The sequence below is a fragment of the Streptomyces sp. NPDC051217 genome (assembly GCF_044455465.1).
Taxonomy (GTDB): domain Bacteria; phylum Actinomycetota; class Actinomycetes; order Streptomycetales; family Streptomycetaceae; genus Streptomyces.
Genome location: NZ_JBITEV010000015.1, coordinates 1 through 56,179, shown reverse-complemented (window position 1 = coordinate 56,179; position 56,179 = coordinate 1). Strand labels below are relative to the sequence as shown.

The 56,179-nt window shown below is 71.8% G+C and carries 52 protein-coding genes (1 of these 52 cut by a window edge); 22 read left to right on the top strand and 30 right to left on the bottom strand.

Annotated features, from left to right (window positions below):
• Nucleotides 1-387 carry the 5' end (the start) of an alpha/beta hydrolase gene (locus ACIBBB_RS28710; RefSeq protein ID WP_398986986.1) on the bottom strand. The gene continues 1,131 nt to the left of window position 1, outside the view, so 387 of the gene's 1,518 nt are visible here — the first part of the coding sequence; it begins with the start codon at nt 385-387; its stop codon lies beyond the left edge, outside the window.
• Nucleotides 388-850: 463 nt separating this feature from the next.
• Between ACIBBB_RS28710 and ACIBBB_RS28705 the strand changes: the two genes are divergently transcribed.
• Nucleotides 851-2,980, top strand: coding sequence for a restriction endonuclease (locus tag ACIBBB_RS28705; RefSeq protein WP_398986984.1), 2,130 nt, complete (start codon nt 851-853; stop codon nt 2,978-2,980).
• 43 nt (nt 2,981-3,023) lie between these two features.
• Here ACIBBB_RS28705 and ACIBBB_RS28700 read toward each other — a convergent pair whose 3' ends face one another.
• Nucleotides 3,024-4,697, bottom strand: a complete 1,674-nt coding sequence (locus ACIBBB_RS28700) for a tetratricopeptide repeat protein (protein WP_398986982.1) — start codon at nt 4,695-4,697, stop codon at nt 3,024-3,026.
• 127 nt (nt 4,698-4,824) lie between these two features.
• Between ACIBBB_RS28700 and ACIBBB_RS28695 the strand changes: the two genes are divergently transcribed.
• A complete protein-coding gene (locus ACIBBB_RS28695) occupies nt 4,825-5,967 on the top strand; it encodes an NAD-dependent epimerase/dehydratase family protein (protein WP_398986980.1) in 1,143 nt (380 codons plus the stop codon).
• 104 nt (nt 5,968-6,071) lie between these two features.
• Here ACIBBB_RS28695 and ACIBBB_RS28690 read toward each other — a convergent pair whose 3' ends face one another.
• A complete protein-coding gene (locus ACIBBB_RS28690) occupies nt 6,072-6,440 on the bottom strand; it encodes an isocitrate lyase/phosphoenolpyruvate mutase family protein (protein WP_398986978.1) in 369 nt (122 codons plus the stop codon).
• Nucleotides 6,441-6,496: 56 nt separating this feature from the next.
• Here ACIBBB_RS28690 and ACIBBB_RS28685 point away from each other — a divergent pair, with 56 nt between their 5' ends.
• Nucleotides 6,497-6,943: a hypothetical protein gene (locus tag ACIBBB_RS28685; RefSeq protein WP_398986976.1), complete on the top strand. Its 447-nt coding sequence runs from the start codon at nt 6,497-6,499 to the stop codon at nt 6,941-6,943.
• Between the two features lie 139 nt (nt 6,944-7,082).
• Here ACIBBB_RS28685 and ACIBBB_RS28680 read toward each other — a convergent pair whose 3' ends face one another.
• Both ACIBBB_RS28680 and ACIBBB_RS28675 read right to left on the bottom strand, forming a co-directional pair.
• Complete coding sequence (locus tag ACIBBB_RS28680) at nt 7,083-8,189, bottom strand: sensor histidine kinase (RefSeq protein ID WP_398986974.1); 1,107 nt, start codon at nt 8,187-8,189, stop codon at nt 7,083-7,085.
• Nucleotides 8,182-9,057 (bottom strand): response regulator transcription factor, encoded by an 876-nt coding sequence (locus ACIBBB_RS28675; protein WP_398986972.1) that lies wholly within the window; start codon nt 9,055-9,057, stop codon nt 8,182-8,184. The genes ACIBBB_RS28680 and ACIBBB_RS28675 overlap by 8 nt, the downstream gene beginning before the upstream one ends.
• A 122-nt stretch (nt 9,058-9,179) precedes the next feature.
• On the opposite strand from ACIBBB_RS28675, the gene ACIBBB_RS28670 reads away from it, so the two are divergent.
• From ACIBBB_RS28670 to ACIBBB_RS28660, 3 genes are read left to right on the top strand one after another with little or no spacing between them, the layout of a single operon-like run.
• A complete protein-coding gene (locus tag ACIBBB_RS28670) occupies nt 9,180-9,923 on the top strand; it encodes a glycosyltransferase family 2 protein (RefSeq protein WP_398986970.1) in 744 nt (247 codons plus the stop codon).
• Nucleotides 9,923-10,591 carry a DUF2064 domain-containing protein gene (locus ACIBBB_RS28665; protein ID WP_398987191.1) on the top strand — a complete coding sequence of 223 codons (669 nt, stop codon included), beginning with the start codon at nt 9,923-9,925 and terminating at the stop codon, nt 10,589-10,591. The genes ACIBBB_RS28670 and ACIBBB_RS28665 overlap by 1 nt, the downstream gene beginning before the upstream one ends.
• A complete protein-coding gene (locus ACIBBB_RS28660; protein WP_398986968.1) occupies nt 10,588-11,379 on the top strand; it encodes a class I SAM-dependent methyltransferase in 792 nt (263 codons plus the stop codon). Before ACIBBB_RS28665 ends, ACIBBB_RS28660 begins: the two co-directional genes overlap by 4 nt.
• Nucleotides 11,380-11,716: 337 nt before the next feature.
• On the opposite strand, the gene ACIBBB_RS28655 is transcribed toward ACIBBB_RS28660, so the two are convergent.
• Entirely contained in the window at nt 11,717-13,096 is a 1,380-nt protein-coding gene (locus ACIBBB_RS28655) for a molybdopterin-dependent oxidoreductase (protein ID WP_398986966.1), read from the bottom strand.
• Between the two features lie 113 nt (nt 13,097-13,209).
• On the opposite strand from ACIBBB_RS28655, the gene ACIBBB_RS28650 reads away from it, so the two are divergent.
• Entirely contained in the window at nt 13,210-14,646 is a 1,437-nt protein-coding gene (locus ACIBBB_RS28650) for a hypothetical protein (protein ID WP_398986964.1), read from the top strand.
• A gap of 47 nt (nt 14,647-14,693) precedes the next feature.
• On the opposite strand, the gene ACIBBB_RS28645 is transcribed toward ACIBBB_RS28650, so the two are convergent.
• Nucleotides 14,694-15,380: a GPP34 family phosphoprotein gene (locus tag ACIBBB_RS28645; RefSeq protein WP_398986962.1), complete on the bottom strand. Its 687-nt coding sequence runs from the start codon at nt 15,378-15,380 to the stop codon at nt 14,694-14,696.
• A gap of 181 nt (nt 15,381-15,561) precedes the next feature.
• On the opposite strand from ACIBBB_RS28645, the gene ACIBBB_RS28640 reads away from it, so the two are divergent.
• Nucleotides 15,562-16,542 carry an aldo/keto reductase gene (locus ACIBBB_RS28640; RefSeq protein WP_398986960.1) on the top strand — a complete coding sequence of 327 codons (981 nt, stop codon included), beginning with the start codon at nt 15,562-15,564 and terminating at the stop codon, nt 16,540-16,542.
• 9 nt (nt 16,543-16,551) lie between these two features.
• Here ACIBBB_RS28640 and ACIBBB_RS28635 read toward each other — a convergent pair whose 3' ends face one another.
• Nucleotides 16,552-18,000, bottom strand: coding sequence for a PLP-dependent aminotransferase family protein (locus tag ACIBBB_RS28635; protein ID WP_398986958.1), 1,449 nt, complete (start codon nt 17,998-18,000; stop codon nt 16,552-16,554).
• 237 nt (nt 18,001-18,237) lie between these two features.
• On the opposite strand from ACIBBB_RS28635, the gene ACIBBB_RS28630 reads away from it, so the two are divergent.
• Entirely contained in the window at nt 18,238-19,212 is a 975-nt protein-coding gene (locus ACIBBB_RS28630) for an ABC transporter substrate-binding protein (RefSeq protein WP_398986956.1), read from the top strand.
• Between the two features lie 57 nt (nt 19,213-19,269).
• On the opposite strand, the gene ACIBBB_RS28625 is transcribed toward ACIBBB_RS28630, so the two are convergent.
• The 4 genes from ACIBBB_RS28625 to ACIBBB_RS28610 form a co-directional block, all read right to left on the bottom strand.
• Nucleotides 19,270-20,682 carry a lysine N(6)-hydroxylase/L-ornithine N(5)-oxygenase family protein gene (locus ACIBBB_RS28625; RefSeq protein ID WP_398986954.1) on the bottom strand — a complete coding sequence of 471 codons (1,413 nt, stop codon included), beginning with the start codon at nt 20,680-20,682 and terminating at the stop codon, nt 19,270-19,272.
• Nucleotides 20,683-20,792: 110 nt separating this feature from the next.
• On the bottom strand, nt 20,793-22,343 hold the full coding sequence (locus tag ACIBBB_RS28620; protein ID WP_398986952.1) for a pyridoxal phosphate-dependent decarboxylase family protein: 1,551 nt from the start codon (nt 22,341-22,343) through the stop codon (nt 20,793-20,795).
• Nucleotides 22,340-23,806 carry a diaminobutyrate--2-oxoglutarate transaminase family protein gene (locus ACIBBB_RS28615; protein WP_398986950.1) on the bottom strand — a complete coding sequence of 489 codons (1,467 nt, stop codon included), beginning with the start codon at nt 23,804-23,806 and terminating at the stop codon, nt 22,340-22,342. The genes ACIBBB_RS28620 and ACIBBB_RS28615 overlap by 4 nt, the downstream gene beginning before the upstream one ends.
• Before the next feature lie 566 nt (nt 23,807-24,372).
• Nucleotides 24,373-24,786: a MerR family transcriptional regulator gene (locus ACIBBB_RS28610; protein WP_398986948.1), complete on the bottom strand. Its 414-nt coding sequence runs from the start codon at nt 24,784-24,786 to the stop codon at nt 24,373-24,375.
• Between the two features lie 209 nt (nt 24,787-24,995).
• Between ACIBBB_RS28610 and ACIBBB_RS28605 the strand changes: the two genes are divergently transcribed.
• Nucleotides 24,996-25,433: a PPOX class F420-dependent oxidoreductase gene (locus ACIBBB_RS28605; protein ID WP_398986946.1), complete on the top strand. Its 438-nt coding sequence runs from the start codon at nt 24,996-24,998 to the stop codon at nt 25,431-25,433.
• Between the two features lie 160 nt (nt 25,434-25,593).
• On the opposite strand, the gene ACIBBB_RS28600 is transcribed toward ACIBBB_RS28605, so the two are convergent.
• Together ACIBBB_RS28600 and ACIBBB_RS28595 are read right to left on the bottom strand one after the other, a co-directional pair.
• Entirely contained in the window at nt 25,594-26,271 is a 678-nt protein-coding gene (locus ACIBBB_RS28600) for an SDR family NAD(P)-dependent oxidoreductase (RefSeq protein WP_398986944.1), read from the bottom strand.
• Between the two features lie 358 nt (nt 26,272-26,629).
• Nucleotides 26,630-27,109 (bottom strand): hypothetical protein, encoded by a 480-nt coding sequence (locus ACIBBB_RS28595; protein WP_398986942.1) that lies wholly within the window; start codon nt 27,107-27,109, stop codon nt 26,630-26,632.
• 242 nt (nt 27,110-27,351) lie between these two features.
• On the opposite strand from ACIBBB_RS28595, the gene ACIBBB_RS28590 reads away from it, so the two are divergent.
• The 3 genes from ACIBBB_RS28590 (at nt 27,352) to ACIBBB_RS28580 (ending at nt 29,629) form a co-directional block, all read left to right on the top strand.
• Nucleotides 27,352-28,236: a helix-turn-helix domain-containing protein gene (locus tag ACIBBB_RS28590; RefSeq protein WP_398986940.1), complete on the top strand. Its 885-nt coding sequence runs from the start codon at nt 27,352-27,354 to the stop codon at nt 28,234-28,236.
• Complete coding sequence (locus ACIBBB_RS28585) at nt 28,233-29,033, top strand: SAM-dependent methyltransferase (RefSeq protein WP_398986938.1); 801 nt, start codon at nt 28,233-28,235, stop codon at nt 29,031-29,033. Before ACIBBB_RS28590 ends, ACIBBB_RS28585 begins: the two co-directional genes overlap by 4 nt.
• 149 nt (nt 29,034-29,182) lie before the next feature.
• On the top strand, nt 29,183-29,629 hold the full coding sequence (locus tag ACIBBB_RS28580; protein WP_398986936.1) for a protein-tyrosine phosphatase family protein: 447 nt from the start codon (nt 29,183-29,185) through the stop codon (nt 29,627-29,629).
• A gap of 463 nt (nt 29,630-30,092) precedes the next feature.
• Here the strand turns inward: ACIBBB_RS28580 and ACIBBB_RS28575 are convergent, their stop codons facing one another.
• From ACIBBB_RS28575 to ACIBBB_RS28560, 4 genes are all read right to left on the bottom strand, one after another.
• A complete protein-coding gene (locus tag ACIBBB_RS28575; RefSeq protein WP_398986934.1) occupies nt 30,093-31,043 on the bottom strand; it encodes an XRE family transcriptional regulator in 951 nt (316 codons plus the stop codon).
• A 181-nt stretch (nt 31,044-31,224) separates the two neighbouring features.
• A complete protein-coding gene (locus tag ACIBBB_RS28570) occupies nt 31,225-32,424 on the bottom strand; it encodes a S1 family peptidase (RefSeq protein ID WP_398986932.1) in 1,200 nt (399 codons plus the stop codon).
• A gap of 295 nt (nt 32,425-32,719) precedes the next feature.
• On the bottom strand, nt 32,720-33,241 hold the full coding sequence (locus ACIBBB_RS28565) for a GNAT family N-acetyltransferase (protein WP_398986930.1): 522 nt from the start codon (nt 33,239-33,241) through the stop codon (nt 32,720-32,722).
• Nucleotides 33,241-33,858: a TOPRIM nucleotidyl transferase/hydrolase domain-containing protein gene (locus tag ACIBBB_RS28560; protein WP_398986928.1), complete on the bottom strand. Its 618-nt coding sequence runs from the start codon at nt 33,856-33,858 to the stop codon at nt 33,241-33,243. The genes ACIBBB_RS28565 and ACIBBB_RS28560 overlap by 1 nt, the downstream gene beginning before the upstream one ends.
• 171 nt (nt 33,859-34,029) lie before the next feature.
• On the opposite strand from ACIBBB_RS28560, the gene ACIBBB_RS28555 reads away from it, so the two are divergent.
• Nucleotides 34,030-34,455: a universal stress protein gene (locus ACIBBB_RS28555; protein WP_398986926.1), complete on the top strand. Its 426-nt coding sequence runs from the start codon at nt 34,030-34,032 to the stop codon at nt 34,453-34,455.
• An 18-nt stretch (nt 34,456-34,473) separates the two neighbouring features.
• Here the strand turns inward: ACIBBB_RS28555 and ACIBBB_RS28550 are convergent, their stop codons facing one another.
• On the bottom strand, nt 34,474-34,851 hold the full coding sequence (locus ACIBBB_RS28550; protein ID WP_398986924.1) for a nuclear transport factor 2 family protein: 378 nt from the start codon (nt 34,849-34,851) through the stop codon (nt 34,474-34,476).
• 199 nt (nt 34,852-35,050) lie between these two features.
• Here ACIBBB_RS28550 and ACIBBB_RS28545 point away from each other — a divergent pair, with 199 nt between their 5' ends.
• From ACIBBB_RS28545 to ACIBBB_RS28535, 3 genes are all read left to right on the top strand, one after another.
• Complete coding sequence (locus ACIBBB_RS28545; RefSeq protein ID WP_398986922.1) at nt 35,051-35,368, top strand: SCP2 sterol-binding domain-containing protein; 318 nt, start codon at nt 35,051-35,053, stop codon at nt 35,366-35,368.
• A 198-nt stretch (nt 35,369-35,566) separates the two neighbouring features.
• Complete coding sequence (locus tag ACIBBB_RS28540; protein WP_398986920.1) at nt 35,567-38,887, top strand: ATP-binding protein; 3,321 nt, start codon at nt 35,567-35,569, stop codon at nt 38,885-38,887.
• A 176-nt stretch (nt 38,888-39,063) separates the two neighbouring features.
• Nucleotides 39,064-39,294, top strand: a complete 231-nt coding sequence (locus ACIBBB_RS28535; protein ID WP_398986918.1) for a LysR substrate-binding domain-containing protein — start codon at nt 39,064-39,066, stop codon at nt 39,292-39,294.
• On the opposite strand, the gene ACIBBB_RS28530 is transcribed toward ACIBBB_RS28535, so the two are convergent.
• From ACIBBB_RS28530 to ACIBBB_RS28515, 4 genes are all read right to left on the bottom strand, one after another.
• On the bottom strand, nt 39,284-40,381 hold the full coding sequence (locus ACIBBB_RS28530; protein ID WP_398986916.1) for a MerR family transcriptional regulator: 1,098 nt from the start codon (nt 40,379-40,381) through the stop codon (nt 39,284-39,286). The two genes, ACIBBB_RS28535 and ACIBBB_RS28530, sit on opposite strands and share 11 nt — an antisense overlap.
• Before the next feature lie 160 nt (nt 40,382-40,541).
• Complete coding sequence (locus ACIBBB_RS28525; RefSeq protein WP_398986914.1) at nt 40,542-41,402, bottom strand: ABC transporter permease; 861 nt, start codon at nt 41,400-41,402, stop codon at nt 40,542-40,544.
• Complete coding sequence (locus ACIBBB_RS28520; protein ID WP_398986912.1) at nt 41,399-42,394, bottom strand: ATP-binding cassette domain-containing protein; 996 nt, start codon at nt 42,392-42,394, stop codon at nt 41,399-41,401. The genes ACIBBB_RS28525 and ACIBBB_RS28520 overlap by 4 nt, the downstream gene beginning before the upstream one ends.
• A gap of 93 nt (nt 42,395-42,487) precedes the next feature.
• Complete coding sequence (locus ACIBBB_RS28515; RefSeq protein WP_398986910.1) at nt 42,488-43,093, bottom strand: NADPH-dependent FMN reductase; 606 nt, start codon at nt 43,091-43,093, stop codon at nt 42,488-42,490.
• A gap of 350 nt (nt 43,094-43,443) precedes the next feature.
• Here ACIBBB_RS28515 and ACIBBB_RS28510 point away from each other — a divergent pair, with 350 nt between their 5' ends.
• On the top strand, nt 43,444-44,112 hold the full coding sequence (locus ACIBBB_RS28510) for a CHRD domain-containing protein (RefSeq protein WP_398986908.1): 669 nt from the start codon (nt 43,444-43,446) through the stop codon (nt 44,110-44,112).
• A 151-nt stretch (nt 44,113-44,263) separates the two neighbouring features.
• Nucleotides 44,264-45,031 carry a type I methionyl aminopeptidase gene (gene map / locus ACIBBB_RS28505; protein ID WP_398986906.1) on the top strand — a complete coding sequence of 256 codons (768 nt, stop codon included), beginning with the start codon at nt 44,264-44,266 and terminating at the stop codon, nt 45,029-45,031.
• A 164-nt stretch (nt 45,032-45,195) separates the two neighbouring features.
• Here the strand turns inward: map and ACIBBB_RS28500 are convergent, their stop codons facing one another.
• Nucleotides 45,196-45,663 carry an acyl-CoA thioesterase gene (locus ACIBBB_RS28500; protein WP_398986904.1) on the bottom strand — a complete coding sequence of 156 codons (468 nt, stop codon included), beginning with the start codon at nt 45,661-45,663 and terminating at the stop codon, nt 45,196-45,198.
• A 36-nt stretch (nt 45,664-45,699) separates the two neighbouring features.
• Entirely contained in the window at nt 45,700-46,158 is a 459-nt protein-coding gene (locus ACIBBB_RS28495) for a hypothetical protein (RefSeq protein WP_398986902.1), read from the bottom strand.
• 232 nt (nt 46,159-46,390) lie between these two features.
• Here ACIBBB_RS28495 and ACIBBB_RS28490 point away from each other — a divergent pair, with 232 nt between their 5' ends.
• Nucleotides 46,391-48,334, top strand: coding sequence for an FUSC family protein (locus ACIBBB_RS28490; protein ID WP_398987189.1), 1,944 nt, complete (start codon nt 46,391-46,393; stop codon nt 48,332-48,334).
• Nucleotides 48,335-48,410: 76 nt separating this feature from the next.
• On the opposite strand, the gene ACIBBB_RS28485 is transcribed toward ACIBBB_RS28490, so the two are convergent.
• The 4 genes from ACIBBB_RS28485 to ACIBBB_RS28470 form a co-directional block, all read right to left on the bottom strand.
• Complete coding sequence (locus tag ACIBBB_RS28485; protein ID WP_398986900.1) at nt 48,411-48,809, bottom strand: ATP-binding protein; 399 nt, start codon at nt 48,807-48,809, stop codon at nt 48,411-48,413.
• A 71-nt stretch (nt 48,810-48,880) separates the two neighbouring features.
• Nucleotides 48,881-49,279, bottom strand: coding sequence for an RNA-binding S4 domain-containing protein (locus ACIBBB_RS28480; RefSeq protein WP_398986898.1), 399 nt, complete (start codon nt 49,277-49,279; stop codon nt 48,881-48,883).
• Between the two features lie 10 nt (nt 49,280-49,289).
• Nucleotides 49,290-50,960: an ABC-F family ATP-binding cassette domain-containing protein gene (locus ACIBBB_RS28475; RefSeq protein ID WP_398986896.1), complete on the bottom strand. Its 1,671-nt coding sequence runs from the start codon at nt 50,958-50,960 to the stop codon at nt 49,290-49,292.
• A 497-nt stretch (nt 50,961-51,457) separates the two neighbouring features.
• Entirely contained in the window at nt 51,458-53,521 is a 2,064-nt protein-coding gene (locus tag ACIBBB_RS28470) for a PhoX family protein (RefSeq protein ID WP_398986894.1), read from the bottom strand.
• A gap of 318 nt (nt 53,522-53,839) precedes the next feature.
• Here ACIBBB_RS28470 and ACIBBB_RS28465 point away from each other — a divergent pair, with 318 nt between their 5' ends.
• Complete coding sequence (locus ACIBBB_RS28465) at nt 53,840-55,165, top strand: VWA domain-containing protein (RefSeq protein ID WP_398986892.1); 1,326 nt, start codon at nt 53,840-53,842, stop codon at nt 55,163-55,165.
• A gap of 102 nt (nt 55,166-55,267) precedes the next feature.
• Nucleotides 55,268-55,990 carry an AAA family ATPase gene (locus ACIBBB_RS28460; RefSeq protein WP_398986890.1) on the top strand — a complete coding sequence of 241 codons (723 nt, stop codon included), beginning with the start codon at nt 55,268-55,270 and terminating at the stop codon, nt 55,988-55,990.
• A gap of 46 nt (nt 55,991-56,036) precedes the next feature.
• On the opposite strand, the gene ACIBBB_RS28455 is transcribed toward ACIBBB_RS28460, so the two are convergent.
• Nucleotides 56,037-56,179: AraC family transcriptional regulator (locus ACIBBB_RS28455; RefSeq protein ID WP_398987187.1), on the bottom strand; the 143-nt coding region annotated here is incomplete at its 5' end.

Below are 56,179 nucleotides of genomic sequence, written 5' to 3'. Positions count from 1 at the left end.
CACGAGGTCGTACGCCCCGTCCATCTCCCTCTGCAACGCGGCCCCCTTCCGTGCCAGCGACTGCACGCCGGACCCCCCGGGCCCGCCGGCGATCATCAGCAGCACCCCACGCCGCGCCTCGGGCCGCTCACTGCGCACGCGGCTCACGGCGAGCGTCACCTGTTTCCCGCCGGGCTTCCGGTAGTCCAGCGGCACCTCCAACTGCCCGCACTCCTGCCCCACGGGCCCCCCGACCTGCCCACACGCCTCCCACACGATCCCCCGCGCCCCCTCCTCCCCGACGGCCCGCGCGACCCCGCTCCCCCCGACGGCCAACGATCCCGCGACGGCGGCGGCGGACAGTGCGAGGACGAGGGCTCTCTGGCTGATGTTCCGGTAAGTCGTCATGGAACAAGGGTTGTTGAACGGCCGTTTGTCTCCCATGCGGCAGGCAGGCATCCCTGGGTGGGGGTATCCCCCGGGGCCGCGCTCAGGTGCGGAGGGAGAATTTGGTTCCGGCTCCCCGCACCTCACGGAGAGTCGTGTCCGCAAGAGCCGCCAGCACACGATTCTCCTGAATCGCGGCGACGGCTCGACGATGCAGTGGGTCGGCCACACGGGCGAAGCGCTCCCGCACATCCGCGTCAGGCCAGGCGCACCGCCGCGGTCATGGCCCCGGGACATCGTCCGGAAGGTCGGGTGACCGCTCCGTGAGCGCTCCGGCAACTGCGTCGTGTCTGCGGATTCCTCGGGAAATGGACCAGTTGGGCCAAGACGCCGCAAGGAGGCCTACCGACCGATAATGTCGCGGCTTCAACCAATTGCCGCATCTGGGGCGCCCGAGGGCGTGCCGGGGAGGAGCCGGAACTCAATGAGCCGCCGTTCTCACGGACTGATAGGCACCTGGGCGGAGATCCAGCAGCAGCAACGGCGACAGGAAGAGGCGCAGCGGCGGTCGTGGGCGCAGGCGCAGCGGGAGCAGGAGCGGCAGCAGCGGGCCGCCGAGCGGGCCGCGTCGCGCAACCGGCGTGAGCAGCAGGCCGCTTACCGGCAGCGGCGGGAGGCCGACGCCCGTCAGCGTACCGAGGAGCTCGACCGGCGGGTCAACGTCTTGGAGAGCCTGCTGGCCACCGGGTGCGCGGCGGCGGCGTTCACGCCCGCCGCGCTCGCCCGGCCCGAGCAGGTCGAGCCGTTCGCGCCGGGGCAGCTCGGCGTACCCGTGTCGATGCCTGACCCGAACAACTATCCGCCCCAGCAGGGTGGTTGGGGGTTCGGGGCCAACCGGCAGGCACAGGAGCAGGCCCGTGCGCGGTTCGAGTACGACTGGCGGGCCGCGCAGGAGGCGGAGGCCAGAAGGCAGCAGCAACTCGCCGCGTACCGCGCGCAGTACCAGCAGTGGGCGGACGAGCAGCTGGCGGCGGTACGCCATCACAACGCGGGCATCGCGGAGCTGGTCGCCACCCTGCACCGGGGTGAACCGGGCGCCGTCGTCGACTACTTCACCGCCGCGCTGTACGCCTCGCAGGGCTGGCCGGAGGACATACCCCGGCAGGTCTCCGCCTCGTTCGACGCCGGGGCCCGACAGCTCATCCTGAACTGGGAGTTACCGGCTCTGTCGATCGTGCCGGACGCGTCACTCGTGCGGTACATGCCGGGGGCCGACCGGGACAAGGAGGTACGCCGTCCCGCCACCGAGCGCCGTACGCTCTACCGCGACGTCCTGGCGCAGTGCGTACTCCTCGCGCTGCACGACCTGTTCGCCGCCGACCAGTTCGGCGTGCTGGACTCGGTGGTCCTGAACGGGTTCGTGGACGACACCGATCCCGCGACCGGGCATCGGGCGCAGAAGTTCCTGGCCACGGTGATGGTCTCGCGTGCCGCGTTCGACCAGGTGAATCTGGCCCAGGTCAGCGCACCCGACTGCCTGGTGGACGGGTTGCGGGGCCAGCTCTCCGACCGTCCGGACCGGGGCACCGCCGTACGGCCGGGCCGGCTGCCCGGCGAGGCCGGGCGCAACGTGGTCACGCACGGCGGCGACGAGGAGCCCGACCTCTACGAGATGGATCCCCTGGAGTTCGAGGAGCTGGTCGCCGAGCTCTTCCGGGCGATGGGCATGCAGGCCGTCACGACCAAACGGTCGGGCGACGGCGGCGTGGACGTCGACGCGCTGGATCCCGAGCCGATCCGGGGCGGAAAGATCATCGTGCAGGTGAAGCGGTACCGCAACACCGTTCCGCCGAGCGCGGTGCGCGATCTGTACGGCACGGTGCAGGACGCGGGCGCCAACAAGGGTGTACTGATCACGACATCGACCTTCGGTCCCGGGTCGCACGCGTTCGCCGTGGCGAAGCCGCTGACGCTCATCGCGGGCTCGGAACTGGTCGACCTGCTGCACCGCCACGGTCTGAGCGGACGGCTCGGCAGGCCCCCTCAGCAGCCGGTACGCGCGGACCCGGCCCCCGATGTCGATACCGGCGGTGGAAACGGAGTCGATCCGGATCCGGAACCCGAGCTCGATGACGCCAGCGTGCTCGGTCTGGCCTGGTCCGGGTCCGTCTCGCTGGACGTCTGCGCGCTCGTCTGCAAGGGCGGCCGGGTCCTCGCCGAGGACCAGTTCGTCTTCTTCAACAACCCCCGCACCCCCGACGACAGCGTGCAGATGATGCCGGGCTTCGGCGAGGACAAGGCCGCCGTCTGGGTGCGCTTCGAGCAGCTTCCCCAGGAGGCCGACCGGCTGGTGCTCGTCGCCGCCGTCGACCCGGAGGCCAACCCCGACGCCGACCTGTCCGGCCTCACCAACGCCCGTATCCGGCTCTCGGACCCGTCGGGAACGGGCATCGACGAACTGCCCGTGTCCGACGGCCGGGCCGGCGAGACCGCGCTGGTCCTCGGCTCGTTCCGGAAACGGGCGGGCGGCGACTGGGACTTCGTCACCGGCGGCAAGGGGTATCCGGGCGGGCTGGTCGCTCTCGTGGAGGAGTACGGCATAGACGTCGAGTAACAGCACCGGGGGCGCGGGCCCGAAGGGAACGCGGCCGGGCCGGTCAGGTGGAGCAGCAGGTGTCCGCCGGGCCGGGGGTGGTGAGGCGGCAGAAGCACGACGCGTCGATCGGTACGTCCGCGAGCGCCGTGGCGAGCGTGAGTTGGTGGGCCACGATCTGCGCCTCGCCCGTCTTGCCGAGCCGTACCAGGCATTCGTGGAACCCGTGCAGCGCCCATACGTTCCCGGGGTGCTGGGAGGGTCGTGGGAGCGTGTTGTCGAGTCCGAGATCCGCGCGGTACACGGCTTCGGCCTCGGCGACGCGGCCCTGTTCGAGCAGCAGCGCCCCGTACGCGTGCCGGGTCGGCTGCATCCATCCCCAGGGCTCGTCGAAGGGGAGGCTGTCGTCCAGCTCGATCGAGCGCTCCAGCGAGGCGAAGGCCCGGTCGTACTCGCCCTTGCGGTAGTGCAGTTCGCCGTCGAGCATCGCCGACGCGACCGCGAGGATGTCGTGGCAGGTGTTGTTGAACAGCATCCGGGTCTCGGGCACTCGCCCCACGGCGAGGTGGAAGGCCGCGTGCTCGGCCTCGGCCTCGGGGATCCGGCCGGTCGCCGAGTACGCCACTCCCCGGGCGTAGCGGATCATCGCGGTGGTGACGCAGTACAGATCGGCGTCGGCCGGCAGCGGCAGGGCGAGGATGTCGGCCCACCGGCCGAAACGGATCAGCACATGCACGCGCATCGCCAGGAAGGCTTCGAGCCAGTCAGCCATGGGCGGGCTCTCCACGCGCAGCAGTTCCTCGGGGATGGAGGCTTCGAGCTCCGCGGCGGTCTCCAGGGCGGTCCTGGACTGTCCCAGGAACATCGCGCCGTAGATCTTGAAGTGGTAGTTGTGCGAGCGGTAGAGCGTGTAGAAGTTCATCGCGCCGGCCCGCCGCCGGTATTTCTCGTCCGCCCGGATGGCTTCGCTGTTCGCCGACACGACCCGCCGGTAGTCGCCGCACAGCACGTCGAGATGCGACGGCATGTGGTGCAGATGCCCGGCGTCGGGCATCAATCCGCGCAGCCGGTCCGCGACCACCAGCGCGTCCTGCGGTGTCGGGGACATCTCCATCAGATGGATGTACAGATGCAGGGCGCCCGGGTGGTCGGCCCCGGCCTCGCTCAGCAGGGCCCGGTCGAGGACCGCCTTCGCCTCCAGCGTCCGGGCGTCGGACGCGGGCTCGCCCGTTCGCAGGTCCCACAGCCGCCAGGGGGTGAGGTTCATCAGGGCGTCGGCGTAGAGCGTGGCGACGTCGAGGTCGTCGGGCGCGAGTTCATGGACGCCGCGCATGGCTTCGGCGTAGGGCAGGTTCCAGATCGTGCAGTCCGCCACGGCCTCGGACTGCGGGTAGCGGGCGAGCAGCGCCTCGATGAGGGCGCGCTCGGTCGGGGTCGCGTCGGCGGCGCGGGCGCGGGCCCGCTCGACGGCGGCATGGGTCGTGCGGACGGTCCGCTCCAGGTCGAGCGGGTCGAAGGAGTCCCACGGCTTGTTGTAGTTGGGGCCCAGCGCGTACGCGATGCCCCAGTGCGCCATGGCGCAGCCGGGATCGGCCGCCGCCGCCTCCTCGAAACAGCTGACGGCTTCCTCATGGTTGAACGCGTACGTCCACGCCAGCCCTCGGTCGAACCAGCGCTGCGCCTCGGACGAACGCGTCGAGACACGCCGCGTGAGAGTCCCTAGGTCGAAGTACTCCATGAACGTCTCTCCTTCGAAGGGTGGTGCGGCGGCGGGGGCGTGACGACGACGGGCGCGATCTTACGGTCCCGTGACATGCCGTGGCGGATACCGACCGCTCCGTGATCGCGCGCCTAGCGTGGGCGGCATGCGTGTACTTGTCACCGGCGGAGCCGGGTTCATCGGGTCGGAGATCGCGGGCGCCCTCGTCTCGCGCGGCCACGAAGTGGTCGTGTACGACGCGCTGCTGCCCTCCGCGCACGGCGGGGCCCCGGCCCGGCCGATGCGGGACGGGGAGCGGCTGGTCGTGGGGGACGTGCGGGACCGGGAGGCGGTCGGCGGGGCGCTCGACGGGGTCGACGCCGTGTGTCATCAGGCCGCCATGGTCGGGCTCGGCAAGGACTTCGCCGACGCGCCCGCGTACGTGGGGTGCAACGACCTCGGTACGGCGGTGCTGCTCGCCGCCATGGCCGACGCGGGCGTGCGGTCGCTGGTGCTGGCCGGGTCGATGGTCGTGTACGGCGAGGGGCGTTACGACTGCCCGCGCCACGGTGTGGTCCGGCCGGGGCCTCGAGCCGCCGCCGATCTCGACGCGGGGCGGTTCGAACCCGACTGCCCCGTGTGCGGAGCGGAGTTGACGCCCGGCCTGGTGGCGGAGGACGCGCCCACCGATCCCCGTAACGTGTACGCCGCGACGAAGCTCACGCAGGAGCATCTGGCGTCGTCATGGGCACGGGCCACCGGCGGGCGCGCGGTGTCCCTGCGGTACCACAACGTCTACGGGCCGGGGATGCCCCGCGACACCCCGTACGCGGGGGTCGCCTCCTTCTTCCGCTCCGCGCTGGCGCGCGGCGAGGCGCCCCGCGTCTACGAGGACGGCGGGCAGCGCCGGGACTTCGTGCACGTACGGGACGTGGCCGCCGCCAACGCGGCGGCGCTGGACGCGGTGTCGGAGGCCGATTGCTCCGGCTTCGCCGCGTACAACACCGGCAGCGGCGAGCCGCACACCATCGGCGAGATGGCGGCCGCGCTGGCGTCGGCGCACGGCGGGCCGGCGCCGGTGGTCACCGGCGAGTACCGGCTCGGGGACGTACGCCATGTCACGGCCGACTCGCGGGCGTTGCGCGAGGAGCTGGACTGGAAGCCGGAGGTGGGCTTCGCGGAGGGCATGGCGGAGTTCGCGACGGCGCAGTTGCGTGGGGCGGCGCCGCGGGAGGCGCCTCACGCGGCGCCGCCGCCGCGTCAGCCTCTCTGCGAGCCGGGACGCGTAGTCGGTCAGCCGCGCCTGTAGCTCCGGATACGGCGTCGACTCCGGGACGGCGCCGGTGCCCCGTACCGCGTCCGCGACCCGCACCGCCGCGTGGAGTGCGGCGCGGTAGGGCAGGGAGCCCGTACTCACGCGTCGTACGCCCAGCTCCGCCAGACCGGCGGGCGAAAGCCCCGGGATCGCGAGGACGTTGGGGGGACAGGGACGGCCGCGGCCAGTTCGCGCAGCAGGGCGGGGTCCGTGGCGCCGGGGACGAACACGCCGTCCGCGCCCGCGTCGACGTAGCGCGCGGCACGGTCCAGGGTCGCGGCGACGGAGGCGTCCTGGCGGCCGAGCCCGGAGGCGACCCCGAAACTGGTCGTGCCGACAGCGGCGAAACCGGCGTCGAGGAAGGCGAGGGCCGAGGGGACGTCCCAGGCGTTGGGGAGGACCAGGGGCCGGTCCTGGTAATGCAGTTCGTGGAAGCCGGGGCCGGTGGGGGAAGTCGCGGAGGTCATGTACGCACCCGTACGGAGGGCTCCCGGCCACGCGCGTCTTCTGCGAGCCTGGGGCGATGCGGGAATGCTGGTTCTGCGGGGACCCGGTGGACGCCGGGCAGGTGCACCGCGTCGAGTTGGAGGGCGGCGGCGGTCCCCGGACGGTGGAGATTCCCGGTTGCGTGGCGTGCGTGCACCGGTACCGGGCCCACCGCGACGAGGGCACGACGGCGCCGGAGATCGGCTTCTTCATCGCGCTCATCGGCGCTCCCGCCGCGGGTGCGTTCGCCATCGGTCTGCGCTCGTCGGTTCTGGGTGCCGCGACGCTGGTGCTGGTCGCGGTGTTCGTGATCTCCCTGGTGGTGATGGTGAGGAGTGACCTCAGGACCACGCCACGGCTGACCTTCAAGGAGGGTGGATGGGCGAGTCGGATCGGCGTGCACCCGGAGGTCGCCGTCCTCCGCCGACAGGGCTGGGAAGTGAAGGGATACCGGTCCACGGCGAACGGCCCCGGCGGTCTCTGACGACCTCGCGCGTCGGGGCGTCGGGGCGCGGTCTGGATGCGGGCTCGATGAGGAACAGCTGACCGCCCTCGCCGACGCACCGCCCTGACCAGCCCGGACGGCCCGCGCCCACGCCCGCGCCCACGCCCACGGCGTACGGTCAGGCCGCGGGGAGGGTCACTTCGAAGCAGCAGCCGCCCGTCACGTTGCGCACCGCCGCGCGGCCCGCGTGGGCCTCCACGATGCCGCGCACGATCGCGAGTCCGAGGCCCGCCCCGGCCGGGGGCGTACGCGCGTCGCTGCCGCGCCAGCCCGTGTCGAACACGCGCGGCAGGTCCTCCTCCGGAATTCCGCCGCAGCCGTCGGTCACCGAGAGCACCACCCCGCCCTCGGAGTGACGCGCGGCTACGGCGACCGTGCCGTCGGCCGGGGTCCGGCGGATGGCGTTGACCAGCAGATTGCCGAGGACGCGGCTCATCTCCTTGCTGTCGACCTCCACCGGTACGGCGTCTATCCGCTCCCCCACGAGCCGTACGCCCAACTCGCGCGCCAGCGGGTCGGCACCGGCCAGCGCGTCGCCGACCAGGTCGTACACGGAGATACGGGTCGGGGTCAGGGTGAGGGATCCCGCGTGGATCCGGGAGAGTTCGAAGAGATCGCCGACCATGTCGTTCATGCGCTCGACCTCGGTCCGTATCTGCCGGAGGTAGCGCGGGGAGTCCACGGCCATGCCGTCCTCCAGCGCCTCCGACATGGCGCGGAGACCGGCGAGGGGCGTCCGCAGATCGTGCGAGATCCACGCGACGAGTTCACGGCGCGAGGTCTCCAGCGCGCGCTCGCGCTCACGCGAGCTGTCGAGCTTGGCGCTGGTGGCGGCCAACTCGCGGGTCAGCGCGGCGAGTTCGGCGGTGGCGGGCTCAACGGGCGCGGCGAAGACCCCGCCGTCGCCGAACGACCGGGCGGCCAGGGTCAGATCCTTGCTGCGGGCGACCATCCACCGCCCGAGGACGACGGCGGTGAGAAGGGAGACGACGGCGGCCATCGCGACGACGGTGGTGACGACGCTCAGATCGTGCGGAGACAGGAACATGGCCCAGGCGACGGCGAGAGTCCCGGCCAGCATGGCGGTCACGGCAACGGCGGCGACGACGGTGACGGACACGACGAGCGACCGATGCCGGAAGAGCCGCAGCGCGAGGGCCCCGAGAATCCCGGCGGCGGCGGCCCCGAGAAACGCGATGAGGGCGATGAGAAGCATGTCACCCATGGCTGACGGGCCCCTTGGCAGACGGTGACGTGCCCGGCCCGGAGCCGGGGGGCACGGGGCGGCCGTTCGACCCGGCTGCCGGGGCGGCGGGCCCGGTGGGCACGTCCGGAAGGGCGCGGGCGGCGCCCGCGTCCCCCACCCCCGAGACCTCCGTCCCCGACATCCGGTACCCCACCCCCCACACCGTCTGGATCAGGCTCGGACGCGCAGGGTCGGCCTCGATCTTGGCTCGCAGGCGGCGGACGTGGACCGTGACCGTGGAGAGGTCGCCGAAGTCCCAGCCCCAGACCTCACTCATCAGCTCCTCCCGCGAGAACGCCCGCCCCGGGTGCCGCAGGAAGAAGGCCAGGAGGTCGAACTCACGCAGCGTCAGGGAGAGTTCGGCGCCCTCGCGGGTGGCGCGGCGGGCCGTGGGGTCCAGGGTGAGCGTCGCCGTGCGCAGCACGCTCGCCGCCGGGGACGAACCCGGCGCCGGGACCGCGAGGCGAGCCCGGCGCAGGACCGACTCCACCCGCAGCACCAACTCCCGCGGGCTGAACGGCTTGGTGACATAGTCGTCCGCGCCGGTCTCCAGACCCAGCACGCGGTCCTCCTCGTCCCCGCGTGCCGTCAGCATGATCACCGGTACCGGTCCGCCCTGTTCACGCATCCGGCGGCAGACCTCGAAACCGTCCATACCGGGCAGCATCAGGTCCAGGACGACCAGATCCGGGCGCCGGCGTGCGAAGTGCGCGAGTGCGGACGGGCCGTCGGCCGCGCGTCCGACGTCGTGACCGGCCCGGTGGAGGTAGCCGGCGACGACCTCCGCCACGGTCGGGTCGTCGTCGACCACGAGCACATGGGCCGGCCCCAGGGGATTGTTCTGCATACGTCCACCTTCGCACTCCGCCCCCCGCACCGGCCCCGCGAGCGCCCGCAACGGCCGGACGTCCGTGTTTCGTAAGGTCCAGAAGTCCGGAATGCCGCTTTACGATCCGTAGGGTGAGCGCCGTGACCCTCTTCGCTGACCCCACCGCCGACGTCGTCCTGCCCTGCCTCGACGAGGCGGCCGCGCTCCCCTGGGTGCTGGAACACATCCCCGTCGGCTGGCGCGCCATCGTCGTCGACAACGGCTCCACGGACGGATCGGCGGACATCGCGCGCTCGCTCGGCGCGACCGTCGTGCACGAACCGCGGCGCGGGTTCGGTGCCGCCTGCCACGCGGGTCTTCTCGCGGCGGACGCCGAGTACGTCTGCTTCTGCGACTGCGACGGTTCCCTCGACCCCGGCCTCCTCACCGGCTTCGTACGCCAAGTCGCCCTCGGCCGCACCGACTTGATGCTCGGCCGGCGTCGACCGCAGGGCCGCGGCGCCTGGCCCGCGCACGCCCGCGCCGGGAATCTCGCGCTCTCCCGGATGTTGCGCAGCCGCACCGGCGTACGGCTGCACGACCTCGGCCCCCTGCGCGCCGCGCGCCGCGCGGACCTGCTGGCGCTCGGCCTCACCGACCGCCGCAGCGGCTACCCGCTGGAGATGGTGGTGCGCGCCGCCGACGCCGGACTGAGGGTGGCCGAGACCGACGTGCCCTACCGGCCGCGTACGGGGAAGTCCAAGGTCACCGGCACCTGGCGGGGCACCTGGCACGCCGTACGCGACATGCGGGCCGTACTGCGACAGCCGCCCACCCCGGCGCCCGCCCCGGCGCCCGCCCAGGCCGAGGCCACGGCCACCGCCCCGGCGGAGGCCACCAAGTGATCTCACCCGCCACCACCCTCCTCGTCATCGCCAAAGAACCCCTCCCCGGCCGCGTCAAGACCCGCCTCACCCCGCCCTTCACCCCCACCGAGGCCGCCCTCCTCGCCGAGGCGGCGCTCGCCGACACCCTGCGGACCGTCCTCACCCTCCCCGCCCGCCGCCGCGTCCTCGTCCTCGAAGGCCGCCCGGGGCCCTGGCTGCCGCCCGGCATCGAGGTGGTGCCGCAGAGCGCGGGCGGGCTGGACGAGCGGCTGGCCGCCGCCTTCGAGCGGTGTACGGGGCCGACGCTTCTCGTCGGCATGGACACCCCGCAGATCACCCCCGCCCTGCTCGCCCCCGCCCTCGACCCGGCCGGGCCGCCCGATGTGCCCGACGCGCCCGGCTGCGACGCCTGGTTCGGGCCCGCCGACGACGGCGGCTTCTGGGCGCTCGGACTCGCCGCGCCCGAGTCCGCGCCGCCGGACCTGATCCGCGGGGTGCCCATGTCCGTACCCGAGACCGGCGCCGTACAGCGCCGCAGGCTGGTCGACGCCGGGCTCACCGTCCGCGATCTGCCGCCGCTGCGCGACGTGGATTCGGCGGCCGACGCCGAGTACGTCGCGGCGCTCGCCCCGCACGGCCAGTTCGCCGCCACCCTCCGCCGGCTGACCCCGGTGGCCGCCCGATGAGCATCACGGAGACCACGGCCGGCACCGACACCGCGCCCGCCGCCTGGAGCGACGACCCGTACGCCGACGCCCTCCGCGCCGGCCGCGGCCCGCTCTTCCTGCGCCGTACGGACGGCTGGCTGCTGCCCCTCGACGTCGAACGCTGGTGCTCACGCGCCGACGCCGCCGACCTCTCCGCCCTGCACCGTTGCGAGGGCTCCGTCCTGGATGTCGGCTGCGGCCCCGGCCGTCTCGTCGCCGCGCTCGCGGCCCGCGGACAGCGGGCACTCGGCGTCGACATCAGCGCGGCGGCCGTCGAACGTACGCTGCGCCACGGCGGCACCGCCCTGCGCCGCTCCGTCTTCGATCCCCTTCCCGGCGAGGGCCGTTGGGGCACCGTCCTGCTCGTCGACGGCAACATCGGCATCGGCGGCGACCCGGCCGGGCTGCTCCGCCGCGCGGGCGGACTGCTGGCGCACGGCGGGCTGATCATCGCCGAGACCGCGCCCGTGGACATCGACGAGCGCGTCCACGTACGGGTGGACGACGGACGCCGGCCCCGACCGGGGTCCGGGGGCTCGCACTTCCCGTGGGCCCGGCTCGGCACCCCCGCCCTGCTGCGTCAGGGCCGGGCCCTCGGCTGGCTCCCCGTCGATCAGTGGGAGGCGGAGGGCCGCCCCTTCGTGGCCCTGCGCCGCAGCACCGCCCGCGTCACCAGGCAGAGCGCCGAGCACACGAACAGCGCGGCGGTGACGAGCAGCCAGCGCTCCAGGAACCCGTCGGACGACAGTCCGGCGTACCGCTCGTAGCGCGTCTCCACCCGCCCGGTGATCAGCGGGTACCACACCAGCAGGAGCAGCAGGGACAGGAAGGCCGGGACGCGTACGAAGTTCACGAGCCGGCGCCGGGGTCCGAGCGCGGCCGTCACCGCACGGTCGGCCGCGCTGTAGAGCGGCAGCAGGACGAGGTCGTGCACGAGGGCGGCGCCGACGAACCACACGACGATCAGATACGTGTCGCCCGTCAGAAGCCGGTCACCCACGTAGCCTGCGAACGCGAGGGTGGCGAGCAGCAGCACGATCTGGAACGGACTACCCAGCAGAGCTCGGTATTTTGAGGCGATATCGTCAGATTTATTGATACGCATCAGACCGCTCCGAACGTCATCTTCTCGACCCACTTCGTGTTGAGCACCCCAGGTGCGGCCGGGACGATGACCCGTGCCGGGAAACCGTGATCGAGCGACAGGTCAGCCCCGTTGACCTTCAGTGCCAGCAGCGAGCGCTCGTCCCGCACCTGGTTGTCGCGCAGTGCGCCGGAGCGGAAAGCGCCGCCGCGCTGGAGGGAGTCCACGAACACCCCCGGCGGACTGTCCGGAAACCCGGCGAGCGCGGCGAGGTCCCGCAGGCGTACTCCGCGCCAGGACTGGTTCGACGTCGACCAGCCCTCCACACAGGCGATCGGCAGCTCGGAGGTGTGCTGGGTCATGGCGAGGAGTTGGGCGCGCGAGAGGTGGACGTCCCCGGCGGGTCCGCTGACGGTCAGTCGCCAGGTGTCCGTCGTGTCGGCCGCCCTGACCCCGACGGACGCGGCGGTCTTGTTGATCTGGAAACCGTTCGGTCCGTCGCCCGGATTCTCCCAGCCGTGCGGCGCGAGCAGCGCGGTACGGCGCAGCGGCCCGTCGATGCTCCGGCCCGCCGTCGTGAGCAGCATGAACAGCGAGCCCGTGCCGACGAGGGCGAAGGCTCCGCGCCGCGAGACGGTCGGTGCGGCGGGTGTCGGCGACGCCAGGTCGTCGTCGGCGAAAGCGGCACGGCGAACGGAACCAGCACCGGCACCAGCACCGGCACCAGGACCCGCGCCCTGACCCGGACCCGAACCCCGCGAGCGGAGCTCCCCGCTCCGGATCACCCGCAGCACCTTTGGCATCTTCAGTGCCGCATGGGCCACGAACCCCCCGAAGAACACCCACGCCCCGTAGAAGTGCAGCCGGTAGAAGGACCCCGGAAAGAGGTAGTCCAACTGGATATTGAGCACCCCGGTCACGAACTCGAACAGCGCGCCCCCCACCAGCAGCACCAGCGAGAGCCGCTCCAGCGCGTGCGCGAGCGACTTGACCGGCGGCAGTGCGAAGAACCTCGGGATCACCGACCAGAGCTTCGCCAGCAGCACAGGGATCAGCGCCACGCCGACAGTGACATGGAATCCCTGCGTGAGGCGGTAGAGCCAGTACGGGTGCGTGGGCCAGTCGAAGAGGTAGAACCCCAGCCACCCCCGGTCAGGCGTCTTGTCGTTGACGGACGCGAGATCCGGGTTGTACGCCGCGTACGACAGCAGGCCCGTCACGAACAGCAGCGTGAGCCCGACCAGCAGGACGAGTCCGAGCGCCGCGGTGAACCGGACCCCACGCACGGGGCTGCGCCAGAAACCGGGATCCGACGGCAGCGGGGGCAGCCGACGCCGCGACGGCGGCGAAGGCGGTTTCGGGGGTTTCGGGGGTTTCGACGATGGTGGGCGGTGATCCATGCGGCGACCGTAAGCCCGCGTACCCGCCCTGGAGGTGGTACGACTTCTGACGAAACGGTGACGTGGCCCCGCCGCACCGCCGGAACCCGCCGCCCGCTGCTTAACGTGCCGGGGTGAAGACCGACGAACGCGGACAGCCCACCGACGATCACGCGCACGCCCCCGAACAGCCGGGCGACCGGCCGGACGAAGGCACAGGCCACCCCCACCGCCGGGATCTCGTCGCCGCCGCGTTCGGCCTCGTCCTCGTCACGGCCGCCGCGGTCGTCGGCACCGCGATCCAGCGCTCCGACGGCAGCCTCCGGGTCAACTGGCCGCCGCTGCTCGGCACCTGGGACCCCCGGGTCGGCCCCGGCACCCCCGCCGCGCTCGCCGTCGCCGTCCTGATCATCGCGTACGGCCCCGGCCTCGCCGCCCGGCTGCCGTGGCGCGCGCTCCTCCTCACCACCTGGGCCGCCGCGCTGGCCTGGACGTTCTCGCTCGCGCTCATCGACGGCTGGCACTGGGGCGTGGCGCGCCGGCTCACCACCAAGAACGAATACCTCACCGTCATCGACCGCTTCTCCGACATCGGAGCGACGCTGCGCGGTTTCTCCGACCACATCGTGATCGGTGAGCCCGGCAACTGGCCCGCCCATGTCGCGGGCCATCCGCCGGGGGCCACCCTCACCTTCGTCTGGCTCGACCGGATCGGCCTCGGCGGCGGGTCGTGGGCCGGGGTCTGGTGCATCGTGATCGGCGGCTCGGCCGTGGCCGCCGTACTCGTCACGGTCCGCGCCCTCACCGACGAGCGGACGGCGCGCCGCGCGGTGCCGTTCCTGGCGCTGGCCCCGGCCGCCGTCTGGATGGGCACATCGGCCGACGGCTACTTCGCGGGCGTCGCCGCCTGGTCGCTGGCCCTGCTCGCACTCGCCGCCACCCGTACGGTGCGCCTCCCCGCGGCGGCCGCGCTGGGCGCCGGGCTGCTGTACGGGTTCACCTGCTACCTCTCCTACGGCCTGACGCTGATGGCGCTCCCCGGCCTCGGGGTCCTCGTGCTGGCCCGCACCGCGCGCCCGCTGCCACTGGTGCTGCTCGGCTCTCTCGCAGTGCCGGTGGCGTTCACGCTCGCGGGGTTCAACTGGTGGGAGGCGTATCAGGAGTTGGTCGTGCGCTACTACCAGGGCGCGGGCGGCATCCGCCCGTACGCGTACTGGATCTGGGCGAACCTCGCCGCCACGACCCTGGCGGTCGGCCTCGCCACGATCGCCGGCCTCGGCCGGGCCCTGACGCTCGCGCCCCGCGCCGTACGGCAACTGCGCCCGGCACGCCCGCCCGCCACGTCAACTCCCGCTCTGCGCCTCGCCGTTCTCGTCCTGGCGGCGCTGCTGGCGATCGCCGCGGCCGATCTGTCCGGTATGAGCAAGGCGGAGACGGAACGGATCTGGCTGCCGTTCATGCTGTGGCTGATCCCCGCCACCGCCCTGCTTCCGGGGCGGCGGCGGGGCTGGCTGGCGGGGCAGGCGATCGTCGCGCTGCTGGTCAACCACCTGGTGTTCACCGGCTGGTGAGGCCCCGGCGGACCGGCCGACCGACCGACCCTCGGACCGGCGGACGACTACAGGACGGTCGTCGTCACCACCGTCATCACGACGATCGCCGTCAGCGCGTCCTCCGCCGCCTTGACCGCCTGCCGCACCGCCGGCCCCGCCCACCGACCGTGCGCGACCTTCTCCATATTCGTCCTGGCGGTCGCCAACCGCGGCTTGCTGTACAGCAGTCCGTGCAGCTTCGCCCCGTGCAGGAGGGCCACCAGACTCGCCGTGCGCTCGTCCGGAGCCGCCCCCCGCATCACGATCTCGTCCAGCCGCTGCCGCAGCGCCGACTCCGCCGACCCGTCGGCCTCCGGGTAGCGGCGTACGGGGAAGAGGCCGAGCACCTTCTTCTTCTCCTCCCGGAGAAGGCCCTTCCCCACGAGACTCTTGGTCGTCCCGGCCACCGCGCCCTTCCTCAGGTGCTCGATCCACTCCTTCGTCTTGCGCGGCTTGCGCCTCTCCTCGCCGGAGATGTCGGCCAGCGCCCCGTCCAGGGTGGGGTCCCCCAGGGGCGCGGCGTCACGGACGGTGACCTGATCGTCGTGCACCTCGACGCGGCCCGCCAGCGCCAGTTCGACCAGTGACGCCGCCGCGATGGCGTAGGAGACGTTCATCGCCTCCTTCTCGGTCCCGGACTCGTCGTCCAGCGACAGGAGAAGCAGTTGTTCTCCGAGGGTGGTCTCGACCGGCGTGTTCAGGGCGAAGTTCATGACGCTCGTCTCTCCTCGAACCGTGGGGGCAATCGCTCGTCTTCCTCCAGGGACGCGTGGGGAACGCGAACGGCTCCCGGGCCCTCGATCGGTCCGGTTTTCCGTTCGCCGATCGGACCGGTACACCATGCCGATCGGCGCCTACCGTTGAGGCACGCACACGAGCGCGAGGAGTTTCGACATGCGACGACGTCGTATCGGCGGGCCGACCGGGCCGCTGGCCAGTGAACTGTGCCTGGGCGCCCTGCCCTTCGGCAGCAGTGTGGACGACAAGACGTCCTTCGCGATCCTCGACCGGTTCGTCGAGGCCGGCGGCAATCTGATCGACACCTCCAACAACTACGTCTTCTGGGTCCCCGGCGCGACCGGCGACGAGAGCGAGACCGCCGTCGGCCGCTGGATGGCGAGCCGGGGTGTCCGCGACGAGGTGCTGATCTCGACCAAGGCCGGGGCCCGCCCCACCGTCCCCGGCACCGGTCTGGAGACGGCCGAAGGGCTGTCGGCCGGTGCGATCGGCAATGCCGTCACCGGCAGCCTGCGGCGGCTGGGCACCGACCGGATCGATCTGTACTGGACCCATATCGAGGACCGTTCAGTCCCCCTGACCGAGACGCTCGGCACGCTCGACGGCCTGGTGACGAGCGGCCAGGTGGGGCTCATCGGCGCTTCCAACCACACCGCGTGGCGCACCGCGCAGGCGCGGGACGTCTCGCGCGCCAACGGCTGGGCGGCGTACACCTGCGTACAGCAGCGCCAGTCCTACCTCCAGCCCCGCTTCGACACCGGCCTGCCGGAGGCGGGGCACGTGCACGTGACTCCGGAGCTGCTGGACTACGTGCGCAGCGAGCCCGACCTGACGCTCATGACCTACTCGGCGCTGATCTCGGGCGCGTACACCCGCGCGGACAAGCCACTGCCCGCGGCGTACGACCACCCCGGCACCGCCGCGCGTCTCGCCGTACTGCGCGAGGTCTCCGACGAGCTGGGCGCGAGCCCCAACCAGGTGGTTCTCTCCTGGCTGATGGGGGCGGATCCGGCGGCGCTGCCGATCGTGGGGGTCAGCTCGGTGAAGCAACTGGACGAGGTACTGGGCGCGTTGGAGGTGGAGCTGTCGGCGGAGATACGGGCACGGCTGGACGTGGCGGGGACACCGGCGGGGTAGCGGGGCCGATCAGCCGGCCGGGCTGCCCGCCTCGCCGCCCGCCTCGCCGATCGCGTCGGCCAGCCGGCGTACGGCCTCCACCACCGCCGCGTCGGCGAGGTTGCCGTACCCGATCACGAGCGTGGCACCGCGCGCCGGACCGCCCCGCCCCGCCTCGTACTCGGCCAGATCCACCAGCCGCACATCGCGCCGGGCGGCGCCACGGACCACGTCCCCGGCCGCGCATCCCGTGAGATGGAGCAGCAGATGGAACCCGGCGGCGGCCCCCGACACCCGGTGCCGGGGGAGCCGTTCGGCCATCTCCGTAAGGAGGCTGTCGCGGCGCCGCCGGTAGCGGAGCCTGGACGCACGCAGATGCCTGTCGTACGACCCCGACTCCAGGAACCTGGAGAACGCCGCCTGGTCGATCACGGGCGGCGGCGACCCGACGGCGTCCGCCGCGTACAGCCCGTCCAGCAGGCCCGGCGGCACGACCGCCCAGCCGATCCGGATGGCGGGCGACAGCGTCTTGCTGAGCGAGCCCATCAGGGCGACCCGTTCCGGGGCCATGCCCTGGAGGGTGCCGACGGGGTGGCGGTCGTAACGGAACTCGGCGTCGTAGTCGTCCTCCATGATCAGCCCCTCCGACTCCCGTGCCCAGGCGATGAGTTCGGCCCGGCGCGGCGGGGTCAGGACGACACCGGTGGGGAATTGGTGCGCGGGCGCCACGATCACCGCCCGTACGCGCGGCTCGCGTCGCAGCAGGTCGACGCGGAGACCCTCGTCGTCCACGGGGACGGCGACGGCCGTCAGCCCCGCCGCCGTGACGGCGGTCCGCAGGCGCGACCAGCCCGGGTCCTCCAGGGCCACATGGGTGTGCCCGGCGGCACGCAGGGCACGGCTCAGCCGGAGCACGCCGTCCAGCGTTCCACCGCAGACGACGAGCTGCCCGGCGTCGAGCGCGGCGCCCCGGCCGCGTACGAGATAGGCGGCGATGCGCTGCCGCAGCCCGTGATGGCCCGCGGGGTCGGGATAGCCGAACTCGGCCGCGGTGAGCGTGCCGGTCGCCTCCCGTACGGCGTCGGCCCACCGTTTACGGGGGAACTCACGGAGGTCGGGCATACCGGGCGCCATGTCGAACTCCGGCTTCCAGGGCGCCTGTTGGTCCCGCAGCCCGGCCGAGGGCACGGGCGCCCGCCCACCCGCCGCTGTATTACGCACCCGGGTCGCCGATCCGCTCCGCGCCTCCACGTACCCCTCGGCGACGAGCTGCGCGTACGCCTCGGTCACCACCCAGCGGGAGCAGCCGAGATCGGCGGCGAGCGCCCGGCTGGGCGGCAGAGCGCTGCCGGGAGCGATACGGCCCTCGACGACGGCCGACCGGAGGGCCCGCACGAGCCGCAGGTGCAGGGGACCTGCGGCCCGTTCGCCCAGGTCGAGGAGGGTGCCCCAGGCGGGGTCGGTGCGTCGGTGCGCCATGCGCCGATGGTACGTACGCACGCGCTCCGCGACCTCTCTCCCGGACCCTTCACCGGCGTTGCGTCGGCAACGCGCCGTCGTGGCGGATGCCCGGCGGCGCGCGGAGGACATGGCATGTGCGGGCCCTGTGACTGGACCGTGATGTCCGGAGCTTGTTGGCCCGGCACCACGGAGGTTAGGTTCGCCTTAGTTGCGCTCGGGCAGACTCCGGGCGGCTGTCAGGGAGGCTTCCCCACCGTGTCGACACATCTCACTCGCCGTATCACCGTGGCCGCGGCGGTCACCGCGTTCGCCGTCTCGCTCTCCGCGTGCGGCGGCAGCGACGGCGACGAGCCGTCGGACAAGGCCGGGTCGGGGGCGACGCACTCCGTGCGGACCGCGATGGGCGAGGTGAAGGTCAAGAACGACCCCGAGCGCGTTGTCGTGCTCGACACGGACGCGCTCGACTCCGCGGTCACGCTCGGGATCACACCGGTCGGCGCCACGACGGCCGTCGCGGACGCGCCGTTCTCCACGTACCTCCCCGAGGACAAGCTCAAGGACATCAAGCCCGTCGGCCTGATCGCCGAGCCGAACCTCGAAGCCGTCGCCGCACTCAAGCCCGACCTGATCCTGAGCAGCAAGGTCCGCGACGAGAAGAGCTACACGTCGCTCTCCGAGATCGCCCCCACCGTCTTCTCCGACACCACGGGCCCCAACTGGCGCGCCAACTTCGAGCTGCACGCCGACGCGCTGGGCAGGACGGCGGAGGCGAAGAACATCGCCTCCGACTACGACACCCGCGTGAAGTCCCTGACCACCGCGCTCGACGGCCCTGCGGCGGCGAAGAAGACCACGTTCGGCTTCGTCCGCTTCGTGGAGGGCGCCGACACACGCCTCTACCTCAACGACACGTTCGTCGGCTCGATCTTCGCCGACCTGGGCGTGGGCCGCCCGGCCAACCAGGACAAGGACGGCTTCTCGCTCGACGTCAGCCCCGAGAAGATGGACGAGGCCGACGCGGACGTCATCTTCTACTCCACCTACGGTGACGCGAAGAAGGCCAAGGAGACCGAGATCCTGGGCGGACCTCTCTGGAAGAACCTGACCGCGGTGAAGAAGAACACGGCGTTCAAGGTCGACGACAACCTGTGGATGCTGGGCATCGGTTACACGGGCGCGGGCCAGGTCCTGGACGAGATCGAGAAGAACTACGGCGGCGCCGCGAGCTGACCGGAAGCCCGGGGACGCCGTTCCGGTCTGTCCCACTGCCACCGGGCCCTGGCCGTGTCACGGCCGCACGGCCGCCGCGATGCCGCCCGGCAGGTCGGTGTCACCCGCTCCGGTGCCCGCGGCGGAGCGGGAGTCCGGGACGCCGAAGGTCGTCCATGCCGAGCGTCGCGGCACCCGCAGGACCGTGCGGCCGGATACCGCGTTCAGGATTGTCGCCGCGCGCCAGGCGCCCAGTGTCAGGTCGGGCGCGCCGACGCCGTGCGTGTGCAGTTCCGCGTTCTGGACGTACAGCCGGCCCGATACGCGTGGGTCCAGCGCGACGCGGTAGTCGGCGTCTATCCGGTAGCGGCCCTTGTCGTCCCAGTCCACGAGGGCGCCCACTCCGCCGTCCAGGAAGGCGGGCCGGGAGGCCGCGTAGCCGGTGGCGGAGACGATCGCGGACGTACGGATCTCGAAGAGCGCGTCCTGTTGTGTATGGCGGCACGTCAGTACGTATTCGTCACCGGCCGCTTCGGCGGCGACGACGGCAACTCCCGGATGCAGTGCGGCCCGTGGCTCCGCACCGCCGATCGTCCGCTCGTACAGCTCGTCGTGCAGCTCGCCCAGTGTCTCCTCGCTGACGCCCTTGTAGAGCTGCCACTGCTCACCGACGAGCTGTTCGCGGCGGGCCTCGGGGAGGGCGCGGAAGTAGCGTATGTAGTCGGGCGTGAAGTGTTCGAGCCCGATCTTGGAGTACTCCATGGGCGCGAACGCTCCCGTGCGGGCGAGCCAGCGGACGTACGGGCCGCCCGCCCCGTCCCCGTCCTGGTGACGCAGCAGATCCAGCGCGACCTCCGCGCCCGACTGGCCGGCGCCGATCACGGTCACGTCGTCGCGGGCGGCGAGCCGGGCGCGGTGGGTGCGGTAGTCGGCGCTGTGCAGGACACGGCCCGTGTGCGCGCTCCGCGCGATCAGCGGGCGCAGCGGCTCAGGCACGACCGGGTTCGTCCCGACGCCGAGAACGACCTGGCGGGCGAGCACCCGCGTGGGGGCGCCGTCGGCCGTGCGGTGGGTGACGGCGAACGCCTCCCGCCGCTCGTCCCAGCCCAACTCCTCGACGTGTGCGTCGAATTGGCAGGAGGACAGCCCCTCGCAGACCCAGCGGCAGTAGGCGTCGTACTCGCGGCGCGGTATGTGGAAGCGCTCCGAGAAGAAGAAGGGGAACATCCGGTCGTGGTGGCGGAGGTAGTTGAGGTACGACCACGGGCTCGTCGGGTCGACCATCGTCACCAGGTCGGCCAGGAAAGGGACTTGGAGGGTGGTGCCCTCCATCAGCAGGCCGGGATGCCAGGAGAACGCGGGCTTCGCGTCGAGGAAGAGCGTGCGCAGCTCGGGCGCGCCGTCCGCCAGCGCGGCGAGCGAGAGGTTGAACGGGCCGATCCCGACGCCGACCAGGTCGTACACATGCGTGTGGGGCTCGGACTCGGTCACCGCTTGGCCTCCGCGAGGGGGTTGGTCAGGTCGACGTGGACGGGCCGGGACCGGTAACCCGGAGCCCGGGTGCGGGCCCGGGACCGCGTCCCGCCCCCCGGCCGCCGCGCTCACAGCTTCTCCTCCGCCTCACCCGCCGCCACCACCGCGTGCAGCAGCCGCTCCACCTCCGCCACCGTCGTATGCGGGTTCAGCAGCGTCAGCTTCAACCGGACGCGCCCCGGCCCGTCCCCCGGCAGCTCCGTACGTCCCACCACCGCGCCCCCCTCGCGCAGCAACCGTCGTCGCAGCGAGGCGTTCACCTGGTCCGTACGGGCCCCGTCCGCCGGCCCCTCGGGGACGTAGCGGAACAGGAACGCCGTCAGCGCCGGGTCCCCGCCCTCCCCGTACAGCTCCAGCCTCGGGTGCGCGGCCACCGCCCGTGCCCCCGCCACCGCCAGCTCGTGGCACGCGTCGACCAGCCGCCCCAGGCCCTCCCGGCCCAGCGTCCGCAGCGTCACGGCGATCTTGAAGGCGTCCGCGCGCCGCGTCGTACGCAGGGAGAGACCCAGCAGGCTCGGGTAGCCCGCCTCCTCGTCGTCCGCCGGGTTCAGATAGACGGCGCGACGGGCGAGCGAGGCGTACGTCTGCGACTTCCGCACCAGGAAGACACCCGCGGCGGCCGGCTGCCAGCCCAGCTTGTGCCAGTCCAGGGAGACGGAGTCGGCCAGTTCGATGCCGTCCAGCAGGGGTGCCAGGCGATCGGACAGCAGCGCGCCGCCGCCGTACGCGGCGTCCACGTGCAGCCACGCCCCGTACTGCGCCGCCAGCTCCGCGCACTCCCGCAGCGGGTCGATCGCCCCGGTGTCGGTCGTGCCGGCGGTCGCGACGATCGCGACCGGCAGCTGTCCGCGCTCGACGCACGCCTCCAGCGTCGCCGCCAACGCGCTTGCCCTCATGCGGAGTTGGGAGTCCACCGGGACCGGGATGACCGCGTCCTCGCCGAGCCCGAGCAGGGCCGCGGCCCGCTGCACCGAGAAGTGCGCGGCGGCGGACGTCAGGATCCTCGGCCGCGCCCCCGCACCGGCACCCACCCCCGCCCTCGGCACCCCGGTCAGCTCGATCTGCCGGCCGGTCGCGGCGCCCAGCACCCGGTCCCTGGCCAGCATCAGGCCCATCAGGTTGGACTCGGTGCCGCCCGAGGTCAGTACGCCGGCCGCCTCGGCGGGGTCGTATCCGGCCATGCCCGCCAGTTCCTCAAGGAGCAGTGTTTCCAGGGCTGTCGCGGCGGGCGCCTGGTCCCACGAGTCCTGGGAGGGGTTCAGCGCGGACACCGCCAGGTCGGCGGCGACGGCGACGGCCAGCGGCGGGCAGTGCAGATGCGCCGCGCACGCGGGGTCGGCCGGGTCCGCGCTGCCGTGCGCGAGGAGTTCGCTGAGCCGGCCGAGCGCGGCGGGGCCGTGCGCGGTGCGCAGCGCCTCGGCGACGCCCGCCGTGATCTCGTCGGGCGCCCCGGGCGGGACGGGCCCGCCGCGCCGGGCCGCGCCCTCGGCGAGCGCGCCCAACACCTCTCGTACCAGGGGCTCCAGAGCCGCGGCGCCGCCCGGCCCGCCCGACAGGGCCGTACCGATCGCCGGTCGCAGGGCTTCGTCCACGGCGGCGCCCAGCGCGTCGGTCCTCACGCCGCACGCCCCGAAACGCCGGTGGAGTCCGACACGTTGGACGCCTTCGAAGCCGCTGCGGGCTTCGGCGCCGCTGCCGGCTTCGACGCCTCCGCGATCGCCTCCGTCAGCCGCTCCAGTACGGACTCCGCCTCCTCGTCCGTGATCACCAGCGGCGGCAGCAGCCGCACCGTCGACCCGAACCTGCCGCCCAGCTCCAGGATCAACCCCCGCTCCAGGCACCCCTTCTGGACCCGCGCCGCCGTCCCGGGCGCCACCGGCCGGGACCGGCACGAGTCCAACGGCCCCTCCGGGTCAACGATTTCGACGCCGATCATCAGCCCTCGGCCGCGTACGTCGCCGATCAGCGGCAGTTCGGAGCGCAGCCCCTCCAGCCGCGCGGTCATCCGCGCGCCGACCGTCGCCGCCCGCTCCGCGAGCCCCTCGCGCGTGACGTACCTGAGCGTCGCCGCGCCCGTCGCCATCGCCAGCGTGTTGCCCCGGAAAGTGCCGGTGTGCGCGCCGGGCAGCCACCCGTCGTACTCCCGGTCGTACACGATCACGGCCAGCGGCAGCCCGCCGCCGATCGCCTTCGACATCACCATCGCGTCGGGCACGATGCCGCTGTGCTCGACCGCCCAGTAGGCGCCGGTGCGCCCGACACCGGTCTGTACCTCGTCCAAGATCAGCGGGATGCCGCGCTCACGCGTGACGCGCCGCATCTCCCGCAGCCACCCGTCGGGCGCGGGCACGGCCCCGCCCTCGCCCTGGACCGCTTCCACGATCATCGCCGCCGGCCGTACGACACCGCCCGAGGGATCGTCCAGGAGCCGTTCGGTGTACGTCGCCGCCAGCTCCGCGCCGCGCTCGCCGCCGACGCCGAACGGGCAGCGGTACGCGTACGGATAGGGCAGCCGCGTCACCTCGCCCCCGGCCGCGCCCCCGCCCGGCACCGGCTCCTTGACGGCCACGCTGCCGGTCGCCGCCAGCGCGCCCGCCGTCATCCCGTGATACGCGCCGGTGAACGCGAGCACCCCGCGCCGCCCGGTCGCCGTCTGCATCAGCTTCAGCGCGGCCTCGACGGCGTCCGTCCCGGCGGGCCCGCAGAAGTGCACGCGGGCCCGGTCGGCGAACTCCCCCGGCAGCGTCTCGAACAGCGCGTCCGTGAAGTCGTCCTTCTCGGGCGTCGCGAGATCGAGTACGTGCAGCGGGGCACCGCTGTCGATCGTGCGCTGGAGAGCCTCACGCACGACGGGGTGGTTGTGGCCGAGCGCGAGCGTTCCGGCGCCGGAGAGGCAGTCGAGATAGCGGCGGCCGTCGGTGCCCTCGATCGTCATGCCGTGGGCGCGGGCCGGGACGATCGGGAAGGAACGGGCGTACGTACGCGCGGACGACTCCCTGGCGCGCTGCCGCTCCAGAATGGAGTCGGCGTCACCCGCGTTGTCGGGCCCGGAGGCGGACAGCGTGGCGGCGGGAACGGTCATGGAACGGCTCCGGAAGTAGGAGGTGGAGAGAGGAGGAGGAGACGCGGGAGACGGCTCGGAGCGGGTGGCGGAACCCCCCGGGTTCCCGCACCAACTTCACCCCCACGGGTGGCCCGTCGAGCGCGGCGAGTTCACCGAACCGGCCCGTTCCGGCGGTCGGCGGCGGACGGGAGCCGTCAGGGCGCCCACGGAGTGGGCCACGAGCGGCGCGGCGGATGGCGGGAACTGGACGGACACGGCGGCTTCAACCTCGGTTGGGGGGCGGGGGATCGACCCGGTTGGGGCATCAGCGTATGAGGGGTCGCACGATCATCGCGTGCGGGCGCCGGCCCATGAACCCGACGGTCAACTGCCGCGCCGGGCGGGCAGGTTCGAGGGCCGCGTGGGGCGTCGACATGGGTCCCTCCGGATCAGGACAGAACGGCCGACAGCGCCGACTCACGCCAACAGACCGGCCAAAAGACTTAGGCGAGCCTAACCTAATGGCCTGCTGGAGGGATGCCAAAGCCCCCCATTCGCCGGGGAAGATTTCCGGACACGGAATCCATGATCACGTGGTGTCCGGATCACGCCGCCGTCGCCCCTTCCGACGCGTCGGCGGCGTCGCACTCCTCGGCGTACGGCGACTCCCGCCGCTCCGTCACCTCGACGTAGTCGCGCAGGGTCCGGCGGGTGCGGACGAGCATGTCGATGTGATCGTCCAGCCCCCGCAGGCGCGCCCGCAGCATGTCCAGCAGATCGGGGCAGGGTTCGAGATCGGGTGCCTCGCCCGAGGCGCAGGGCAGCAGGATCGCGATCTCCTCGGTCGAGAGACCGGCGTCGAGCAGCTTCCTGATCTGCGTCACGGTCATGACGGCATCGCTGCCGTACTCGCGGTAGCCGTTCGCGCCACGATCGGGTTCGAGCAGGCCCTGCGCCTCGTAGTACCGCAACTGATGCGCGTTGACCCTCGTCCGCCGGCTCAACTCCCCGATCAGCACGTCGGGTTTCCCTTCTCCCCTTGACCTTCATATCGGTGTGAACGTTGAGGATTCTGTCACGCACCCAGCCACGCGTTCATCAAGGCCCTGGCGGAGCGGTCCGTGGCGGATGGTCACGGCGCCGACGCTGCGCGGCGATGATCGAACTCTTCCGGAAACCCTCGGGGACGCGGGAATAGCCGCCCCTCCGTCATGACTTGGAGCCGAACATGACCACTCCATCCGCACCGTTCGACCCGCGCGCACTGCTCGCGGCGAGCCGTCTCGGCGTCCTCGCCACCATCAAGTCGGACGGCCGCCCCCAGCTCTCCCCCGTCATGCCCTTCTACGACGAGGAGGCGGGCATCCTCTACGTATCGATGACGGAGGGCCGCGCGAAGACGGTGAACCTGCGCCGGGACCCCCGGGCCGCCCTGGAGGTCACCAGCCCCGACGGCTGGTCCTGGGCGACCGCCGAGGGCCCGGTCACCCTCACCGGGCCGGGGACCGACCCCCACGGCCCGGAGGTCGACGCCCTGGTGGACTACTACCGCCGGGCCTCCGGCGAACACCCGGACTGGGACGAGTACCGCTCGGCGATGGTGTCCGACCGCCGGGTGCTGATGGCGATGGCGGTGGACCACGTGTACGGCGCGAAGATCGCCTGACGGCGGTCGTTCCACCACCCGCATCCCGAGAAGTCCGGTAGGACCGCGTGCGGAGGGCTCCCACCGAGTGGGCACACTTCGCCGCGTACGCCGCCGCCTGCTGAAAAGGCACAGAAAGCCGCGCCTCCGGGGCTGAGGGGTCCCCTGGAGGCGCGGCGGTTCATCGGCCCTGGTACGACGCCCCGTCCGCCCGTACCGGACCGCGGCCCGGAATCGCGCCGAGGACCTCGATCGGGATCACCGCGCCCGTGTCCGTGGCCTCCGGCCTGGTCAGGTGGATCGCGAGGTCCGCGATCTGCTGGGCCCGGTGCGCGCGGCCCTGGCGTGACGCGCTCTGCGCCGCCCCGTACGTGATGACGTTGACCGTCACGTCCGAGCCGCGGCACTCGTGGACCAGGTGCCACGCCAGGCTCATCAGGTCCGCGTGCGGGGCGCCGCCCGCCAGGGTGGAGCCCCGGCCGAGGCCCTTCGTGGACGCGATCAGGACGATCCGCCCGTGCCCGGCCTCCCGCATACCCGGCAGCGTGCGCCCGATGATCGCGTTCGCCCTGGCCCGGGTCCCGGCCGCCGCCGAGACGGAGGATTCCTCGGTGTGGTGCTCGTACCGGTCCGCGTCCACGACCAGGACATCCACTATTCCGTGCCCGGTCTCGAACTCCGATACGGCGGCGTCCAGTTGGAGCGCGTCGCTCACGTCGCACCGTACGTTGTACAGCTCGTCGGGAGGAGTCCCCCGCTCGTAGAGGAACCCGACCCAGTCGTCCTGGCGGGCATATGCGGCGGCCACGCTCTCCGCGCTCCCGCTCGCCCCGCTGACAACCAGCACCGAACGGCTCACGTCTGCCACTCCCCCACTGCGCGTGACGTCACGGTCGCGCACCGCCACCCGGGGCTCCGCGTTCGTCGGCCGGTACCAGGCTGTCCACCTGCGGGCGCGCGGTGACCGCGGCAGACGGTGCCCCGCGCCGACGCCCGCCGCTTGGGCGGCGGGCGGTGTCCCGAAAGGTGCTCTGTCCCCGTGCTGCGCCCCGGCATGTGCCGGGGCCGTCTCGTGCGCGGGCTCTCGCGCGGGCTCATCGGATGCGGTGCTCCTCAATGCGTCCACTGCAGCCTCTCCAAGACGGGTTCGTCAGCGCCCACCGGGCCCTGCCCACCAGACAGCGATCCGAGAGTCGGTCCGAGAGTTGGTCGTACGGTCACGGCCGCGCGCTGAGGCAAGGCACCTCGGCGGGAAGGGTGGCCGAGGCCGCCCAACTGCCCTGTTGCGCGACTATGTTGACCTGGGCTCCGCACCGCTGCGTCAGGACTTCGGCCAGGGTCGGGCCGCCGTCGTCCGGCCGCGGCTCCGGCTCTTCGGCCGACATCCTTCCGGCCCGCCCCTCGATCAGCTCGTCCGACCGGCTCTGCGCGGGCACCGTCACCGTCTCGGTGGGCGCGTCCAGGATCGTGACGCTGACTCTTATGGCGACGGCGTCCTCCGGTCCGGTACGCCTCGTGACCCCGAGGTAGTAACCGCTGACGCCTACGAGACCGATGGCGTGCCGGGCCAGCTGGGCCGCCACCTCTTCGCAAGCCGCGATCCTCGCCGGTGGCCAGCCGAGACCGGCCAGTTCCTTGCGGACGATGCGCCGTGCGACCTGGATCTGCTCCGGAACGGCCGGTAGTGAGACGTGCATGGCATCGGTTCTCCGTGACCCCCCGCCCCTACGCTTCGGCAGCGTGTCGGCGGGGTCGGTACCCGGCCCTGGCGCGGCTTGCAGGGGGGTGCCGCGTAGGGGAACTCCGGGCTCCATCGTAGCCACGCGCCGGACACTCTGCAACGTGACAGAGTTCGATACGGCGGTATCGTGGTCCGCTGAACGGAGAGGTGAACGGAGAGGAAGAGACCCTCCCCACCCGCGGACGCGAGGAGGGCCCGGTGAGCCAGCCAAGATCCGGCCCCACGGTCGCCCTGCGGTGTTTCGGGGCAGATCTGCGCCGTCGACGCGAAGCCGCGGGGATGACCCTCCAGGGCGTGGCGGACGCCATCAAGAAGGACCGGGCGACGCCGGCCCGCTGGGAGAACGCCGAGACCGTGCCGAATCCGCGCATGGTCGCTGTGCTGCTCGACCTCTACGGGACGCCCGCCGGGGAGCGGGGCGACGTCCTTCACGCGCTGGAGGAAGCGAAGAAGCCCGGGTGGTGGCATCCCTGGCGCGAGGTCGCCGAGGTCGGTGTCATCGATCTGGAGTCCGCGGCGACCGGTATCCGCTCGTACGCGCCGGGAGTGCTGCCGGATCTGCTCCAGACCACGGAGTACGCGGAAGCGCTGATGAGTCTGCGCAACCCCTACGAGGACCCCGCCGTACGGCGCCTGCGGCTGGAACTGCTGGAGGCCCGCAAGGAGCACACCATCGAGGGCAAGCCCGGCTCCCCCAACAACGGGGACCGGGCCGGACTGTGGGTGCTGCTGGAGGAGGCGACACTGCGGCGCCGTGTCGGCGGACCTGGGGTGATGGCCCGTCAACTGGACTACCTTGAAGCCCATATCGCCGATGTCGGGTCCTCGGTGGCCATCCAGGTCATTCCGCCCGGCGTACCGCACCCGCTGGCCATCAGTCTCTGTGGCCATATCGAGATTCTCCGCTTCAAGGAGTTCGGCATGGGAGAGAGACTCATCCAGATCGGCCTCCACCCGACCATGACGCTCATCACCGACGACTCCGACGCGGTGGAGAACTACCGAATGGCGGTGGACGTGACCAGTGGATTCGCACCGCCCCGTTTCACGCCCCTGCCCCTGACGAGTAAGGACTTCGGATGAGCGACTCCGTACGCCCCGGAACCAATGTCATGCCCACCGTCCCCAACTCCGCGCGGATCTGGAACTACGCCCAGGGCGGCCAGGACAACTACCAGCTCGACCGCGATCTCGCCGACGTGATGATGGGCGACTTCCCGGAGATCAAGACGGCGGCCATGGAGTCACGGGCCTTCCAGGAGCGGGTGGCGGACCATGTCGTCCGCGAGGGCGGGATCCGCCAGCTCCTGGACCTCGGCACGGGCATCCCCACCGGGCGCGGCACCCACGGCATGGCACAGAGAGCGGCTCCCGAGGCGCGCGTCGTGTACGTCGACAACGACCCGGTCGTCCTCAACCACGCGAGCTCGCTGCGGAGTTCGCCCGAGGGCAGGATCCACTATCTCCAGCAGGACTTCCGGCTGGTGGACAAGGTCCTGGAGGACGCGTCGAAGACGCTGGATCTGGACGAGCCGGTCGCTCTTCTGGTGCTCTCCACCCTCGGGCACTTTCCGCCCGCCGAGGCGGCCGAGCTGGTCGAGAAGTACGCGAGCCGCCTCGCCTCCGGCTCGTACCTGGCGGTGTGCGACACGATCGAGACGCCCGGCGTGATCAAGATGCAGGAGCACTACCTGGCAGCCGACCCCGAAGGCGCCTACCTCGCCCGTACGCCCGGCCAGATCGCGGACTGCGCCCGTGGGCTGACCCTGCTGCCGCCGGGCCTGCGCCCGCTGCCGGAGATCCTCCTCCCGGCCGGGGAGGATGCTCCGGCCGGGGCCGCGGACTGTGTGCAGTGGGGGTTCCTGGCGGTCAAGCCGTAGCCACGGAAGGGCTGTTGGCGACGGGCCGTACAGGGCGAGCGGTGTGCCCTCGTCGTACGGCCCGGCCCCCCGTAGTGCGAGTCGCTCGCCGCGAACGAGTGCATGCTGGAGGACAACGCGGACCTCGGAGGCGGGAGTGAACGAGCGCCATGGCTGAACTCGGTTCTGTGCACACGACGTGGGAGCCCACGGCGGCGGGCGTGCTGCGCCTGCCCTCCGGCCGGCTCGTACGCGGCCGGGGGCTCCGGCACCCTCTCCCGGCCGGCCCGACAGCCGACTTCGCGCTGTATCTGCTGGGCAAGGAGCCGCCCGCCGTCGAGTGGGAGGCCCGCTGGGTCCGCTGGCCCGACTTCCGCCTGCCGTCCGACCGGGCCGGGGCCGACGAGGCGTTGCGGGAAGCCTTGTCGCGGGCCTCCGAGGAGCGCGTCGAGGTCGCCTGCGGCGGCGGGCGCGGACGTACCGGTACGGCCCTGGCCTGTCTCGCGGTCCTCGACGGAGTGCCGAACGCCGAGGCTGTCACCTATGTCCGCGAGCACTATTCACGGCACGCGGTCGAGACGCCGTGGCAGAGGCGGTACGTCTCGCGCTTCGCGTAGAAGGCCCGGGGCGGTGACCCTCAGCTCACCACGGCTCCCGATGCCGGCAGCGGATCCGGCAGCGTGCCCTCGAACTCCGGTATCAGACGCAGTGCCAGGGCCCAGCCCTCCGGGTTGTCGACAGATGCTCCGTCGCGAGCGCGGCGACCTCACGCCGGGCCTCCCGTGTGGCGCCAGGCCGTGTCGTTGGACGTGAGGCGCAGGGTGACCATGCGGTCGATGCACGGCGAGGTCGCGGTCGCGGTGACGGTCCATGCCGCCTCGGCGCGGGCATCGCGGCTTCCTTGAGCCGGCGGCCCTTCTCGGTGACGGCGGGGTCGGGCGGGTCGTCCAACAGCCGCCGCCAGTCGCGCAGTTCGGCGGCGTGCGCGGGCGTGGACACGGACGCTTCGGTCATGGGAAAACACTAGCGGCGGGGTCTGACATCCCGTCCGGCGTCCTACGGTGACCCACGAGGGCCGCGTCAGGCGGGCCACTCCCACGACATGCCGTGTATCCCGGCCGGGCACTTCGGCGGCAGCATGTGCGCCGAGTGCGAGACGTCCAGGGCGATCTGCCGGCTGCTGGCCTTCTCCGCGCCGATCCGCTCGCGGTAGTAGCGGTGGCAGCTCACCGGCAGGGCGTCCGGGTGGAAGTAGACGTGCAGCAGGTACTCCCGCAGGCTCACCCGCGTACGGCGCTCGTGGTACGTCGACACCTCGCGGCTCGGGGTGAGCGAGATGGTGTAGTCGGCCACCACCGTCTCGTTCTTCGCCAGTTCACCACCGAACAGGATCTCCGTCACGATGCTCTGCCGCTCCGGCAGGAACTCCACGCGGCCGAGCCTGCCGCACCGTACGGTGACGTCGACGGACGCCGTCGCCGGGTCGTCTATGACATGCACGGCCGTCATCCGGCTCGCGCCGTCGCGGGTCGCGCGCAGCACCTGGTTCACGGACATCTGCCGTATGCAGCGCTCCTCGTCGAGGTGGACCGTCTCGTGGATGACGAGGGAGGTGACGTCCTCGTTGAAGCGCGCGAAGTCCGCGCCGAGGGCCTGTTCCACGTCGGAGTTCTCACCGAAGACACGGTGCGAGGCGGACAGGTCGAGCAGCTCCGACGTCGTACGGCCGCGTGGCCGGCCGGGGCGCAGGAGCGAACGGAGCGCGCCCGCAGGGAGGGCGAGGATGTCCTCCAGCGCGTCCACGGCACGCAGGGACCGCGCGCGCTCGGGCTGGCTGCGTCCGCGCTGCCAGTAACTGAGGGTGGCGAGACTGACGCCGATTCCCTGGGCTTCGAGCCGGTCGCGTACGCGCTCCAGGGAGAGACCGCGGCGACGCAGCGCGTCGCGGAAGACGTCGGCGAACGTCACCTCGGCGTCTCCGTCGGCTCCGTCGGCTCCGCCCAGGTCCATGTCCGTATCCATGTCGGTCATGGCAGCAGCTCCGATCGAAGAGGAGTTCCGGACAGCCGAACTCCGATATCTCCGTCCGATGGTAAGCGGACGACGAAAGCCGCCCACCGGTAAGGGTGGGCGGCTCCGCCGCTGTCTCTCCGGGGGCATCGGAGAGATCAGTTGCTCAGGTGACGTCCGGTATCAGTCCGTGCGGAGAGGGTCAGGCGACGTTCAGGGTGAGCTTGTAGTGCGAGAGCGCGTCCGTGAGCGGCTGGAAGTACGAGGAGCCGCGGGTGTTCACGCCGGTGCAGTTCTGGCCGATCGGGCCGCCGGAGGTCATGCCCTGCGCCTGGTTGCCGGAGATGTACGCGCCGCCGCTGTCGCCGCCCTCGGTGCAGACGGTGGAGCTGCCGAGGCCGGTGACGACCGTGTCGGGGCCGCCGTTGGCGTCGGTGTACGTGACGGTGACGTTGTACGAGCCCACGGTGCCGCAGGTCCAGCCGGTGGTCTGGCCGGACTTGCACATCGCCGAACCCTGCGACGCGCGCGTGCTGCCCCGGACCGCGACGTTCCCGGCCTGGCCGTACGTGGTGACCTGGGTGCCTATCGAGTCCTCGGCGTCGACCGCCGCTATGCCCATGTCCACGCTGCGCGTGCCCACGGCGAAGCGGGAGTTGGTGCCCTTGGCGAACTTGACGTTGTTGTACGCGAGGTTCGGCAGGTCCTCGATGCAGTGCCCGGCGGTCACCAGGTACTGCTTTCCGGCGGCGTCACGCGCTCCGAAACCTACCGAGCAGATGTAGCCGTTGAACGTCATCCGGCTGCCCGGGGGCACCACGGCCTGGGTCTCCAGACGCTCCTGGCCACGCACGACACGGACGGCGTCGCCGTGCTTGCTCGCGGCCTTGATGAACGAACGGGCGGCGGCGCCGCTGTCGCTGTTCACCTCCACCGTGACGGTGTCCGACGCGAGGTCGACCGACCACGACGAGACACCGGCGGGAACCTGCTCGACGGCCTTCGCGTCCAGCTCGCTCTTGATCCGGTCCAGCGCGGACTTGCCGTGCTCGGGGACGCGGGCGGTGAGACCGGCGTCCTCCACCTGGGCCGCGGATCTCGCGTCCGGCGCGTTCACCGTGAGCGTGCCGGCCTTGGTGAAGAAGGCGCCGTCCGTCTTGATGCCCTGCTTGTTCACGGCGGCCAACTCGCGCTGCTGCGCTGCCTCGTGGTCGAGCCGGTCGACGGCCGCCTGCTCGCTGCCACCGAGCGTCTTGGCGAGTGCCGCCACCATCTCGGGCTGGTACCGGGGCGCCTGGCCCGCGGCACCGGACGGGTCGGCGGCCTGCGCGCCGGTCACGGCGGAGGCCGAGAGCAGGACGCCGGTCACGGCGGCGACGAGATATTTCCGGGAAACCTGCACAGTGCTTCCTCTCGTTATCGGAGGCAGCGCCGAACCGCGCCGCGTCGAGCCCCTGGGGATGAGGGCTGGTCGACGCGCGGATTCATGGCCGGGCGCTTGTCCGGCGACGTGGATGGGGGGTGTGTGGGGCGTCGCGGGATGAACTCTCGCTGAACGCTCCCTTTCCGGACAAGGCCTGGCCAGGGAGGTATTTTCAACAGAGTTGCGGATAACTGTTGAGGGGGGCGGGGGCGGGTGGGGGCCTCCCGTGCCCAACTTCCCCCTTACGCTTACGAGTTCCCCTTTGAACGTCCGTTCACGACATCCGTCCGGAAGGATGATCCGGAGGGAGCTGGTACCGCGCCGTCCCGTCGTCGGCGCTCACGCGGGTGAGCCCGGCCTTCTCCAGGACGCGGGCTGAGGCCGGATTGGACAGCTCCACGTTCGCGCGCACGGTGTGCACGCCCGGCGCGGTCAGAGCGAAGGCGGCGATGGCGCGGGCGGCCTCGGAGGCGTAACCCCGGCCCCGGCGGGAGGGGACGATCCCGTAGCCGAACTCGATCGTGCCCTCCGCCGGCGGGAAGAGGCCGACGGCTCCGACGATCAGGCCCGTCGCGCGCTCCACGATCTGACGCTGGCCGTACGGGCCGAGGGTGTCCGGGTGCTCGGCGATGAAGCCCGCGATGACGCGGTCGCCCTCAGCGGGAAAGTCCTCCGCCCAGTGGGACAGCCGGCCTTCGCCGACGACGGCGGCGGAGACCTCGGCCGTGGGCCAGGAGCGCAGGACGAGACGGTCGGTGGTGAGGTCCGGACACGAGGCCGGTGCGGAGCCGGGCATCACAGGCCCCCGAGCAGGTCGTCGAGCGGGGCAGGGGTGCGGTCGGGGTCCAGGGCCTCCACCAGGACGCGGCCGTAGTGGATCTTGCGCCCCTTCTTCGTACCGAGGAAGCGCCTCAACTGCTGCTCCGCCGGGCGCCCCTGCTGCGCGGGCTGACGCAGGAACGTCTGGAGGGCGCGTACGTCGCCCTCCGCCCGTACGAGCTCCGCGACCCGCGCCACGCCCAGCGCACGGATGAGCTCGTCCTCCAGATCAGCCGCGCAGACGAAGAACTCCTGCCGCGCCGCACCGGCCCGCTCCAGGCCGTCCGCGTAGAAGCGGCGCTCCGCCTCGTCGCACAGCCCGGTGAGACGCAGGTCCAGGCCCGGTGGTCCGAGGAGCCCGGCGAAACGGCCGACGCTCATCGCACCGCCCATCGGCAGGACACAGATCCCTTCGGCCGCCAGGTCCCGGCCGCGGCGCGCGGCCAGCGCGTCGACCGCGGCGGCGTCGCTCGGTCCTTCGAGCAGGACGGCGGCCCGGACGGACAGTCGCGCGGCCAGCTCCCGCGCGGGTCCGCCGGGGCCGCCGGCCGCCCACGCGATGACCGCTTCCCGGAAAGACCCCATGTCAGCCATGAGGCGAGTCTCCGCTCTTTCCGGCCGGCGCGGTAAGGAGTTTCCACCGGCGCGCCGGTCGTCGCGCCGCTCAGCGTGGTGACCGGCGCGGTGACCGGCGGAATAGCCGGGTGCCGCCGGAGGTTGTCGGCATCGCTGATACAAACTTCAACAAAACTCCGGAGGCATGTCATGGGCAGGATAGTTGTGGGAGTCGACGGGTCGGCTTCCTCGGTGAAGGCGCTGCACTGGGCCGTACGGCAGGCCGGGCTCACCGGTGACACGGTGGAGGCCGCGATCGGCTGGGAGTACCCGGCGGGCGCGTGGGCGACGATGGCGCCCGGCATCCCGCCGGAGTTCGACCCGGAGAAGCTGGCGACCCAGATCCTGGACGAGACGCTGGAGTCCGCCCTCGGTAAGGAGGGCGCGGCGGCCGTCGACCGGCAGGTCGTCGGCGCGCACGCCGCCCAGGCACTGCTCGCCCGCGCCGAGGGCGCCGAACTGCTGGTGGTCGGCGACCGCGGCTACAGCGGGTTCAAGGCGGCTCTGCTGGGCTCCGTAAGCCTGCATGTCACGCAGCACGCGCCGGTGCCGGTGGTCGTCGTCCGCGGCGAATGATCCGTGGGCGGGGCGGAGTCACGGCGCGATGGTCAGGTCCTCGATCAGTCCGTCGCGGAGCGTGAACCGGAAGCGGAGGTCGACGCGCCCGCCGGGGAAGTCTCCCTCCAGGCGGTTGGTGACGGTGTGGTGAGTGTCGTCCTCGCTCTCGACGGCGAGGAGTTCGGTGGTGTACGTGTACTCGCTCGCCGCCGTACCGAGCCACCGCTCGATCTCGGCCGCGCCGGTGTGGGTCGAGCCGTCGTCGGTGACGGTGGCGTCCGCGCGCATGGTCGCGAGCGCGGCGGCGGTGTCGCGGCCGGTCCGGCGGCGACCGTCGGGATGCTCGCGCGATACGGCGCGCCCCGGCCCGGCGGGCGACCGGACACCGGTCAGGACACGATCAAGTCCGGTCAATCACAGGGGAGTTGACACGTACCCCTACTACAAACGCGCGGGTTTTCTGCACCGGATCACGTAGCCGATCGGGACTGTTGTGTGCATCGCGGCGGCCCGCTCCGAAACGTTCCGAATGTTTCCTTGAAGGTGCCTCAAGCGGTCGGTCGTCAGGGGTTGAATGGACCTCGACCAAGCTCGCTGAACGATGGAGAGACCCTTGAGCACTTCCGACACCACCATGCAGGCTCTCGCCGCCAGGTTCGACTCGGCGGCGGCCGCCGGCCTGGACCTCACCTTCGGCTTCAACGTCACCGACGAGGACAAGCAGTTCTCGCTGACCGTGAAGGACGGAACCTGCTCGCTGCAGGAGGGGGCGAACGCGGACGCCAACGCCACCCTCGTGCTGGATGCGGACACCCTCAAGTCCATCCAGTCGGGTACCTCCGACGGGACGCAGGAGTTCACCGCCGGCCGGCTCCGCATAGAGGGCGACCCGATCGTCGCCCAGAAGCTGGGCACGCTCTTCCCGGCCTGATCCAGCGGATCGAGTTGATCCGCTGATCCGGCTGATCCGGCTGATCGGCTTACGCGGTGGGCCCGCGGTCACCTCGGTGGCCGCGGGCCCACTCGCGTGACGCACGCGCGCGCCTCTTCGCCGGAGAACACCGCTGTTCGCGCGTGCGGCAGAGATTTCGTATGCCGATTGTCAGTGGTGCCTTCTATGGTTTTGGGCATGACCCCTGCACTCATCGGGCGTGACCACCCCGCAGGCGTCCTTCGCGCGGAGATCGGCCGGGCGACGGACAGCCATGGGGGTCTCGTGCTGGTCGCGGGCGAGGCGGGCATCGGCAAGACCACGCTGGTCACCGCCGCCGCCCAGGAGGCCAGGCAGCGCGGAGCCCTCGTGCTCGGCGGCTCCTGCTGGGAAGGCAGCGCCCCGGGGTACTGGCCGTGGGTGCAGGTCGTGCGCGGGATGCGGCGCGGCCTGGGCGAGGCGGAGTGGGCGAAGGCCGAGCAGGCGGCGGGCGGGCGGCTCGCGGTGCTCCTCGGCGAGGCCCCGGGGGACGACGAGGCCAAGGACGCCTTCTCCGTGTACGACGCGGTGACGACCGCCCTCGTCACGATCTCCCAGGACCGGCCGGTCGTCGTTGTCGTGGACGACCTGCACTGGGCGGACACCGCGTCACTCAAACTTCTCGAATTCGCCGCCCAGCACGCCTGGTTCGAGCGGCTGCTGCTCATCGGGACGTACCGGGACGTGGAGGTTGAGGCGCCGGGCCACCCGCTCCAGCAGCTCATCCTTCCGCTCGTCGCCCGCGCCACCACCGCCGTCACGCTGACCGGGCTCGACAGGGACGACGTGGGCGCGCTCCTCGCGCTGACCACCGGGCGCGAGCCGGAGCCCGCCCTGGTGGACGAGGTGCACAGCCGCACGGGCGGCAATCCGTTCTTCGTGGAGCAGACCGCCCGACTCTGGCACGGCGGATCCCCGGTCAGCACGATCGCCCCCGGTGTGCGCGAGGCCGTGCGGCGGCGGCTGTCGATGCTGCCGAAGCCGGTCGGCGATCTGCTGGTGACGGCGAGCGTGCTGGGCAGGGAGTTCCACCGCCAGGTGCTCGCCGCCGCCACGTCGGCGCCCGTGCCGCACGTGGACCGGCTGCTGGACCGGGCGGTGTCGGCCCGGCTGGTGGTGACACGCAAGGGCGGCCGGTTCGCCTTCGCCCACGACCTTGTCCGCGAGACGCTCTACGACTCCCTGGAGGAGGCGGAAGCGGCCCGGCTGCACGGCGCGGTCGTACGGGGCCTGGACTCCTCGCCGGCGCTGGGCGAGAAGATCTTCCCCGCCGATCTGGCCCGGCACGCCCATCTCGCCGGTGACACCGTGGACCGCGACCGCCGCATCGATCTGCTGCTCGCGGCCGCGCGGGACGCGTCGAGCAGGCTCGCGGCCGATGAGGCCATCGGTCACTACCGGCGCGCGCTGGAGGTGGCCGAGACCGCCGGGGAGGGCGACCCTCGCCGCGCCGTCCTCATCGCGCTCGACCTGGCCGGCGAGCTGCGGCACCACGGCATGGAGGACGAGGCCCAGCGGTATTTCGACCGCGCGGTGACACCGGCGCGGGAGCTGGGCGATCCGGAGCTGCTGACCCGCGTCGCGCTCACGGTCCACCAGTTGCAGGACCTCCCCGGCCAGGGGCCGCACGCGGCGGAGCTGCTGCACGAGGCGTACCGCGCGCTGTTCGGCGACGGCGACGGGGAAGGGGGCGGGGGCGGGGAGGGGGACCGGGAGGGGGACGGCCGCGCGGACCATCCCGTGGCCCGCGGCGGGGAGAGGGAGCGGATGGCCCAGGATCTCGCCGTCCGCGCCACCGATCTCGCCCGCCGGGACGATGACGACGAGGCGCTCGCCTTCTCCCTCTGGGCGCGGCACGACACGATCTGGGGCCTCGGCACCTCCGAGGAGCGGCTCACCCTCACCGCCGAGATGTCGGCCGTGGCCCGCCGCACGCAGAATCTGGACATGGAGGTGCACGCCGCGGCGATGCGCTGGGTGACGCTGCTGGAGCTGGGGGATCCGCTCTACCTGAGCCAGTTGCGTACGTACGCGGCCCTGGCCGAGCGGGCGGGCAAGCGCAGATACGAAATGGGCAAGGCGGTCGACCTGGGCATCGTCGCCGCGCTCAGCGGCGACTTCGAGCAGGCGGAGAAGTGGTACGCCGACACGGTCGAGGCGGCGGACGGCCACGGGCCGTACGAGTATCTCGCCTCCCATCTGCTCTGGGCGCTGCACATGCTCCGGGGTCGTTACGACAAGGCCGACACCGTATCGCGCAGCCTCAACGGTGTGGGGTACCCGCTGCCCGACCTGCTCGACGGGATCTCCGCGGTCGAACGCGGAGACACGGAGCGGGCGCTGCGGCATCTGCGGGAGCTGGAGAACAGGCACGAGCCGGTGTCGCGCATCTTCGCGCCGCTGCTGTTCCGGCTCCGGGCGCACACGGCTGCCGCGACGGGCGATCCCCAGTTGATCGCCGAGGCCCGGGACGCCCTCGGCGCCCACAGCGGCCGATGGCTCGTCGCGCTGTACGGCTGCGACATCAGCGGACCGGTCGATCTGTGGCTCGGAATGCTGGACGCGGCGGAGGGACGCTGGGACGCGGCGGTGGCCGCGTTCACGTCGGCGCGCGATTCGGCCGACCGTCTCCAGGCGAGACCGTGGTCCCTGCGGGCGGGTCTGGAACTGGCGGACGCGCTGCGGGCCCGCGGCGGGGAGGGGGACGCCGCGGCGGAGGCGACGCTGCGGGCGGGGACGTCGCGGGCGGCGAGGACGATGGGTCTAACAGGCGGCGGGGATACGGAAAGGGCGATCGGGCCTGACACCAGGACCCGCCCCGACGCCCAGGCCGCCACCGAGGCGGACACGGAGGCCGACGCTGAGGCCGACGGGGCTCAACCAGTTCCACCCGGGCCGGAGTTCAGGCGGGACGGGGCCGTGTGGGCGCTCGCCTTCGGCGGGCGTGCGGTCCATGTGCCCGACGCCAAGGGGCTGCGCGATCTGCACACGCTGCTCTCGCACCCGGGCACGGACTTCCCCGCCGTCAGGCTGCTCGCCCCCGACGGCGGCGAGACGGCCGTGGCGGCACGCGCCATGGGCGGCGACCCGGTCCTGGACGAACGGGCCAAGGCCGAGTACCGGCGGCGGCTCGACCAACTGGACCGGGGGATCGACCGCGCGGGCGAGCGTGGCGACGACGCGCGCGCCGCCGCGTACGACAGGGAGCGCCGGGCCCTCCTCGACGAACTCCGCACCGCCGCCGGTCTCGGCGGACGCACCCGGCGGCTGGGCGACGAGGCCGAGCGGGCCCGTAAGACGGTCACGGCCCGGATCCGCGACACCCTGCGCAAACTCGACGCGCTCCACCCCGAACTGGCCGCGCATCTGCGGAAGTCGGTGACGACGGGCTCGACCTGCGCCTACCGCCCCGAGCTCGCGGACGACGGCGGGACCAGCGGAAGCGAAGCCCCCTCCGCCGATCTCACCTGGCGGCTGTGAGCCCTCAACAGCCCCAGCGCCTCGCCCACCGCCCCCGGTCCGGCGGGCAGCAGCGGCAGCCGTACGGAGGTGGCGTCACTCCCCCTGGATCCTGCCCACGCCCGGCACCCTCTGCCGTACGAGCGTGACGCGGCTGTGGCGAAGCGAGCGGCTTCCACGTCTCGTCGTGGCACCGCGTGGACGACTACGACACCGCGCTCGGCCTCGTCGCGGCGGGTGCGGGCGTCGCCGTCGTCCCCGACCTCAGCGCGCAGAACCCACCGCCCGGCACCCTGCTGACCCCGCTCGACCTGCGACGACGGAGCGAGGTCGCGTTCCGAGGGGGCTCGGCGGCCCATCCCGCCGTCCAGGCGCTGATCGCGGCGCTGCGCGAAGCACTGCCCCCCGAGGTCGCGGTCACCGCGTGACCGCGTCGGCCACCGCACAGGCGACGTTGTCCGGTCCGCCCGCCGCGAGAGCCAGCGCGATCAGCTCACGGACGGCGTCCTCCGGCTCCGCCGCCGTACGCAGGACGCGCCGGATGTCGTCGGGCCGTACGACCGTGAACAGACCGTCGGAGCAGAGCAGATAACGGTCGCCCGGCCGCACATCGTGCAGCCGCAGATCAGGGCGGGCGTGGTCCTCACTGCCGTCCAGGGCGCGCAGCAGCAGCGCCCGTCGGGGATGGGACACCCCCTCCTCGGCGGTGAGGCTGCCCGCGTCGATCATCGACTGCACGAGGGTGTGGTCGTGCGTGATGCGGGAGACCTCACCGCCCCGCAGCAGATACGCGCGGGTGTCACCGACATGCACGAGCGCCAGCCGGGACCCTGTCCACAGCATCGCCGTGAGCGTGGTCCCGGAACCGCCGGGAGTCCCCGCCGCCGCCCCCGCCCGGTTCACCCGTTCCACCGCGTCCGCCAGGCCGTTGAGCACGTCCGCGCCCCGGACCGACTCCTCCAGCGCCACCAGCGCCTCGACCGCCGCGCCGCTCGCCCGCGCGCCGTCGTCCCCGAACCCGTCCGCCACCGCGAGCAGCCGTGAACCGGCGTACGCCGTGTCCTGGTTGACCGGCCGGACCAGTCCACGGTCCGACCCGGCCGCGTAACGCATCGCTATTTCCTTGCCCTTGCCCTTGCCCATTTCAGACATCTCTTCGACGCCTTCCCCTGCCGGTATCCCGGACAGTTGGCCAACGAGGAAGGTCACCAGGTCCCGGCGCGCGGCGGTCTCCGTCTCCACCCGCGCCCAGTACGCCCCGATGTCCAGGCCGGCGGCTCGTGGATCCGTCTCGCACAGATCGCAGATCTCACCGATCCGGGCCAGCGGCATCCCGACGCGCCGTAGCCACGCCACCAGCCGGGCCCGGTCCAACTGGGCCTCGGTGTAATACCGGTAGCCGGTCGTCCCGTCCACGCGAGCCGGTGTCAGCAGCCCCAGCTCGTCGTAGAGACGCAGCGCCTTCGGCGACAGCCGAGACGCGCGGGCGAACGCGCCGATGGTCAGTTCACCCATGTTCTCCATGCCACGAAACACCGCCGTCCCTCTCCTCGTACCGGGCGCCTCGCCCGGCACGACCGATGCTGGGGCTTGCCCCTCGGGGAGAGTCAACACATCTGTGGCCTGCGGCTCTCCCCCGGGGAGTCGCAGGCCACAGCCGTCGGGAATCACGCGCTCACTTGCGGTTGTAGAGCCGCATCGTCCATGTACCGAAGACGAGCACCAGGCCGACCGACCAGCCCAGCGTCACCGCGATGTCGTGCGTCGGCCAGTTGCCCGCCATCAACTCACGTACCGCACTGGCGAGTTCGGAGACCGGGCTGTTGTTGACAAAGGCCTGGAGCCAGCCCGGCATCGTCTTCGGGTCGACGAAGACGTTGCTCAGGAAGGTCAGCGGCATGATCACCATCATGCTGACGCCCATCACCGACTTCTCGGTGCGCAGCATCAGCCCGAACATCGTCCAGATCCAGGAGAACGAGAAGGAGAAGACGAGCAGCAGCACCACCCCCGCCGTGATGCCCAGCACGCCGCCCTCGGGCCGGTATCCGATGGCCAGACCCACGGCGAGGATCACGACCGCGGCGATCATGTACCGGATCACGTCGCCGAGCAGATAGCCGACCATCGGGGCCGGCCGCCAGATCGGGAGCGTACGGAAGCGGTCGAACACGCCCTTGGCGATATCGGTGTTGACCGCGACGCCCGAGTACATCGTGATCATCACGACGCTCATCACCATGACGCCGGGCAGCAGGAACTGGATGTACGCGGAGACCGACCCCGCCAGCGCCCCGCCGAAGAGATACGCGTACATCAGCACCATCATGACCGGGAAGACGGTCACGTCGAAAAGCTGCTCGGGCACATGCTTGATCTTCAGCATCGCCCGCCAGCCGAATGTCATCGACGCGGAGAGCGCGCTGGGCCTCGGTGGCCGCTCCTTGTTCACCAGCAGCGCGGCGAGATCGTCCGCGGTGGGCGTGGCGAGTTCGAGGTCGTCCAGGTCCTGGCTCTTCGTGGCTACGGTGGTCATGCCGCCGCCACCTCCTTCGCATCGGTGCTGCTCTTCTTCTTGTCGGTGAGGGCGAGGAAGACCTCGTCCAGGCTGGGCTGGCCGAGGGAGAAGTTGTCCACGACGATCCCCTCGTGCGCCAGCTCGGCCAGCGCCCGCCCGGCCTGCTCGGCCGCGCCCTGCTCGCTGCCCGCCCCGCTGATCGTGGCGGTGAGCGCGAGCGGGTCCGGGTCCAGCACGATGTCCGCGCTGAGCGCGGCGGCCAGCACCCGCTGGGCGTCGGGCCGTTGGGCCGCGTCGCGCAGCCGCAGATGTACGGCGCCGGAACCGACCGACGCCTTCAGGTCGCCCTTCGTGCCCTCGGCGATCACCTTGCCCTGGTCGATCACCGCGATCCGCGACGCCAACTGGTCCGCCTCGTCCAGATACTGGGTCGTCAGCAGCACCGTCGTCCCCTGCGAGACAACAGCCCGCACGATGTCCCACACCTGGTTACGGCTGCGCGGGTCGAGGCCGGTCGTCGGCTCGTCCAGGAAGAGCAGGTCCGGGGTGTTCAGGATGGAGGCGGCGATGTCGATACGGCGCCGCATACCGCCCGAGTAGTTCTTGACCTGCCGGGCCGCCGCCTCGTCAAGGCCGAACGCGTCCAGCAACTGCCCCGCGCGGTCGCGGGCGTCGGGCTTGGTGTGCCCGAGGAGCCTGCCGAGCAGGATCAGATTCTCCGAACCGGTCAGGTCCTCGTCCACCGACGCGTACTGCCCGGTGAGCGCGACCCGGCTGCGGACCGACTCGGCGTCCTTCACCACGTCCTTGCCGAAGACGCGGGCCTCACCGCCGTCCGGGCGCAGCAGCGTCGCGAGCATCCGTACGACGGTGGTCTTGCCCGCGCCGTTCGGACCCAGCACTCCGTAGACCGTGCCCGTCGGCACGGCGAGATCGACTCCGTCCACGGCGCGGTTCGAGCCGAAGACTTTCACCAGCCCCGTGGTCTCGATCGCGAGATCATTACTCATCATCAGTCCTTGTCGTTCTTCTTGATCGTGTCGGAACGTCCGAGCGGTTCTCTCTTACGACTCCGGGGGAGCCCGAAACTCATCCGCCGGTGCTCAGCAGATGTACGGGCGGGCCGCCCGCGCCTCGCGGAGGCCCAGGCCCCACCACCCGAGCTGGTCGAGCAGCACGCTCGCGTCGCGGTCCCTGCGCTCCTCCGTCACCGAGTCGATGTCGAGCACGTCGTCGCCGCAGTCGAAGAGGTTGATCGACACTCCGTTCCGGAGGGTGACCGTGTGCAGCTCGGTGAAGACCGTGCGCAGCGCCTCCACCGCGTACAGCCCGCCGGACCCGTGGCCGTAGCTGACGAACGCGACCGGCTTGGTCTGCCACTCGTCGTACGCGTAGTCGACGGCCTGCTTGAGGGAGGCGGGGAACGAGCGGTTGTACTCGGGTGTCACCACCACGAAGGCCTCCGCGCGGTCGACCTCCGCCGTGAAGTCCGCCATCGGCTCCGTGGCCCGGTCGGGATAGCGCGCGGGGAAGTCGAAGCCGGCCAGATCGACGACCGACACCTCCAGCTCGTCCCGCTTGCCCGCCAGCTCGGCGAACCACCGCCCGATCGCGTCACCGAGGCGCCCCTCGCGGGTGCTGCCGATGATGACCGCGACGCGCAGCGGCGTCGCCGCGCCGTCCCGCTCCCCCTCGCGGTGCTGTCGCATCCGAGCCGCCTCCCCCCTCGTTCACCGTCACTTCCGCCCTCACCCACAAGGCGCCAGACGTGACCGCGCGCCCGCCAGATCAGATCTGGCGGGCGCGCGAGGCGAAGAAAATGACAGGTCAGCGGGCGTACGGCGGCAATCTGGGCCGGGTCCCCGGACCGGTCTCCGCAGCCGCCGTGCCGGGCGCTCCGCGCGGGTTCCGGTCAAGGTCGTGTTCCGACTGTTCGTAGGTCGTCCCGGGAATGTCTCAGGCGTGTCATCGGGTGAGGGGACAGCGAGGGGGCTCCGTTGTTGAGGGTGACGGACCGCGCGACAGCCGTGGTCGTACCACCCGAGAGGCAATAAACACCATGAACAGCAAGCGTTTTGGCATCATCGCCGTGTCCGCCGCCGCCGGTGTGCTCCTGCTGACTGCCTGCAACGACGAGGACACCGCGACCGGTGCCGGCGCGGATGCCGCGGCCAGCAGCCCGGCCGCCGCGGGGCACGCGTCGGCCGGTGCGGAGCACGGTGCCGAATCCGGCACCGCGCAGGGCGCTGGTGAGTGGGACAAGAACAAGGCGGACGCGACCTTCTTCGGGTCGCTCATGAACGGCGCCGAAGAGGTGCCGGTCGAGGGTGGACCGGCCGTGGGCGACAAGGACGGGCAGGCCCTCGCCCTCATGCGGATCCAGGGCAACCAGGTCTCCTACGCGTTCACCTTCACCGGGATCCAGACGCCGACCCTCGGCCACCTCCACAAGGGTGTCAAGGGCGTCAACGGCGACGTGAAGATCCCGTTCTTCACGGAAAAGCTGGAGGACGGCAAGAAGTTCACCTACGGCACGGTCACCGTCGAGGACAACGACCTGCTGGAGGGCATAAAGGCCAACCCCCAGAACTGGTACTTCAACATCCACACCGCCGAGTTCCCCGGCGGCGCCGTCCGCGGCCAGGGCTACAAGCTCCCCACCGGCGTCAAGGTCCCCGACACCATGACCGAAGAGGCACTCAACTCCCTGGTCAACTCCCCCAATTAACCCCCCGCACGAAGTCATGGTCTTAAGGAAGACGGACAGGCACGATCCGAACCTCCGGCGTACCTCCGCCGGAGGTTCGGGCCTACCCCCTAGTCGTGATACTAATACCGGTATAAGTATTGGATCGGATTGGGGCGAGGAGTCACCGTACATGGTGGAGATCAAGACGGACGCCGCGATGGACGCGATGCGGGAAGCCGGGCGGGTGGTGGCCCGCGCGCTGGCCGCGGCTCAGAAGGCGGCCGGCATCGGGGTCTCCCTGCGGGAGCTCGACGAGGCGGCCCGCGCGGTGCTGGCCGAGGCGGGAGCCGGTTCCCCGTTCCTCGGGTACCGGCCGTCCTTCGCCCCGGTCCCCTTCCCCGCCGTGATCTGCACGTCCGTCAACGACGCCGTGGCGCACGGCATCCCCACCGGCTACCGGCTGCGCGACGGCGACCTGGTGAGCATCGACTGCGGCGCCCTGCTCGACGGCTGGGCCGGCGACGCGGCCATCAGCTTCATCGTGGGAACGCCGCGCCCCGCGGACCTCGACCTGATCGACGCCACCCGGCGGGCCCTCGACGCCGGGATCGCCGCCTGTCAGGTCGGCGACCGCCTCGGCGACATCTCCCACGCCATCGACACGGTCGCCAGCGGAGCGGCCTGCGGCATGCCCGCCGACTTCGGCGGTCACGGCATCGGCCGCCGCATGCACGAGGACCCCCATCTCCCCAACCGCGGCCGCCCCGGCCGCGGTTTCCCCCTCCGCCACGGCCTGGTTCTCGCGATCGAGCCCATGCTCATGGCCGGCGGGAAGAACGCCTACCGCACCGACACCGACGGCTGGACCCTGCGCTCCATCGACGGCAGCCAGTCCGCCCACATCGAACACACGGTCGCCATCACGTCCGAGGGCCCTCGCGTCCTGACCCTGCCCTGACGATCTGCCAGGACCGACGGCGGGCCGGCGTAGGGCTGACGCACGAGGCGCTCGCGCCCGGCCTGGCCCGCTGGCTGCGCGACGTGATCTTCGCGAACGCCGCGGCCCACGGCGTCGACCCGGAGTCCGCCACCTGGGAGTGATCCCCTTCGGTTCCCCCGGACTCAGTCCCCCGGGCGGACCTGTCCGGCCACCAGTTCCCGCGCCTTCTCGCTCCACGCCGAGGGGCGCTTCGTCTCCGGGTCCAGGCGGATCAGCGTGCGGGTGCCGTGTGCGTACGTCGGCGGTCCGCCGTCCCGGGAGCAGATGCGGAAGCCGTAGGTGAGCGAGGTGCGGCCGAGATGTTCGACCCAGATGCGGACGCCGTACTCACCGGGGCGGTCGATCGGCGCCTCGAAGGTGATCCGGAAGTCCTTGACGACGTTGAAGGCGTCGCCGAGAGCGGTCCAGTCCTTGCTGAAGGCGATCTCGCGCTCCTGCCAGTACGACACCCAGGCACGTTCGACCAGCACGCCGTAGCGGCTGTTGTAGAGCATGCCGAAGGAGTCCAGCTCGTCGAAGTGGACCGCCACCGGGACCAGGAATCCGTACGACGATTCGGTCGCGCGCCCCTCACTCACACGTTCACTCACACGTTCACCCACCCGTCCCTCGGTCCATCCCGTCACTCAGGGCTCCCGCGTGTGGAAGTAGTAGAAGGCCGCGATCGCCGTCACCGCCCCCACCACCAGCCCGATCCCGGACGACCGCAGCACGCTCGCGTACGAGAGGCTGTACAGGAAGCCCACGGACATCCCGGCCACCACTCCGAAGGCCCCGGCCCGCACCTCGGTCGCCAGCGTCGTGGGCAGCCGCAGCAGGATGAAGACGAGCAGCGCCACCGCGAGGCCGGAGACCACGCCGAGGGTGATCTGGAGGGCGTTGAGCGGGTCGCCGTGGCGCTGGATGAACGGCGCCCAGACGCCGTAGACGATGCCCAGCGTGACCGGGACCGCCACGACGTGGAGGGGGATGTGGGGCCGCCCTCCCCCGGAGAGGCGCGAGAAGCCCGAGAAGCGTGAAGAGCCCGAGGGCCGCGCGTGCCGGGGTCCGGACTTGGTCGTGGACGTCGGTGCGTGTGTGGCCATGGCAGAGAACTCCTCCCGCTCGTCCCTCTTCCAGAGCACACCCGCCGACGCCCACCGGCAACTCGTACCGCCACGCACGAAGCCACCCCCCACCCCTTGCTGACAGCCCGCCCCCTCGTACGTCACTGTGGCGACCGTGATCTCTCCCCGCCCCGGACCGACCAGGCCGAGCAGGCCGAGCAGGCCCACCGGCCCGACCCGGCCGTCCGCCCGGCTCACGCCCCCCGAGTGGCTGCTCAGCGGCCTGCGCCCGAAGCCCGCCCCCATCCCCTGGCCGGCCGTCGTCCGCGCCGGCGTCGCGCTCGCCGCGCCCCTCGCCGTCGGGCTCGCCCTCGACCGGCCCGCCTACGGCGCGCTCGCCTCCATGGGCGCCCTGTACGGCGTGATCAGCGACACCGCCGACGCCTACCGGCTCCGCATACTGCACATCGCCGTCCCCCAGCTCTTCGGCGCCCTGGGCGTCACCGTCGGCACCCTTGTCTTCGGCCACGGCTGGCTCGCCGTCGCCGCGCTGACCCTCGTCGCTCTGGTCTCCGGGATGATCTCCTCGATCGGCGCGGTGGCCTCCGTCTCCGGGCTGCTCCTGCTCCTCACCGCTGTCGTCGGCGCCGGTCTGAAAATGCCGGACCCCTGGTGGCTGGCCCCGTTGCTGCTCGCCTGCGGCGGCCTCTTCGTGCTCGCGCTGTCCCTGCTCGGCTGGCCCTTCCGCGGGCGCGTCGCCGAACGGACCGCCGTCGCCGACGCGTACCGGGCCTGCGCCGACCTGCTGGAATCCGCGGCCCGCGAGGACGGCGACTACGACGCCAAGCGGCAGGCCGTCACCGAGGCGCTGAACACCGCGTACGACCTCGTCCTCGCCCGCCGCGCCCGCGACACCGGCAGGCGAAGCCCCCTCGTACGGCTGCTCTCGCAGCTCAACGTGCTCATCCCGCTCGTCGAGGCGGCGCCCGCCGCGCATCTGCGGCGCCACCCGCTGCCCGACGAGATCCCGGCCGTCGTACGGGAGCTGGCGCGCGCGGTCGAGGAGGGCCGGGTCGACGGCGCCGATGTCGACCTGCCCGCGCCCGGCACCCTGTCCGAGCGGGCCGTCGACGTCGCGCTGCGGCACGCCGCGTCGGTCGTGCACAAGACCGACCCCGACCCGTACAACGTGGACGACCGCCTCGGCCGCCCCGCCGCGCTCGGCGTCCGGATCCGGCGCGCCGGGCGCGACGTGCTGCTCAGCGAGTCGTCCTGGCGCTACGGGCTGCGCCTCGCGCTCTGTATCGGTCTCGCGCAGTCCCTGGTCTCGGTGATCGACGTGCCGCGCTCGTACTGGGTCGCCCTCACCGTCACCTTCGTCCTCAAACCGGACTTCGGCTCGGTGTTCTCGCGCGGCGTCCTGCGCGCGCTCGGTACGGCGGGAGGTCTCGTCGTCGCCGCGGCCGTCCTGTCGCAGGTGCCGCGCGGCTGGTGGGACGTCCCGGTGATTCTGGTGCTCGCCGCCTGCATCCCGGCGGTCTCCGCGAAGAGTTACGGCTTCCAGACGGCGGCCATCACCCCCGTGATCCTGCTGCTCTCCGACGTTCTCAACCACGAGGGGGTCGCGCTGGTCGTACCGCGTCTCGTGGACAGTCTCATGGGCTGCGCCATCGCGCTGATCGCGGGCTATCTGCTCTGGCCGGAGAGCTGGCACACCCGGATCGGGGACCGGCTGGCGGACGCCGTCGAGGACACGGCGGACTATCTGACGTACGCGTTCGGCCCGGCCGACGGCCTCACGGCGGCTCAGACGGAGACTCGGACGGCGGCGAACCAGGCCGAGCGGGTGCGACGGCGGCGGATGCTCTACCGCGATCTGTCCGTCGTACGAACGGAATTCCAGCGCGCGCTCGCCGAACCGCCCCCGACCGGCACCCGCGCCGCGGCCTGGTGGCCGCTGGTCGTCGCGCTGGAGCGGATCATCGACGCCACGACGGCGGCGCGGGTACGCGTCAACTACGGCGCACCACCTCCCGGGGCGGACGAAATCGCGGACGCGGAGAGGCAGTTGAGGGAACTGGCCACGCGGGTGCGCTCCAGTGTCGTCCTGGTGGACGTGAGAAAAGAGTGGTCGGTGAAGGAGGACGAGGGGGTGCTGGCGCCGCTGCGGCGGGAGCTCCTGTCGGCGCAGGCGATCACCTCACAGCGTCGGTAGCGCGCCACCGACCGGCAGAGCGGCCGACCCACGGGGACCGGCCGGCCCGTCGGCCGGTGGCCGGGCTCGGGCGCCCTCAGTAGTCCGGGGCCTTGAGCGTCACCCAGACCCGCTTCCCCGGCCCCTGCCGCCCCGCCACCCCCCAGTCGTCCGCGAGCGCCGCGATCAGCGCGAGCCCGCGCCCGCACTCGTCGATCGGGCCGGGCGTACGGGACCGGGGCAGCGCGTCCCCCGCGTCCTCGACCTCCAGCCGAAGCAGCCCGTCGCACCTGCTCACGGTCACGACGATCTCCCGCCCCGGTGGCGACCCGTGCCGCAACGCGTTGGTGACCAACTCCGACAGCAGCAGCGCCGCCGTCTCCCCCAGCTCACCCGGCAGGCTCATCCGCCCCAACAGGGCCTCCCTGGCACGGCCGACGCTGCGGGGGTGGCGGGGGAGCCGGAGCTTCATGTGCTGGTCACAGTCGCGGTTCATGGAGATGACCTTCCCCACGTGAACGGCTTTTACTTTCCGTACACGCAAGGTGACTGTCCGGGGTTATGCGCTCAGTGCCCCTGGAGTTCGTCCAGCACACGCCGCTCCCGCTTCGTCGGCCGGCCCGCGCCACGCTCGCGGACCGCGACCGGGCCCGCGAACTCGCGGGGCGGAGGCGGCGGGCTGTGGTCCTCGTAGCACTGGACGGCCACCGGCGCGCCCACCCGTTTCCGTACGACCCGGGTGAGTACGACGATCCGCCGGCGCTCCGCGTGGCGGACGCTGATCTCGTCGCCCGGCTTGATCAGGAACGCGGGCTTCACCCGCTCACCGTTGACCCTGACGTGGCCCGCGCGGCACGCCGACGCCGCCTGCGAGCGGGTCTTCGTCAGCCGCACCGACCAGATCCAGACATCGGCGCGCACACTTCCCTGGTCTCCGGTCCCGGCGTGAGCTTCAGCAGCAGCCATGCTCCCGAGCTTAGAGCGTTTCCCCCGCATCCCCGAGGGAAAGGACGTCACGCACCTCGTCCGCCGACGTCTCCGTGAGCTCCTCCCCGACCACCAGCCACCGCGTGATCCCCACCGATTCGAGGAACGGCACGTCGTGGCTCGCGATCAGCAGCGCGCCCTCGTACGACTCCAGCGCGCCCGTCAACTGCCGCACGCTCGCGATGTCCAGGCTGTTCGTCGGCTCGTCCAGCATCAGCAGTTGCGGGGCGGGCGCCGCGAGCAGCATCGCGGCCAGCGCCGCACGGAAGCGTTCGCCGCCCGAGAGCGTGCCGGCGAGCTGTCCGGCCCGCGCCCCCTTGAAGAGGAAGCGCGCGAGCTGCGAGCGGATGTGGTTGTCCGTGGTGCCGGGCGCCAGGCGCGCGACGTTCGCCGCGATGCTCAGCGCCGGGTCGAGGACGTCGAGGCGCTGCGGCAGAAAACGTACGGGTACGAACGTCTTCGCTTCCCCCGACAGCGGCGCGAGTTCTCCGGTGAGCGTGCGCAGCAGGGTCGTCTTGCCGGATCCGTTGCGTCCGACGAGCGCGATCCGTTCGGGGCCCCGTACGTCGAGCGTCCCTTCCCGCAGCCGCCCGAAGCGGGGCCGTACCGCGTCGAGGGTCAGCACCGTACGGCCCGAGGGCACGGCGGTCCTCGGCAGGCTCACCCGGATCTCGGCGTCGTCGCGGATCGCCTCCGCCGCCTCCTCGCGCCGCTCGCGCGCGTCGCTCAGCCGCTCCTCCTGGAGGACCCGCGACTTGTCCGCCGACTCCTGCGCGGACCGTTTTTTCTCGCCCGCGACGATCCGGGGGGCCTTGCGCTGGGCGTTGAGTTTCTTGTCGTGGCGCTGCCTGCGGGCGTTCTTGATCTGCGTCTCCTCCAGTTCGCGCTTCTGACGGCGTACATCGGCCTCGGCGGAACGCAGCATGCGGCCCGCCGCCTCCTGCTCGGTGGCGAGCGCCTCCTCGTACGCGGACCAGCCGCCGCCGTACCAGCTCACCGAGCCGGCCCGCAGCTCCGCGATCCGGTCGACGCGTTCCAGCAGCTCACGGTCGTGGCTGACGACGACGAGCACGCCGGAGCGCCAGGAGTCGACGGCTTCGTAGAGTCTGTGGCGGGCGGGCAGGTCCAGGTTGTTCGTCGGTTCGTCCAGGAGGAGCACGTCGGGACGCTCCAGGAGCAGTGCCGCCAGGCGCAGCAGGACCGTCTCGCCGCCGGAGATCTCGCCGACGGTGCGGTCCAGGTCGATCGCGCCGAGGCCGAGGGAGCCGAGCGTGGCGACGGCCCGTTCCTCGACGTCCCAGTCCTCGCCGACCGTCTCGAAGTGTTCCTCGCGGACGTCTCCGTCCTCGATGGCGCGCAGCGCGGCGCGCCGCTCGGCGATGCCGAGCGCCTGGTCGACGCGGAGGGCGGTGTCGAGGGTGATGTTCTGCGGCAGATACGCGAGGCTCCCGCCGACGGTGACCGAGCCGCCGGAGGGGCGCAGTTCGCCCGCCAGCAGGTGCAGGAGCGTGGTCTTGCCGGTGCCGTTGGCGCCGACGAGACCGGTACGGCCCCGGCCGATGCTCAGGGAGAGCTTGTCGAAGACGGGTGTGCCGTCCGCCCACTGGAAGGAGAGCGCGGAGCAGGTCAGGGAGGTGCTTGGGGTGATGGGGGTGGACATCGTGGTGATCCTCGTCGGCGCGGTGGGATGGGGGCGTCGTATGCGAGCACCACGCGGCGACCTGGCCCGTGCGGACCGGAGGGCTTGAGCCCCGGAGAGGGGATGCGGCTGTCCGAGAGTTCACGGACGGCACAGGCATCGAGGTCGCATCCACGCGGGCGTACGGGCGGCGGCCTGAGCCTGGAGCCGTACGGCGTGATGATCGCGAACCTCAGATGCGCAACGTCCACCTCTATCGGAGACAACAAGGACCCTGTAAACGATAAGCGACCCGGGCGGCGGAGGCAAAGGACTTCGCAGATCCCCTGGGCTCCTCCGCCGGGGCCTGCCGGGCGGCGATGTCCTTGCCGTAGCGGAGCCGTACGGATGTCTCCGGCAGCCGCGCGCCCAGCCGCCCACCGCGGTGCGGGCGCACGGCGCCCGCACATGACAGTCGCCGGACGGACCGGAGATCCGGCCGCCCGGCGACTGTTCACACAGCTGAGGACAGTGAGGACTCAGACGCCGATGTCGTCGCCGTCCTTGCGCCAGACCGCCACGACCGCCGGGCGGACCATCTTGCCGCGCCCGTCGGGCCACGCGCTGAGCGGGTTGTCGACCGTCGCACCGTCGAGCTCGCCCGGGTGCTGCACCGCGACCAGGACGCGCCGGTCCTGGATGATCGGGCCGCAGGTCTCCGCACCGTTCGGAACGGTGAGGAACTGCTTCAGCTCACCGCGCCGCTCACCCTGCGTCGCCACGCCGAACAGGCCGTCGTGCGAACCGAGTTGCGCGCCGTCCGTGGAGATCCACAGGTTGCCGTGCGGGTCGAACGCCACGTTGTCCGGGCAGGAGATCTGGCTGACCTTCTCCTTCGGGTACCCCGCGAAGTAGGTCGCCGGGTCCTTCGGGTCGCCCGCGACCAGGAACAGCCGCCACGCGAAGCCGTCGCCGGCCGGGTCGTCCCAGTTCTCGGCGAGCTCCAGGATGTGACCGTGCTTGTTGGCGTTGCGCGGGTTGGCCTCGTCCGCGGCGGCCTTGCCCGCGGCGCCGCGGTCGGTGTTGTTCGTCAGCGCGATGTACACACGGCCGGTACGCGGGGAGGGCTCGACGTCCTCGGGGCGGTCCATCTTCGTGGCGCCGACCTTGTCACCGGCCAGGCGCGTGAAGACGTACACCTCGTCGGCGGTCATGCCGGGCACGTGCGAGACGTCACCGGTGGCGAGCGGGATCCACACGCCGGAGCCGTCGAACTCGCCGTCCTTGGGCAGCTTGCCGGTGCCGTCGACGTCGGCCGGGCTGTCGCCGGTCAGCTTCGCGACGTACAGCGTGCCCTCGTCCAGCAGCGTGAGGTTGTGGTCGCGGACGGCGCGGCTGTCGCCCTTCTTCATCGACTTGGACGACACGAACTTGTAGAAGTAGTCGAACTTCTCGTCGTCGCCCATGTAGACGACCGCGCGGCCGTCGGAGGTGAGGCGCGGCTGCGCGGCCTCGTGCTTGAAGCGGCCGAGCGCGGTGCGCTTGCGGGGCGTGAAGTCGGGGTCGTACGGGTCCAGCTCGACGACCCAGCCGAAGCGGTGCGCCTCGTTCGGCTCCTGCTTCAGGTCGAAGCGCTTGTCGAACTGCTCCCACTTGCGCTCGGTGGCGGCGGTGCCTATGCCGTAGCGCTTGTCGGTGTCGCTCGATCCGTTGGCGAAGTACTGGTTGAAGTTCTCCTCGCCCGACAGGATCGTGCCCCACGGGGTGGTGCCACCGGCGCAGTTGTTCAGCGTGCCGTAGACCTTCTTGCCCGAACCGTCCACCGAGGTGCGCAGCAGCTCGGAGCCCGCGGCCGGGCCGGTGAGGCGGAACTCGGTCTTGACGGTGATACGGCGGTTCAGCTCGTGACGCGGAACGATCGTCAGCTTTCCGCTGCGGGGCTCCTCGTCCACCACGACGACCGACAGGCCGTGCGCGGCCCAGGCGATCTCGACCTGCTCGCGGGTGGGGTTGGCGGCGTCGTAATCCTTGAACATCAGGATCTCGTCCGTGTACTCGTGGTTGGCCACGAGGAGCTGCTTGCCGCGCTCGCTCTTGAGCGGCAGCAGGCTCAGGAAGTCGTTGTTGTATCCGAACTGGCCGGCCTGCGCCTTGGCGGTCTGCTCGTTCGGGTTGAACTCGGGGGCGCCGCGCAGGATCGGGTCGCCCCAGCGGACGACGATGTTCTGGGTGTAGCCCTCGGGGACGGTCACCTTGTCGGCGGTGTTGGGCGCGACCGGCGCGAAGCGCAGTCCACGCGCCCCGTCGGGCTTCTTGCCGCCCTCGCCGTAACCCTTGTCGCCCCCGGCGAGGGGGGTTGCCGAGGCGGGGGAGTTGCCGGAGCCCGCGACGAAGGCGGTACCCGCGGCGGCGGCGACGGTCACCACGGCGGCGCCGCGCATGAGGGACCGGCGGGAAAGTGCGGTGGCGATGACATCGCCGGCGTACTCGTTGTCACTGATGTTGGGCGTCTCGTGAAAACACGCGTCGCCACAGCGGAAACGGCAGGTCATGGCGGAACGTCCGCCCGGGTGCGAGTTGAGCAGCGGCAGCAGTTTGCGCACTTTCCCCTCCGGTGGGCTTTGCTCGGCGCGGCCTGCGCCGACATAGTGTCGGGATATGTACGGCGGTGACGCTATGCGCGTAGGCACCCGGTTCATCGACCTCAAGGTGAACGCGGAATGAATGCGAGTCGACCGGGCGTCCGTGGGGGGCACATTCCAGGTCCCGGGGCGCCCCTGCCGGAGCGGACGCCAGGTGGCCGCTAACCTTACGTATCCGCCGTGGCCAGGGATGCTGAGTTTAGGTCGGGGTATGTCCCCGAATCCCCTGTTCCAAGTACGGATATATGCCGCACCCAACTCATCTGAAAGGCCTCGCCCATGGGCATTCGGAGCTTGCTGCGCAAGGTGTTTGGACGCGAGCGTGCGGAGCGTGACGAGTCGGCGGCCACGTCGGTACCGGCCCAGCCCGAACGCACGCGTCAGCCAGAGCCGACGACGCCAACCACCACGACCACGACGGCCACGGCTGCCACGTCGGCCACCGTGCCGGCGCCGGCCAAGGAGCCGTCACCCGCCGCGGAGAAGGTGACGGCGGAGAAGACCACGACGAAGACGACGAAGACCGAGCCCGAGAAGCGGGCCAAGACGGAGAAGGCGGAGAGGTCGGAGGCGGAGAAGGCCGAGGACCTGGTCGCCGCGGCCTTCGACAACCCGCGCGCGTCAACGCCGGAACGGAGCGTCCCGGCCCAGACGAAGCGCGAGGAGCCCAAGACCCCGACGGTCCCGGCCCAGGCCCAGTCGACACCGGAACCGCCGAGGCCGGCGGTCGAGCCGGAGCCGGTGAAGGCGGCGGAGCCCGAGCCCGAGCCGGTCGTCGTACCGGACCCGGAGCCGGTGGCCGAGGTCGTACCCGAGCCCGAGCCCGAGCCGGTCGCCGTCGCCGAGCCGACCCCGGCCCCGGCCCCCGAACCGGCTCCGGCCGTGGCGGCCACTCCCACCCCCAAGGAGGCGGGCAAGCCGGCGTACTCCCTCGCGAAGGTCAAGACCCACGCGCCGGGCCTCGTCGACTCGTACAAGGCGGCGGGTGCCGCGCTCAAGAAGGCCGGCCTGGACGGAGAGCGGGCGACGGTCTACCTCGTGCTCGACCGTTCGGGTTCCATGCGCCCGTTCTTCAAGGACGGCAGCGCGCAGCGCCTCGGCGAGCAGGCGGTCGCGCTCTCGGCCCACCTGGACGAGAAGGCGACCGTGCAGGTCGTCTTCTTCTCGACGGACATCGACGGTACGGGGGAGATCTCCCTCACCTCGTACGAGAACCGGGTGGACGAACTGCACGCCGGCCTCGGCCACATGGGCCGGACGAACTACCACAGCGCGGTGGAAGAGGTCGTCGCTCTGCACGAGAAGGCGGGCAACCCCGGCCCCGCGCTGGTGATCTTCCAGACGGACGGCGCGCCGGAGGCCAAGCAGGCGGCGGAGAAGGCGTTCGCGGAGGCGGCGAAGCTGCCGCTGTTCTGGCAGATCGTGGCGTTCGGCGACCACAAGGCGAAGGGCTTCGACTTCGCGCGGAAGCTGGGCGCGGACGAGAAGGCCGCGAACGTGGCGTTCTTCCACGCGGGCCCGACGCCGAAGGACCTCCCGGACGCGGAGGTCTTCACCAACGTGCTCGCGGCGCTCCCGGCCTGGTGGTCCACCCACAAGGCCTGATCGCACCTGAGACACCACGAGACGCGCCCTCCGGTGAACAACACGGAGGGCGCGTCTCGTTGTCCGGGCCCCGCGTGCCCTGCCCTGTGAGAAGGTCGAGAGGTGATTGTCGAACGTGCGTACGCATCCATCCCGCCGGACACGCCTTCGAAGGAGGTGGACGCCTGGCCGTGGGCGGTGCCGTGCGTCGCGGAGTTGCTGGCGGACGGGCTTCACTTCACCGCCCCGGTGACCTTCCTCGTCGGCGAGAACGGCTCCGGCAAGTCGACACTGGTGGAGGCCCTGGCGGAGGGGTTCGGCCTGGACCCGTGGGGCAGCTCGCACCAACGGCGCTACGTCGGTCCCCGAGCCAAGTCGCTCCTGGGCGAACGGATCCGCTTCGACGCGGCGTCGGGGCGCGGCCGGCGCATGCTGGGCAACTGGTCGGCACGGGAAGGGTTCTTCCTGCGTGCGGAGACCGCGATGAACGCGCTGCGGCGCGAGAACTTCGACCCCGAGTCGGCGAGCCACGGGGAGGGCTTCCTGGCGGTGTTCCGGGAGAAGTTCCAGCGGCCGGGTCTGTATGTGATGGACGAACCGGAGGCGGCGCTCTCGTTCCAGTCGTGCCTCGAACTGTTGGGCCACATGGACCAGTTGGCGAAGAACGGCGCCCAGGTCATCTGCGCCACACACTCTCCGCTGCTGACCGCGCTCCCGGGCGCGGACATCATCGAGGTCGGCGACCACGGCATGCGCCGCACGCCCTGGTCCGACCTGGCACTGGTCGACCACTGGCGCCGCTACCTGACGGACCCGCGGATGTACTTGCGGCACATCCTGGACTGAGGGAGTGGCCCTCCGGCCCCCGACGACCTGGTCACCGGCCGTGCTCTTACGTCGAGGCGCGGGGGTGGTTCTGTTCGCGCCAGTCCCGTGGTGAGATTCCGTATGCCTGTTTGAATACTTTGCTGAAGTGGGTCGCGTCGGGGAAGCCCCAGCTTCGTCCTATGGTGGCGATGGTCCGCAGGCGGCCGT

Excerpts from the sequence above, each read along its gene's own strand:
- ACIBBB_RS28705 (WP_398986984.1), top strand. The coding sequence starts at position 851 with ATGAGCCGCCGTTCTCACGGACTGATAGGCACCTGGGCGGAGATCCAG.
- ACIBBB_RS28700 (WP_398986982.1), bottom strand. The coding sequence starts at position 4,697 with ATGGAGTACTTCGACCTAGGGACTCTCACGCGGCGTGTCTCGACGCGT.
- ACIBBB_RS28695 (WP_398986980.1), top strand. The coding sequence starts at position 4,825 with ATGCGTGTACTTGTCACCGGCGGAGCCGGGTTCATCGGGTCGGAGATC.
- ACIBBB_RS28690 (WP_398986978.1), bottom strand. The coding sequence starts at position 6,440 with ATGACCTCCGCGACTTCCCCCACCGGCCCCGGCTTCCACGAACTGCAT.
- ACIBBB_RS28685 (WP_398986976.1), top strand. The coding sequence starts at position 6,497 with ATGCGGGAATGCTGGTTCTGCGGGGACCCGGTGGACGCCGGGCAGGTG.
- ACIBBB_RS28680 (WP_398986974.1), bottom strand. The coding sequence starts at position 8,189 with ATGGGTGACATGCTTCTCATCGCCCTCATCGCGTTTCTCGGGGCCGCC.
- ACIBBB_RS28675 (WP_398986972.1), bottom strand. The coding sequence starts at position 9,057 with ATGCAGAACAATCCCCTGGGGCCGGCCCATGTGCTCGTGGTCGACGAC.
- ACIBBB_RS28660 (WP_398986968.1), top strand. The coding sequence starts at position 10,588 with ATGAGCATCACGGAGACCACGGCCGGCACCGACACCGCGCCCGCCGCC.
- ACIBBB_RS28655 (WP_398986966.1), bottom strand. The coding sequence starts at position 13,096 with ATGGATCACCGCCCACCATCGTCGAAACCCCCGAAACCCCCGAAACCG.
- ACIBBB_RS28645 (WP_398986962.1), bottom strand. The coding sequence starts at position 15,380 with ATGAACTTCGCCCTGAACACGCCGGTCGAGACCACCCTCGGAGAACAA.
- ACIBBB_RS28640 (WP_398986960.1), top strand. The coding sequence starts at position 15,562 with ATGCGACGACGTCGTATCGGCGGGCCGACCGGGCCGCTGGCCAGTGAA.
- ACIBBB_RS28635 (WP_398986958.1), bottom strand. The coding sequence starts at position 18,000 with ATGGCGCACCGACGCACCGACCCCGCCTGGGGCACCCTCCTCGACCTG.
- ACIBBB_RS28615 (WP_398986950.1), bottom strand. The coding sequence starts at position 23,806 with ATGACCGTTCCCGCCGCCACGCTGTCCGCCTCCGGGCCCGACAACGCG.
- ACIBBB_RS28605 (WP_398986946.1), top strand. The coding sequence starts at position 24,996 with ATGACCACTCCATCCGCACCGTTCGACCCGCGCGCACTGCTCGCGGCG.
- ACIBBB_RS28595 (WP_398986942.1), bottom strand. The coding sequence starts at position 27,109 with ATGCACGTCTCACTACCGGCCGTTCCGGAGCAGATCCAGGTCGCACGG.
- ACIBBB_RS28585 (WP_398986938.1), top strand. The coding sequence starts at position 28,233 with ATGAGCGACTCCGTACGCCCCGGAACCAATGTCATGCCCACCGTCCCC.
- ACIBBB_RS28580 (WP_398986936.1), top strand. The coding sequence starts at position 29,183 with ATGGCTGAACTCGGTTCTGTGCACACGACGTGGGAGCCCACGGCGGCG.
- ACIBBB_RS28575 (WP_398986934.1), bottom strand. The coding sequence starts at position 31,043 with ATGACCGACATGGATACGGACATGGACCTGGGCGGAGCCGACGGAGCC.
- ACIBBB_RS28565 (WP_398986930.1), bottom strand. The coding sequence starts at position 33,241 with ATGCCCGGCTCCGCACCGGCCTCGTGTCCGGACCTCACCACCGACCGT.
- ACIBBB_RS28560 (WP_398986928.1), bottom strand. The coding sequence starts at position 33,858 with ATGGCTGACATGGGGTCTTTCCGGGAAGCGGTCATCGCGTGGGCGGCC.
- ACIBBB_RS28555 (WP_398986926.1), top strand. The coding sequence starts at position 34,030 with ATGGGCAGGATAGTTGTGGGAGTCGACGGGTCGGCTTCCTCGGTGAAG.
- ACIBBB_RS28540 (WP_398986920.1), top strand. The coding sequence starts at position 35,567 with ATGACCCCTGCACTCATCGGGCGTGACCACCCCGCAGGCGTCCTTCGC.
- ACIBBB_RS28530 (WP_398986916.1), bottom strand. The coding sequence starts at position 40,381 with ATGGGTGAACTGACCATCGGCGCGTTCGCCCGCGCGTCTCGGCTGTCG.
- ACIBBB_RS28525 (WP_398986914.1), bottom strand. The coding sequence starts at position 41,402 with ATGACCACCGTAGCCACGAAGAGCCAGGACCTGGACGACCTCGAACTC.
- ACIBBB_RS28520 (WP_398986912.1), bottom strand. The coding sequence starts at position 42,394 with ATGAGTAATGATCTCGCGATCGAGACCACGGGGCTGGTGAAAGTCTTC.
- ACIBBB_RS28515 (WP_398986910.1), bottom strand. The coding sequence starts at position 43,093 with ATGCGACAGCACCGCGAGGGGGAGCGGGACGGCGCGGCGACGCCGCTG.
- ACIBBB_RS28510 (WP_398986908.1), top strand. The coding sequence starts at position 43,444 with ATGAACAGCAAGCGTTTTGGCATCATCGCCGTGTCCGCCGCCGCCGGT.
- map (WP_398986906.1), top strand. The coding sequence starts at position 44,264 with ATGGTGGAGATCAAGACGGACGCCGCGATGGACGCGATGCGGGAAGCC.
- ACIBBB_RS28495 (WP_398986902.1), bottom strand. The coding sequence starts at position 46,158 with ATGGCCACACACGCACCGACGTCCACGACCAAGTCCGGACCCCGGCAC.
- ACIBBB_RS28485 (WP_398986900.1), bottom strand. The coding sequence starts at position 48,809 with ATGAACCGCGACTGTGACCAGCACATGAAGCTCCGGCTCCCCCGCCAC.
- ACIBBB_RS28480 (WP_398986898.1), bottom strand. The coding sequence starts at position 49,279 with ATGGCTGCTGCTGAAGCTCACGCCGGGACCGGAGACCAGGGAAGTGTG.
- ACIBBB_RS28475 (WP_398986896.1), bottom strand. The coding sequence starts at position 50,960 with ATGTCCACCCCCATCACCCCAAGCACCTCCCTGACCTGCTCCGCGCTC.
- ACIBBB_RS28465 (WP_398986892.1), top strand. The coding sequence starts at position 53,840 with ATGGGCATTCGGAGCTTGCTGCGCAAGGTGTTTGGACGCGAGCGTGCG.